42 protein-coding genes and 2 pseudogenes (1 of these 44 cut by a window edge) are annotated in these 57,671 nt (G+C 42.2%); 27 read left to right on the forward strand and 17 right to left on the reverse strand.

All coding sequences use genetic code 11. The features are described 5' to 3' along the window. The 7 genes from EO98_RS15115 to EO98_RS19250 all read left to right on the forward strand — a co-directional run. Nucleotides 1-312: the 3' portion of a hypothetical protein gene (locus tag EO98_RS15115; RefSeq protein WP_048142045.1), read on the forward strand. 90 nt of this gene lie to the left of the window's left edge; the window shows 312 of its 402 coding nt (coding positions 91-402); its start codon lies off the left edge, out of view; the stop codon is at nucleotides 310-312. Nucleotides 313-770: 458 nt separating this feature from the next. Then, nucleotides 771-1,907, forward strand: coding sequence for a dipeptidase (locus EO98_RS15120; RefSeq protein WP_048142047.1), 1,137 nt, complete (start codon nucleotides 771-773; stop codon nucleotides 1,905-1,907). Between the two features lie 37 nt (nucleotides 1,908-1,944). Beyond that, entirely contained in the window at nucleotides 1,945-3,225 is a 1,281-nt protein-coding gene (locus tag EO98_RS15125; protein WP_048142050.1) for an amidohydrolase family protein, read from the forward strand. 517 nt (nucleotides 3,226-3,742) lie between these two features. Next, nucleotides 3,743-5,038, forward strand: a complete 1,296-nt coding sequence (locus tag EO98_RS15130) for a threonine/serine exporter ThrE family protein (protein WP_048142052.1) — start codon at nucleotides 3,743-3,745, stop codon at nucleotides 5,036-5,038. A gap of 173 nt (nucleotides 5,039-5,211) precedes the next feature. Then, nucleotides 5,212-5,424, forward strand: a complete 213-nt coding sequence (locus EO98_RS15135) for a hypothetical protein (RefSeq protein WP_048142054.1) — start codon at nucleotides 5,212-5,214, stop codon at nucleotides 5,422-5,424. A 188-nt stretch (nucleotides 5,425-5,612) separates the two neighbouring features. After that, complete coding sequence (locus tag EO98_RS15140) at nucleotides 5,613-6,467, forward strand: metallophosphoesterase (protein WP_048142056.1); 855 nt, start codon at nucleotides 5,613-5,615, stop codon at nucleotides 6,465-6,467. A gap of 611 nt (nucleotides 6,468-7,078) precedes the next feature. Then, nucleotides 7,079-11,095 carry a PAS domain S-box protein gene (locus EO98_RS19250; protein WP_235283948.1) on the forward strand — a complete coding sequence of 1,339 codons (4,017 nt, stop codon included), beginning with the start codon at nucleotides 7,079-7,081 and terminating at the stop codon, nucleotides 11,093-11,095. A gap of 125 nt (nucleotides 11,096-11,220) precedes the next feature. On the opposite strand, the pseudogene EO98_RS17995 reads toward EO98_RS19250, so the two are convergent. The 3 genes and pseudogenes from EO98_RS17995 to EO98_RS15155 form a co-directional block, all read right to left on the reverse strand. Next, nucleotides 11,221-11,379: pseudogene (locus tag EO98_RS17995) on the reverse strand (transposase); the annotation flags it as partial. Between the two features lie 71 nt (nucleotides 11,380-11,450). Next, nucleotides 11,451-15,524, reverse strand: a complete 4,074-nt coding sequence (locus tag EO98_RS18920; RefSeq protein ID WP_235284797.1) for a PKD domain-containing protein — start codon at nucleotides 15,522-15,524, stop codon at nucleotides 11,451-11,453. 741 nt (nucleotides 15,525-16,265) lie between these two features. Next, nucleotides 16,266-16,732, reverse strand: a pseudogene (locus EO98_RS15155) (transposase); the annotation flags it as partial. Between the two features lie 473 nt (nucleotides 16,733-17,205). Here EO98_RS15155 and lysS point away from each other — a divergent pair. Both lysS and EO98_RS15165 read left to right on the forward strand, forming a co-directional pair. After that, a complete protein-coding gene (lysS, locus tag EO98_RS15160; RefSeq protein WP_048142063.1) occupies nucleotides 17,206-18,741 on the forward strand; it encodes a lysine--tRNA ligase in 1,536 nt (511 codons plus the stop codon). A gap of 493 nt (nucleotides 18,742-19,234) precedes the next feature. Continuing rightward, a complete protein-coding gene (locus tag EO98_RS15165; RefSeq protein ID WP_048142065.1) occupies nucleotides 19,235-22,117 on the forward strand; it encodes a DEAD/DEAH box helicase in 2,883 nt (960 codons plus the stop codon). 182 nt (nucleotides 22,118-22,299) lie between these two features. On the opposite strand, the gene EO98_RS15170 is transcribed toward EO98_RS15165, so the two are convergent. Next, nucleotides 22,300-23,163 (reverse strand): restriction endonuclease, encoded by an 864-nt coding sequence (locus EO98_RS15170; protein ID WP_048142066.1) that lies wholly within the window; start codon nucleotides 23,161-23,163, stop codon nucleotides 22,300-22,302. Further along, nucleotides 23,164-24,009 (reverse strand): class I SAM-dependent methyltransferase, encoded by an 846-nt coding sequence (locus EO98_RS15175; RefSeq protein ID WP_048142069.1) that lies wholly within the window; start codon nucleotides 24,007-24,009, stop codon nucleotides 23,164-23,166. A gap of 206 nt (nucleotides 24,010-24,215) precedes the next feature. On the opposite strand from EO98_RS15175, the gene EO98_RS15180 reads away from it, so the two are divergent. Next, on the forward strand, nucleotides 24,216-27,170 hold the full coding sequence (locus EO98_RS15180; protein WP_048142070.1) for a hypothetical protein: 2,955 nt from the start codon (nucleotides 24,216-24,218) through the stop codon (nucleotides 27,168-27,170). Nucleotides 27,171-27,382: 212 nt separating this feature from the next. Here EO98_RS15180 and EO98_RS15185 read toward each other — a convergent pair whose 3' ends face one another. Together EO98_RS15185 and EO98_RS15190 are read right to left on the reverse strand one after the other, a co-directional pair. Further along, complete coding sequence (locus EO98_RS15185; protein WP_048142072.1) at nucleotides 27,383-28,171, reverse strand: hypothetical protein; 789 nt, start codon at nucleotides 28,169-28,171, stop codon at nucleotides 27,383-27,385. 233 nt (nucleotides 28,172-28,404) lie between these two features. Beyond that, a complete protein-coding gene (locus EO98_RS15190; RefSeq protein ID WP_048142074.1) occupies nucleotides 28,405-29,148 on the reverse strand; it encodes a hypothetical protein in 744 nt (247 codons plus the stop codon). A 354-nt stretch (nucleotides 29,149-29,502) separates the two neighbouring features. On the opposite strand from EO98_RS15190, the gene EO98_RS15195 reads away from it, so the two are divergent. Together EO98_RS15195 and EO98_RS15200 are read left to right on the forward strand one after the other, a co-directional pair. Continuing rightward, nucleotides 29,503-30,753, forward strand: coding sequence for a hypothetical protein (locus EO98_RS15195; RefSeq protein ID WP_048142076.1), 1,251 nt, complete (start codon nucleotides 29,503-29,505; stop codon nucleotides 30,751-30,753). 417 nt (nucleotides 30,754-31,170) lie between these two features. Next, entirely contained in the window at nucleotides 31,171-31,677 is a 507-nt protein-coding gene (locus tag EO98_RS15200; RefSeq protein ID WP_235283753.1) for a hypothetical protein, read from the forward strand. 372 nt (nucleotides 31,678-32,049) lie between these two features. Here EO98_RS15200 and EO98_RS15205 read toward each other — a convergent pair whose 3' ends face one another. From EO98_RS15205 to EO98_RS15215, 3 genes are all read right to left on the reverse strand, one after another. Continuing rightward, nucleotides 32,050-32,430 (reverse strand): hypothetical protein, encoded by a 381-nt coding sequence (locus EO98_RS15205; protein WP_156161151.1) that lies wholly within the window; start codon nucleotides 32,428-32,430, stop codon nucleotides 32,050-32,052. Between the two features lie 409 nt (nucleotides 32,431-32,839). Then, nucleotides 32,840-33,232: a YkvA family protein gene (locus EO98_RS15210; protein WP_048142082.1), complete on the reverse strand. Its 393-nt coding sequence runs from the start codon at nucleotides 33,230-33,232 to the stop codon at nucleotides 32,840-32,842. A gap of 504 nt (nucleotides 33,233-33,736) precedes the next feature. Continuing rightward, the gene (locus tag EO98_RS15215; protein WP_048132080.1) at nucleotides 33,737-33,976 is read right to left on the reverse strand and encodes a transcriptional regulator; all 240 of its coding nucleotides are present in this window, start codon (nucleotides 33,974-33,976) and stop codon (nucleotides 33,737-33,739) included. A gap of 568 nt (nucleotides 33,977-34,544) precedes the next feature. Between EO98_RS15215 and yciH the strand changes: the two genes are divergently transcribed. The 3 genes from yciH (at nucleotide 34,545) to EO98_RS15230 (ending at nucleotide 36,691) form a co-directional block, all read left to right on the forward strand. Further along, nucleotides 34,545-34,853, forward strand: a complete 309-nt coding sequence (gene yciH / locus EO98_RS15220; RefSeq protein ID WP_011032808.1) for a stress response translation initiation inhibitor YciH — start codon at nucleotides 34,545-34,547, stop codon at nucleotides 34,851-34,853. A 249-nt stretch (nucleotides 34,854-35,102) separates the two neighbouring features. Next, nucleotides 35,103-35,462, forward strand: coding sequence for a transcriptional regulator (locus EO98_RS15225; RefSeq protein WP_048142084.1), 360 nt, complete (start codon nucleotides 35,103-35,105; stop codon nucleotides 35,460-35,462). Between the two features lie 2 nt (nucleotides 35,463-35,464). Next, a complete protein-coding gene (locus EO98_RS15230) occupies nucleotides 35,465-36,691 on the forward strand; it encodes an Nre family DNA repair protein (RefSeq protein ID WP_048142085.1) in 1,227 nt (408 codons plus the stop codon). Between the two features lie 345 nt (nucleotides 36,692-37,036). Here the strand turns inward: EO98_RS15230 and purC are convergent, their stop codons facing one another. Continuing rightward, the gene (gene purC, locus EO98_RS15235) at nucleotides 37,037-37,747 is read right to left on the reverse strand and encodes a phosphoribosylaminoimidazolesuccinocarboxamide synthase (protein ID WP_048134190.1); all 711 of its coding nucleotides are present in this window, start codon (nucleotides 37,745-37,747) and stop codon (nucleotides 37,037-37,039) included. A gap of 489 nt (nucleotides 37,748-38,236) precedes the next feature. Between purC and EO98_RS15240 the strand changes: the two genes are divergently transcribed. The 5 genes from EO98_RS15240 to EO98_RS15260 all read left to right on the forward strand — a co-directional run bounded on the left by EO98_RS15240 (nucleotide 38,237) and on the right by EO98_RS15260 (nucleotide 42,913). Continuing rightward, nucleotides 38,237-39,523, forward strand: coding sequence for an ATP-binding protein (locus EO98_RS15240; protein WP_048142086.1), 1,287 nt, complete (start codon nucleotides 38,237-38,239; stop codon nucleotides 39,521-39,523). Further along, nucleotides 39,520-40,260, forward strand: a complete 741-nt coding sequence (locus EO98_RS15245; protein WP_048142087.1) for an MBL fold metallo-hydrolase — start codon at nucleotides 39,520-39,522, stop codon at nucleotides 40,258-40,260. The genes EO98_RS15240 and EO98_RS15245 overlap by 4 nt, the downstream gene beginning before the upstream one ends. 51 nt (nucleotides 40,261-40,311) lie before the next feature. Continuing rightward, nucleotides 40,312-41,742: a deoxyribodipyrimidine photo-lyase gene (locus EO98_RS15250; RefSeq protein WP_235283755.1), complete on the forward strand. Its 1,431-nt coding sequence runs from the start codon at nucleotides 40,312-40,314 to the stop codon at nucleotides 41,740-41,742. Nucleotides 41,743-42,038: 296 nt separating this feature from the next. After that, nucleotides 42,039-42,365: a hypothetical protein gene (locus EO98_RS15255; RefSeq protein ID WP_048142089.1), complete on the forward strand. Its 327-nt coding sequence runs from the start codon at nucleotides 42,039-42,041 to the stop codon at nucleotides 42,363-42,365. A 314-nt stretch (nucleotides 42,366-42,679) separates the two neighbouring features. After that, nucleotides 42,680-42,913 (forward strand): DUF378 domain-containing protein, encoded by a 234-nt coding sequence (locus EO98_RS15260; RefSeq protein WP_048142091.1) that lies wholly within the window; start codon nucleotides 42,680-42,682, stop codon nucleotides 42,911-42,913. Nucleotides 42,914-43,158: 245 nt separating this feature from the next. Here EO98_RS15260 and EO98_RS15265 read toward each other — a convergent pair whose 3' ends face one another. Together EO98_RS15265 and EO98_RS15270 are read right to left on the reverse strand one after the other, a co-directional pair. Next, nucleotides 43,159-43,641: a peroxiredoxin gene (locus EO98_RS15265; protein WP_048142093.1), complete on the reverse strand. Its 483-nt coding sequence runs from the start codon at nucleotides 43,639-43,641 to the stop codon at nucleotides 43,159-43,161. A gap of 156 nt (nucleotides 43,642-43,797) precedes the next feature. Beyond that, entirely contained in the window at nucleotides 43,798-44,823 is a 1,026-nt protein-coding gene (locus EO98_RS15270; protein ID WP_048142099.1) for a hypothetical protein, read from the reverse strand. A gap of 139 nt (nucleotides 44,824-44,962) precedes the next feature. On the opposite strand from EO98_RS15270, the gene EO98_RS15275 reads away from it, so the two are divergent. The 6 genes from EO98_RS15275 to nikR all read left to right on the forward strand — a co-directional run bounded on the left by EO98_RS15275 (nucleotide 44,963) and on the right by nikR (nucleotide 49,687). Continuing rightward, entirely contained in the window at nucleotides 44,963-45,292 is a 330-nt protein-coding gene (locus EO98_RS15275; protein ID WP_048142101.1) for a pyrimidine dimer DNA glycosylase/endonuclease V, read from the forward strand. Nucleotides 45,293-45,620: 328 nt separating this feature from the next. Next, nucleotides 45,621-46,217, forward strand: coding sequence for a hypothetical protein (locus tag EO98_RS15280; protein ID WP_048142500.1), 597 nt, complete (start codon nucleotides 45,621-45,623; stop codon nucleotides 46,215-46,217). A 51-nt stretch (nucleotides 46,218-46,268) separates the two neighbouring features. After that, nucleotides 46,269-46,598 carry a carboxymuconolactone decarboxylase family protein gene (locus tag EO98_RS15285; protein ID WP_048142102.1) on the forward strand — a complete coding sequence of 110 codons (330 nt, stop codon included), beginning with the start codon at nucleotides 46,269-46,271 and terminating at the stop codon, nucleotides 46,596-46,598. Between the two features lie 19 nt (nucleotides 46,599-46,617). Then, the gene (locus EO98_RS15290) at nucleotides 46,618-47,016 is read left to right on the forward strand and encodes a hypothetical protein (RefSeq protein WP_048142104.1); all 399 of its coding nucleotides are present in this window, start codon (nucleotides 46,618-46,620) and stop codon (nucleotides 47,014-47,016) included. Between the two features lie 243 nt (nucleotides 47,017-47,259). Next, a complete protein-coding gene (ftsA, locus tag EO98_RS15295; protein ID WP_082098642.1) occupies nucleotides 47,260-48,618 on the forward strand; it encodes a coenzyme F390 synthetase in 1,359 nt (452 codons plus the stop codon). A gap of 646 nt (nucleotides 48,619-49,264) precedes the next feature. Beyond that, on the forward strand, nucleotides 49,265-49,687 hold the full coding sequence (nikR, locus tag EO98_RS15300; protein WP_048134162.1) for a nickel-responsive transcriptional regulator NikR: 423 nt from the start codon (nucleotides 49,265-49,267) through the stop codon (nucleotides 49,685-49,687). A 103-nt stretch (nucleotides 49,688-49,790) separates the two neighbouring features. On the opposite strand, the gene EO98_RS15305 is transcribed toward nikR, so the two are convergent. From EO98_RS15305 to EO98_RS15315, 3 genes are all read right to left on the reverse strand, one after another. Further along, entirely contained in the window at nucleotides 49,791-50,147 is a 357-nt protein-coding gene (locus EO98_RS15305; protein WP_048134160.1) for a helix-turn-helix transcriptional regulator, read from the reverse strand. A gap of 85 nt (nucleotides 50,148-50,232) precedes the next feature. Beyond that, entirely contained in the window at nucleotides 50,233-52,014 is a 1,782-nt protein-coding gene (locus EO98_RS15310; RefSeq protein ID WP_327037299.1) for a flippase-like domain-containing protein, read from the reverse strand. A gap of 361 nt (nucleotides 52,015-52,375) precedes the next feature. Continuing rightward, nucleotides 52,376-54,541, reverse strand: a complete 2,166-nt coding sequence (locus EO98_RS15315) for a DUF2298 domain-containing protein (RefSeq protein WP_048142119.1) — start codon at nucleotides 54,539-54,541, stop codon at nucleotides 52,376-52,378. Between the two features lie 388 nt (nucleotides 54,542-54,929). Here EO98_RS15315 and EO98_RS15320 point away from each other — a divergent pair, with 388 nt between their 5' ends. Next, nucleotides 54,930-56,369, forward strand: a complete 1,440-nt coding sequence (locus EO98_RS15320; RefSeq protein ID WP_048142122.1) for an aldehyde dehydrogenase — start codon at nucleotides 54,930-54,932, stop codon at nucleotides 56,367-56,369. A gap of 249 nt (nucleotides 56,370-56,618) precedes the next feature. Here the strand turns inward: EO98_RS15320 and EO98_RS15325 are convergent, their stop codons facing one another. Next, nucleotides 56,619-56,888 carry a DUF3303 domain-containing protein gene (locus tag EO98_RS15325; protein WP_048134152.1) on the reverse strand — a complete coding sequence of 90 codons (270 nt, stop codon included), beginning with the start codon at nucleotides 56,886-56,888 and terminating at the stop codon, nucleotides 56,619-56,621. Between the last annotated feature and the right edge of the window lie 783 nt (nucleotides 56,889-57,671).

Consider the following 57,671-nt stretch of genomic DNA (forward strand, 5'->3'; position numbering starts at 1 on the left):
TCAATCCTCAATTTCCTGATGATTTCCCGGCTTCAGTATTACAGTGAAGGGGATTCGTATATCAGGACCGTTTTTCCGCAGTATTTCCTCTTTTTTGCGGGATTAAGTACCATAGGCTTTGTTGCGATGTGGTTTGTGTACGTTTATGTCCTGCCGAGCAAACAGCGTTTTTCCCAGGAACAGGCCGTTAAGGACAACCGGAGCCCAATGTATGACAGGATCCTTGAGGTGCAGGACGAGCTTGCCGAGATGCGGAAGATGATCAAAGAGCTCTCGGAAAAGGTCGAAAAGCTTTCGGAAAAAGAGTTGTGATTAGCACTGAGTGTGGTAAAAGAGGTAATTCCTGAAATTTTTCTTTTCGGCATCCTCTTTTATTTGATAGCGGCGACTTTAATATGACAGCCGCTTCATCAAAAACAGATTCTTCCGGATAGGCTTCTACTCCGTGCTCGGTGCCAGTATATGCTATTGCAAAGGATCTCCACTTCTGTTTTAAAATCCCTTATCTAATTTCAGTACTTCAGATTAATATGTCTTTTTTATCAATACTTCTCTATTAAATAACAGTTGCCTTCTTCGTCCATGTCTCTGAGGCATTAAGGTCTTCCTTGAGTCACCTATCCGTTTCAAGCTCGATGTCAGGGCGCAGTTCGAGCCGGTTGACCCGGATGTCTGGTGTCGGGGCTGGGTACTGACCGTGTGGGCCCTGGCGCAGATTGTATGAGCTATATGTTTTAGGTAATATTACTCATAGAAAGGAGAATTCAACCATGAGCGACATAGCTCCGAGCTATTCAGAAGTGACGGATCCTTGTAAAAAAGGACCGGATTATTCTAAGATACCGCAGCGGCTTCACGAATACCCCGCCTCCGAGCGGGCGAAAAAGATCGTGCACCAATCCATGACTATGGACTCTCTGTTCTCCTGCGTCTGGCCCACTCAGTGGTCCAGTCCGGAAGCCCCGGAGTTCCATGATGAGATGGACCGGTGCATTGCCGCCGGGTTCAAGGTACTGGCTCTCTGTCCATCGGCGGATTCTTTGGATGCGAGTGCCCAGGGGATTGTGAAGGCGCTGGAGTTCTTTCTTAAGAAGATCAACGAGCGCCCGGACAAGTACAGGATCGTGCGTACTGCAAGGGACATTGACGACGCGATAAAGGAGAAGAAGCTTGGTCTGTTCTTTACCCATCAGGGGACCGCACTCTTCGGAGGAGATCTCGACCGCGTCGGCCTCTGGCGGCAGCTGGGTTACGGCTATTGCCTGCTGGCTTACAACACGCGTAATGCTGTCGGTGACGGCTGCTTCGAGCCAGACAATGGAAGGCTGACCGGGTACGGCAAACTGCTGATCGAGGCTTACAATCGCTATGGGATGATCGTGGATGTCAGCCACACCGGTGAGCGTACGGCTCTCGATGCCATCGATCACAGCCGGCAGCCTGTGATCTCCTCCCATGCGGTCGCCAAAGCTATCTCGGACTACCCGCGCAGCCTCTCGGACAATGTGATCAAGGCAGTCGCCAGGAGCGGCGGGGTCTGCTCCATAAACATGGTCGGCGCCTTCGTGGACCTAACCAACCCCGACATCGTGACCACGGATATGCTGTTCCGCCATATTGACTACATGGTTAACCTCGTGGGGATCGACCATGTGGGCTTCGGCTCCGACTACATCCCGGATATCACCCAGACGGCCATAGGATGTCAGTCGGCAGCAGGCGAGCTGTTCTTCCCCGATGGCGGCTATACCAAGAAGATGGGAGCCAAGGGCGTTCCCACGCCTGCCCCGTATCAGATCGTGGCCGCTCTAGTCGACAAATTGCTTGAGAATGGCTATTCCGAGGAAGATTGCGGCAAAATTCTGGGAGGCAACCTCTACCGTGTGTTCAAACAGGTCTGGAAGTAACATTCATGACGAACGGGAAAATTTAAGGGGCTAACTTATGAGTATGCAAAGTGACAAACCCAAGGTCCTCATCACCAACGCAAACACCTTCGACGGCCAGCATGAAGCCCTCGCCGAGGGCATGAGCGTACTGGTCGAGAGAAATAAGATTGTTAAGATTGCCGAGTCCATTTCCGCACCGGCCAACGCAACGGTGATCGACGCGAAGGGGAAGGTGCTGATGCCAGGTCTTATCGATGCCCACTGGCACTCGATGTTCAATTTTTGGCCTATCAGCAAGGTGTTGAGTTCCGATTTTGGTCTCCTCAGTATCGCTGCTTCCAAAGAGGCAAGGGAAACTCTGCTCAGGGGATTTACTACGGTTCGGGATGCTGGAGGCAATTGTTTCCCGATCAAAATAGCGGCTGATGAAGGTTTGATCGACGGTCCGCGTGTCTATCCCTCTGGTCCGTACATCAGCCAAACCGCTGGGCACGGCGACTTCCGTGGCCCGAACGATGTACCCGAGAATCCTGGGACTCCGCTGGATTATACGCAGAGAGTCGGGCACACGTTGATCGCAGATGGCGTGCCGGAGGTGACGAAGCGCACCCGGGAGGCGCTCCGCATGGGTGCCAGTCAGGTCAAAGCCATGGCGGGAGGCGGAGTTACTTCCCTTTATGATCCGCTAGATGTCACGGAATACACCTTCGACGAGATGAAGGCAATCTGCGACGTTGCCAAGACCTGGAACACTTATGTCATGATCCATGCGAATACCGATGAGGCCATACGGCAGTGGATCAAAGCTGGTGCCATGTCTGTTGAGCACGGTTTCTTCATCGAAGAGGAGACCGCGAAGCTGATGTCCCAAAAGGGGGTGTGGTGGTGTATGCAACCCATGTCGGTTAACGACGAAGACGCCTTTAAGTTCGAGAGTCCCATCAGCACGGCAAAGTATGAACAGTGTGTTTCCGGCCTGGTACGTGCCATTACGCTAGCCAAAAAGTATAATGTCAAAACCGCCTTCGGTACTGACATGCTGTTCGATCCCGCGCTAGCGGCGAAACAGGGTAAGTTCCTGGCCAAGATGAAGAAGTGGTACACTTCCTATGAAGCGCTGAAAATGGCTACGTATGACAATGCACAACTTCTCAAGATGTGCGGACCTCGCGATCCCTACCCTGGCGAACTCGGTGTGGTGAAGGAAGGGGCACTTGCCGACCTGATCCTGGTGGACGGCAATCCACTCGAGAGCCTCGATCTCATCGCGAACCCGGAAAAGAACCTTGCACTGATCATGAAGGACGGAAAGATATACAAGAACACAGTTAAGTAACCTAACGGAAAGGAGAGGCGAGATGAAAACGACTTACGAAGCCTACCCGGGCATGAACGAGTATGACCGGCACGTCTAGAGGTTGGCGGCGAAGACAAAAGTGGGTCTGATCATTGCGGCTGGTTTGCTCGCCGGTAACACGATCGTCCGCTCGGATGTCACGCTTTAACATCAGGCATCTGGTGGGGCAAATGGCTATATTATCATGTTCCCTATATCTGGCGTTGGCTTGGTTCTACACTAACGACGACGAAAATCAGGAATTGGTTCGAACGATCTCAGCACCTTTATTTTTCAGAAGGAGGCCAGGGAACTCTATTCCTGAATGCTGATGCAGTTTATTCAGAACCTGTCAGGTGACGAAAAAAGATTAGAATCGATGTCCATATCCTCATTCATTCAAAGTGCATAAATTCAAGAAAACAGATTCTGTAATAACATTCTCTCCATGTATAATCTTTTTTCAAAAACAATTTTATGTATAGGGGAAGAATAAGTTCAGGGAGTTACTGGTTAAATGGTCCCACATACTGATTCATCTCACACAAACCCTTTGAATATTTCAGATGAGAGTGGTTTACCTCCACATCTTCTGAAATTTCTCACCGAGATATCCCGAGCTTTGACTGCTGCAGGAATCGCGGTGATGTCCATAGAATCAATTTTAAAAAAAATATGCCAGGCTTATGGTGTCAAAGCTGAAGAGGTTATTAATTTACCTACTTTTTTACTCATAAAGATTGCAGATGGCGATTCAAAGGCTCTGGAAGTCACTCTGCAGAAGCCCGGTGTACTTCCTTTAGACCAGGTTTCAAGATTATATGAGTTGATCTACCAGGCAGAAAATGCTGAAATAACACCTGAACAGGGAATAAGGCGTATTAATGAAATCCTTAATGTTAAACGCCAGCATAACTATATTAAAAATATTTTAGGCTATGCACTGTTTTCCACAGGCCTGGGAACACTCTTTTTGCCAACCCTTAATGGGTTATTTTTTTGTGGGGCATTAGGGACCGTAGTGGGACTTATATTAGCTTATTCTCAGGATAAACCAAAACTTACTCTGATTCTGCCTGTTCTAACGGCTTTTATTGTTTCCATGATATTCTCTTTCGGGTTTAAACAGGGAATTGTAAACGGGTCCCTAACTATAATGGTCCCAGCACTTGCCTACTTCATCCCCGGAGCAGTTCTGTCCACAGGAATGTTCGAACTGGCAGCAAACAATGTTGTATCCGGTGCAACCCGCCTGGTTCAGGGAGTTGTAATACTGCTACTTCTCTTATTCGGAGTGATAGTAGGCCTCCAGGTTGCAGGACTGTCCGGGGTCCACATAGTAGCTGATACGGCAACTCCTCTAAATTGGTGGGCTCCCTATATCGGAGTTCTTGTTTTCACCCTCGGGATGTATCTTTTGATGTCTATAAGAAACAAGGATATGTTAGGGGTTTTAATTGTATTGTTTGCCACTTTTCTGGGACAGCAAGCAGGGAACTACCTTTTAGGAGGGCTTTTCGGGGCTTTCACAGGCTCCGTCATCATGACCACGCTGGGAACTTTTCTGGAGCGATCCAGGCTTAGAACGCCGTATTATGTGTCTATAATACCTGCATTCTGGATCCTGGTTCCCGGAGCACTTGGATTTATCAGCTTAGCTGCACTGGTGGAGAACTATTCACCTTCCATTTCCAGTCTGATCCAGGTAGCTCTGACCTTTGTGGGGATCTCCACGGGGCTGTTAATCGGTGCTGTGATTGCCGATCCTTTAAAAATAGGGTCGTATCCTCAGGTTATTGAAAAGGAAATCTAAACATTAATGATTCCTTTAAACTCCATATGTGACCAGTTATTCCTTCTGCCATCTGGAGATCTAAGCCCATAAAGTACAGACCAATCTTAACATATTCCTATTTATATACATATATGTAAATATTACTTTTCTAGTGTTTTTGAGGCTTCTACCTGAGGGTAGAACTCTTTGGAATGTGGGAAGAAGTCATGGAAGATATCTCGAGAAAAGCTCAGACTTATGATTTGATAAGCAACAACGGCCGTGAAGCTTGCCTGGCCTTTAAAGGTGTTTTTGGTGGGCTGCTGGAAGATGGTGACGGGGAATTAAACTGCTGTACATGCAGCACCGCATCTTCTTCCGGGAACGCGCATGAACCCCTTAAAGGAAAAAATAAACCTCAGTAAAGGTTAGTCTGGAGTATAATGTTGCAAACCAGGAACATGCATTTATGATTTGCCAGTGCCCGATCATTTAAATATCGTAAACTGCATATTGCTGCGGGTCTGAAGAGTTATGTTCTCTTTTCAAGAGCAGCTCTCTTTTCAGGAAAAAATAATTTCTTCAAATCCTTAAAAACGATCTTCCACCGATTATGCCCCCTGAAATCACCCCAATCCTGAACGAGCCCGCCCTCACCGTCACGAACACCGAAACCGCGCTGTTAATTGCCGATGTCCACCTCGGGATCGAATGGGATCTCTACCGGAGCGGAATTAATCTGCCGAGCCGGATAAAAGACCGGCTGGACCGGGTTCTGGGCTATATACAAACATATTCTCCTGATCGGATAGTTCTCCCTGGGGATGTGAAGCATAATGTTCCTCAGATCTCCTGGCAGGAGAAGGACGAGATCCCTCATTTTCTTGAAACGCTTGCAGAATACGCACATATAGATATTCTTCCGGGAAATCATGATGGAGGAATCGAATCTCTTTTTAGCGGACAGAAGGATATCAAGGTCCATTCGGTCCGCGGTGCGGTCATTGACGGAGTGGGGTATTTCCACGGGCATACCTGGCCTGCACCTGAACTTCTGGCTGCATCCCACGTAATTACTGCCCATAACCATCCGACAGTCCGTTTTACCGATGCCTTTGGTTATTCTATAGTTGAACCTGCCTGGATCAGGACAAAATTCAATGTTGAAGTCCTGAAAGGGCGTTTTGGAAACCTTGATTTTGAAAACAGGAGAGATTGGGCGGACCCTGAGGTCTTTATCATGCCCGCTTTTAATGAGCTCTGCGGAGGCGTCCCATTTAATGAATCAACACAGGAAGACCTTCTGGGTCCGATTTTCTCCTCAGGGGGGATTGAACTTGAAAATTCTGAAATGTATCTACTGGATGGGACAAGGCTCGGGCTGCTTAAAAATATCCGGAAACTGCAGCATACCAGGGTTAGAAGCAGGATCGGAAGCAGGAAACGTAATTCTAAAAGTCCATTGTGAGATGACCGAATAGGTAACCAGTGGATTCATCTTTAATTAGAGAGCTATTTTGCTGCAAAAATAGCTCTTTCGCTTAAATTTTGCAACATGCCCTGGTTTTCAAGGAAAATCGATATGTTCTCGTTTTGACTTTTAAGCTTCTGATCAAAAAAGACACGTTACTCCGTTTTTTTGTTCTAACTTTTCTTTTGAAACCCGTTCGCAGTAACATTTTTCTGTAATACCCAAATATCTTTATGAAATATAAAGATCTATTACCGACACAAATTTCCGAGTGATTTTTAGAGATTATCTGAAGCCTGGAGACTAATAACAGAGTCCTATAAAATAATTATATAAATATCATTCTTCTATTTATTTAATTGATTATATATTATTAAAATTATCAGGCAGATTTCTTCTGTTCTTCCAAAAAGCGCCATATAATCTGTTTAATATGACAAAGGTTTCAGAAAATTCCCTGGTCTCTAAATGATACTCTGATACTCTAAATGATATCTAAATGATATCTAAATGACAATTACCCGCAGACATGATAATTACCCACAGACGATTAAATCGAAATTTTAAAATTATTTTTGTGATTGGAGAAGAGTGGAATGGGAGGAAACTTGAGAAAGTCTGGGATTGAGGTTCTCGGAAATGTGCCCTGGAGGACACACTTCTGCCAGTTCTACCAGACAAAAGAAGATTTGACGGATATACTTATCCCATATTTCAAATCAGGGCTGGAAAATAATGAATTTTGTTTCTGGGTCACATCACAACCTTCTGGAGCAGAGGAGGCAAAAGACGCCCTCAGAATGGCTGTTCCAGATATTGATGATTATCTTGAAAAAGGGCAAATAGAAATTACTTCCTGCAACCAGGGACATGCAAATGAAGGTGCTTTTGATTCTGAGAAAGTCATTTCTGAAAAAGTCATAAATGATTGGGTTATAAAATTAAATCGGGCTCTAACAAATGGCTTTTCAGGGCTGAGAGCAGCAGTGAATATTTCCTGGTTGAAGGAAGGACATAGGGATAATTTTGCTAACTATGAGAACAAAGTGAATTCTGTTATTGGAAAATACCAGACAATAACTCTGTATCCGTATTTTCTCAAAAAGGCCAGTACAGCAGATATTATTGATGCAGCCCCAAGCCATCAATTTATTTTGACCAGAAAGGACGGAAAATGGGGACGAATAGAGAACTCCAGGTGGAAAAATATAACCGGGGGTAAAAGGACAGGGGAAACTCAACAGAAGAACTGGCAAGATCTGGAGTCCCGTATCACCTCGGAAAGTGAAATCAGGTGGATATGCGAAAAAGCAGACCTGATACTTGATAACAACGTTACGCTTCACGGCGATTTTTATACTGCTCAGGATATTGCCGTGGGCAGGAAGGCAGAAGAGGAGGTTCCGAGCCGGACCGAGCGGTTTATCAGACCTGAACTGGATAGCATTTTCTCTTCTGATAGGGAGATGGTAAACCTGGAACTTGCTGATATTATTGATACCCTGGAGATCCAGTCCCTCATGGATGATTTCTACAGGTTCGCTCACATTTCCATGGCTCTGGTCGACCTCAAAGGCAATGTTTTGGTTGGTGTCGGATGGCAGGAGATCTGCACGAGATTCCACAGGGTCCACCCTGAGACCTTTAGGCACTGTGTGGAAAGCGATACAAGGCTATCAGCGGGGGTTCTTCCTGGAGAGTTTAAATTGTACAGGTGCAGGAACAATATGTGGGACATAGCGACTCCGATTATGGTGGGGGGTCAGCATATCGGTAATATCTTTTCAGGGCAGTTCTTTTTTGAAACCGAGACTCTAAACTACGAACTTTTCCGAGCCCAGGCCAGAAAATACGGTTTCAACGAAGAGGAATACATAGCAGCGCTTGAGAAAGTCCCGCGGCTGAAAAGGGAAACCGTGAATGCGGGCATGAACTTCTTAATCAGGCTTGCCAACATGATCTCGCAGCTAAGTTACAGCAACATCAAGCTGTCCCGGTCGCTGGTTGAGCGTGATGCTCTGGTGAATTCGCTAAGGGAGAGCAAGGAAAAATATCGCAGTGTTGTGGAAACAGCAAATGAAGGCATATGGATTATTGATGCTGAAGACAGGACTATTTACGTAAATAAAAAAATGGCGGATATGCTGGGGTATGCTCAGCACGAAATGATTGGCAGATCTGAGTGGGACTTCACCGATGAAAAAGATGAGGCTGTTTCCAGAATAAATCTGGAAAAAAGGAAGCAGGGCATTGATGTAAGTCATGAATTTAAATTTATACGCAAGGATGGTTCATCTTTATGGACACTTGTAAACACTAAATCTTTCTTTGACAAAGATGGAAAGTTCACCGGTTCTATGGGCATGCTCACCGACATTACAGAGCGTAAACGGGTCGAGGAGGCTCTGGCTTTCGAGCGATCGCAGCTCCTGTCCATTTTTGATGGCATCGACGATGTGGTGTACGTGTCTGATCCTTATACCCATGAGGTGCTGTACGCGAACAAGGCGATGAAGGAGAAGTTTGGCATCGAATTCGTGGGAGGGCTTTGCTACCAGAAGTTCCAGAGGAGGGATTCCCCCTGTGATTTCTGTACCAATCATATTATTTTAAAGGAGAAAGGTAAGCCCTACCATTGGGAGTATCACAATACCGCGGCGGATCGGTATTTCATGATCATGGACCGGATTATCAAGTGGCCTGACGGCCGGGATGTGCGGTTCGAGATCGCAAAGGATATTACTGAACGCAAAAAAACGGAGGAAGCTCTTAAAAAAGCATACGACTATTTAGAAGAAAAAATTGAAGAACGAACTGTCCAGCTTGAGAAGGCTTACAAATCATTGAAAGAAAGCGAGGAAGGTCTTTCAGAAGCTCAAAAATTGGCCCATATCGGAAACTGGGAATGGGATATTGCAGCTGATAAAGCTTACTGGTCCGAGGAAATGTATCGTATTTTCGGACGAGATCCCGAAAAACCAGCACCATCTTACAATGAATATTTTAATTACATACATCCCGATGATCGAGATTTCTATTGTGCCGCTATTAAAAAAGCTGAAAAAGGAAAACCATTTGGTATTGATTACAGGATTGTCCAGGATAATGGAGAAGAAAGCATAGTCCACCTGAAATCGGAATTTGTTATGAATGATAAAAATATCTCTGTTCGAATTAAAGGAATAGTTCAGGATATCACTGAGCGTAAAAAATCAGAAGAGAAAATTCAGGTCCTGGCGAATATTGTAGAATCATCAAATGATGCTATTGGAACTTTATCCCTTGACGGAATTATTACAAGCTGGAATAAAGGGGCAGAGCAGGTTTATGGTTATTCAGCTAAAGAAATTCTTGGAAAGGCCGGGTCCACCCTGTCTCCGCCCCATTTAAGTGAAGAAATGAAAAAATTAAGTGAACTTATTAAACAGGGGAAAAAGATCCACTACCATGAGACTTTACGGTTAAGAAAGGATGGGAAGATAATACATGCTTCAATAACTCTTTCTCCGGTTTTTGATAGCCATGGAAAGCTTACTGCGATTTCTTTCATTTCTAGGGATATAACCGAAAGGAAAAGAGTAGAAGAAAAACTTCGGGAAAGTGAGGAAAAGTACCGCAACATTGTGGAGACAGCCAATGAAGGTATATTCATAATTGATGCTGAAAACATAGTCACTTACGCTAATAAGAAAATGACGGATATGCTTGGATACACTCTGGAAGAAGTTATTGGCAGAGAGATATGGGACTTCGTCAGTGAAAAAGGTAAAGATATTGTCAAATTGAATCAGGAAAGGAGAAAGCAGGGTATCAATGAGAGCTACGAACTGAAATTAATATGTAAGGGTGTTTCATCCTTATGGGCGCTCGTAAGTGCTAAATCCCTTTTTGATAAGGATAGCAGGTTTATGGGCTCAATTAGTATGCTAACTGACATCACCAAGAGAAAAGAGGCTGAAGAAGCTCTGGCTAATATCGAAATTGCCCGAAAAAAGGAAATCCACCACAGAATTAAGAATAATCTGCAGGTAATCTCTTCTCTGCTGGACCTTCAGGCTGAAAAGTTCAATAACAAAGAGGATATTAAGGACTCGGAAGTTCTGGAAGCCTTCAGGGAAAGTCAGGACAGAGTTATATCAATGGCTCTTATCCATGAAGAACTGTACAAAGGGGGAGGGCTCGACACACTGAACTTTTCATCGTATATCGAGGAACTCGCAGAGAACCTTTTCCAGACATACAGACTTGGAAATGCTGATATTCAGTTAAACATGGAACTTGAAGAAAACATCTTCTTTGACATGGATGTTGCTGTCCCGTTAGGAATAATTGTTAACGAACTCGTTTCCAATTCCCTCAAACATGCATTTACTGAAAATGTAGGGGAAATTCGAATCCAGTTTTACAGAAAAGAAAAGAGCGATAAAACAAATGAATCCCTTTTCAGCTTGATAATTTCAGATAACGGGCAGGGAATTCCTGAAAATATAAAACTGGAAAATATTGAAACACTGGGACTGAAGCTTGTAAGCATCCTTGTTGATCAGCTAAATGGAAATCTGAAGCTTAAACGAGAGCATGGGACTGGATTCAGGATTTTTTTTAAGGTGGTGGAAAGCTCATAACTCCTGTAAATTAGCTCATAACTCCTGTAAATTAGCTCATAAATCCTGTAAATTAATAAATTGAGTGGCAGTGCGCCAATTTTTCTGTAAAATTTCCTCTATACCCTTTTAGTTTTCCTTTTTGCTTACTGTTCCATTAGTATATGCCTGTTTCCAGTAATCCATTCTTCATTTATATCAATCAGTATTGAGACTGTTAGTCTCAATACTGATTCCTGGTTCGGGAATGCTCCCACAACTTTGCTTCTTCTTTTGATCTCCTTGTTAGTTCTCTCCATTATATTTTACAGAACTTTCGGTACGCTACCCGGCGTTCTCTCGAGCGCCGCTAATCACATCTTTAATAATACCTTATTTATTTCTGTTCTTCCTGTCTTCTTTTGTACATAAACACAATAAGCAGACAAGCTATCAACAGAAAAGCTATTCTGTAAATCATTTTCATTACAGGGGCTATTTTGCTTTTAATTTCTTCATTTGTCTGTGGTTTTGCAGTTTCATTTCCAGTTTCTTTTTCAACATATTCAGTCTCTTCTTCAAACTGAATCTGAGTCTCATTTTCTTCCGTCGAAGTTCTGTTCACGTCAACGTTTTCAGAAGTATCCGAAACAATACGTGCACTGCCAGTTCCACTTCCGTGACCGCTCCTGCCTCCTGAGATCTCGGCAGCAGGAAGAAGCACTTTTACGCTGCTATTCTTATTTGAAAGCTCATTGCAGCTCACAGTTGCAGTGTTGTCGATATATCCGTCACCGCCACCATTACTGTTTATGTCTTCCTGAGTTACAGTATAGTTTCCAGTGCAAGTCCAGTTCTCTCCTACTTCAAGAACTCTATCAGCAGCTTTTGACTCCAAAGGACCTTCCAGAGTAATCATCTGGTCATTTACTGAAACTCCTGTCAGGTCAACGTTGCCTTCGTTCTTTACGAGGATCCTGTATCGAATGACATCACCGGCATTGTCGGCTACCCCATCTTTTCCATTCTCTACTTCGATTACGGACTTGTAGATTGAATAATCCGGATTCTGTTCAATCCGGATTCCTGAACTTTCATTCTCGCTTTCATTACCGCTTTCATCAACGTAATGGATGGTAGTTTCGTTTATAGGCTCGGTCTCAGAACTGTCAAATGTCACAGTACTGTTGAGGAAACCATCTCCTCCGCCGTTATTGTTCAGATCCTCCTGAGTGACAGTGTAATTTCCAAGGTAATACCAGGCTTCTCCAACTGAGAGAATACCATCACCACCATTCGTATACCGGGTTAGAGAGGACTGATACAGCCCAACCAAGCCAGTGTCCCCATATGGGCCGCGAAGGTTAAGCATGGAATCCCTGACACTTATATTTTTAAGGTCGATGTTTCCGTTATTTGTTACATTAACCTGGAAGCTGACAACATCTCCTGCAGAGCATATACGGCCTTCTGGACCATTTCCAGCAACATCAATCACAATTTTATTAATCTTGCAAGCAGGTTTCTGTTCTATTGAGACTGCAGCACTATCGCTTTTTGGATTCAGTTCAGCGCAGTCAACAGTTGCTGCGTTGTTTATGAAACCGTCTCCTCCGCCATTATTGTTCAGATCTTCCTGATTAACCGTGTAAGTTCCACAGTAAATCCAGCTTTCTCTTACTTCGAGAATTCCATCAGAATTCAGACATTCCAGAGGGCCAGTAAGATCTCCAAGAAGAGGGTCATTAACACTTACATTGGTAAGGTCAACATTACCAGTATTGTTGACTCTTATCTGGTAGCTGATGACATCTCCAGCAGAGTTTACATTAGCTGAAGGCCCGCTTCCACACAAATCGGTTACGGTTTTGTCAATGGTGTAAGCAGGGTTATATTCTAAAACAGTTATCGTGGCAAAAGTCGAATTAGTACCATTTCCATTGCTTACTGTAAGATTTACAGTATAACTTCCTGCCTTATAAAAAGTGTGTGAAGGATGCTGCTCTGTCGAGTTCGTGCCGTCTCCAAAGTCCCAGAACCATGTGGTAGGTTCGCCTGTAGACCTGTCCGCGAAAGTGACGGTCAGGGGTTCAGTACCTGATATAGGAGTTCCATTGAACGCGGCAGTCGGAGAAGATTGTGTTACAGTTACATATCCTGTCTTACAAGTGCTGTTGTATCCACCGGCATTAAATGCCTGCAATGTGACCTTATAGGTTCCCGGAGCTGTATAGGTGTGCGTGGGGTTAGGATCGTTTGATCCTGTGGGCTGTAGACGCCAGGTGTCGTTCAGGAGTGTGGTATCGTCAAGACCGCCCATAAGGACGATACTACCGTCAGAAAGCGCAACGACGTTGTGATAGTACCTTCCCGACCACCCGGCATCTGCTACTTTCGTCCAGGTCCTGCCCTTATCAGTCGACCGCCAAATGTCGTGTAGGGGAGTGTTGTCAATGCCCAGACCGCCCATAAGGAGGACACTACCATCAGGCATAGCGACACTGCTGTGAGAAGTTCTTCCCATCCACCCCGAACTCCCGTTAATTAGAGTCCAGGTAGCGCCTTTGTCTTCCGACAGCCAGGTGTCATTCAGGCGGGCAGTGCCGTCAAGCCCTCCTGTGAGGATGATGCTACCGTCAGGCAGTGAGGCACTGCTGTGGAATATCCTTCCAGTCCACCCGGCACTTTCGTTCATCCGTTTCCAGGTAGCGCCTTTATCTTCCGACCGCCATGTGTCGTTCCTCCAGGTGGCGTCGTCAGAACCACCCATAAGGACAATACTGCCGTCAGGAAGCGCGACGCTGCTGTGATAATACCTTCCAGTCCACCCTGAACTCGCGTTCACCAGCGTCCACGTTATGCCTTTATCAGTGGACTGCCATGTGTCGTTCCTGCTGCTGGTACTGTCAGAACCACCCATGAGGACGATACTACCATCAGGCAGCACGACGCTTGAATGATGGGCACGTGCCGACCACCCGGCATTCGATACTTTCGTCCAGGTTGCACCTTTATTTGTCGACCGCCAAACGTCATTCAATTTGTTAGTTCCATCCCAACCACCCATTAGGACGATGCTGCCGTCGGGAAGTACAACGCTGCTGTAACAGATTCTTGCCGGCCACCCGGAACTCGCATTCATCTGTGTCCACGTTTGCGTGTATGGCTCATCGCCAAAGAACCATGCCCACCCGGTTGGATTGCCGGTAGAAAGGTCGGTGAAGGTGATGTTCATCGGAACTGTGCCCGACGTTGGGGTGCCGTTGAACGCAGCAGTCGGTACAGGGGGTGAGACCAGAATGTACCCAGCCCTTGAGGACGTGTTAGTTCTTGCTGTATTCGTAACAGTCAGGTTGACTGTGTAGCTCCCTGAGGACACGTAGACGTGTGACGGGTTCTGTTCTGTTGAGTTAAAGCCATCTCCAAAGTCCCAGTCCCATCCGGTTGCGTTTAAGGAACTGTCAGTAAACTGAACTGATAGAGGAGCAGAACCGCTGGTCACATTGCTACTGAAATTGGCAACAGGAAGAACGGGTTCTTGTACAGGAACAGAACCTATAAACTGCCCGAAGGCAATAGGTCTGGATCCTACAGATACGGTGGCTGTAACAGTGTTTGTGGAAGTGTCAATGACATAGACACTGTTGCTGAAGTAGTTCGCCACATATACTTTTTTTCCATCTGGGGTGACTGCAACTCCAAAAGGAGTTAATCCTACAGTCACATTGTCTGTAACAGTGTTTGTGGAAGTGTCAATGACAGAGATAGTGTTACTGTTCTGGTTCGCAACATATGCCTTTGTTCCATCGGGGGTGACTGCAACTCCAACAGGTTCAGATCCTACAGACACACTGTCTGTAACAGTGTTTGTGGAGGTGTCAATTACAGAGACAGTGTTGTCATTGTAGTTTGCCACATATACCTTTGTTCCAGCCGGGTTGACTGCAACTCCAACAGGTTCAGATCCTACAGACACACTGTCTGTAACAGTGTTTGTGGAGGTGTCAATTACAGAGACAGTGTTGTCATTGTAGTTTGCCACATATACTTTTGTTCCCGTCGGGTTGACTGCAACTCCCATAGGTCTGGATCCTACAGATACGGTGGCTGTAACAGTGTTTGTGGAAGTGTCAATGACAGAGACACTGTTGCTGAAGTAGTTCGTCACATATACATTTGTTCCCGTTGGGTTGACTGCAACTCCCCTAGGATTGTTTCCTGCAGACACAGTGGCTGTTACAGCATTTGTGGAGGTGTCAATGACAGAGATTGAGTTGTCATTGTAGTTTGCCACATATACTTTTGTTCCCGTTGGGTTGACTGCAACTCCCATAGGATAGTCTCCTACAGGCACAGTGGCTGTAACAGTGTTTGTGGAGGTGTCAATTACAGAGACAGTGTTGTCGTTGTTGTTCGTAATATACGCAAATTGCCTACCTAGAGTTTCGGCATGTGTAACATAAGCGCTCATCAATATTAAAAAAAATAAAATCAAACATAAAAGCACTTTATTGGAAATATTAACGCGTTGGTATTTCATATTCAAGCGCTCCTCATCTATCTGAAAATGTCATTGTTTTTCTCATCCCAAATCCTCGTACACAACTTAATAATTATTTTTATTGCCTCTGCTGAATTTTACGGGATTTAATAACTGATTTTTTGTATTTCATTTGTTTTTTATATTATTAATATTAAAAATTATTAATTATGTTTTTAATGTGTCAGCAAGCTTTTCATTTTTTATTCATCTATCCACTTCGTATCACGAACAGCATCATTATACCCGAAAGATAGCATAAGCTAAACAAGCACAGATGCTTAATCTCTCATTAACGGAAATTTGTATTCTCTTAAATTGGAGTGACTAAAAAGCAAAAATTATTTTTAATGTATGACGTTATTAAGTAGAAGATGTTTTGGGAGTTTATTTCAAGATCTGGCTCGTTTTAGAACCTTTAAGTAGCTATATGATATTTATTTCACTCTTCCGAATATAGAGACTACAAGCTGGTTATCCATTGCACTTTTTATATTAAATAAGATATAACTTAAGTAATATTCTAAATAAGAAAATAAAACAATATATACATTACCGTTGGAAAAAATTCAGAAAAAAGCTATTTGATTTGTTTTTCCATTTATTGATCGATTCGGAAAAGTTCATACATTCAAGAGTTATCTCGAAAACTTATTTCATTGGTGTATATTGTTTTTCTGAGATTTTGTGGAGAAGTTTCAATATATATTTCGAGACTCCTTCTACTCCTAAAGCAGTCATTATCTTTTCCACCCTTCGGTGGAAACACCTTGAAGGTAGGATTCACTAACTGCAGTTAAAATGGCCTTTTCAACTCTGGAATACTTCTCAAAAACCTCTGTTTCAAAGGGAAACTCACGGAATTGAGGCTTTAATAAGTCAAGTTCCCCATATTTAGTCAGGAGAGTTCGAGGTTTGTAACCGTTTCTACTGGCTTTACGTGAATCAGTACGCTCATAACGGTGCGCCCCAGCTTGGAGGAGGACTTCCTCCTCCATTACGAGGTTTAAAAACCAGGTAATTAGCTGGCGAATTCCAGCTTCCTGATCGAAAAGATAACCTTTTATAAATGAGACTATATTAAACATTGACTCTGCATCCTGTTTTTTTGTGGTGAAAGAAAAAGGATACAGAGTCAATCATATTTTACAGAACTTTCGGTACGCTACCCATTGAGTGAATATACAGATTGTATTTCTGCAACAAAACCTCCGGGAACAATTTTTCTGGGGAAACAATATTATTTTTCTTTAATATGTACACTATTTTCTTAATGTTTATATAAGATGCATGGATGTATGGAAAAAAAATAAATGTCAAGAATCAGGCTAATAAACAGTTATTATTCTTGATAATTCAGGCTTGCAGCTTTCAGCCGCAGAAGTGAACTTAAAGTTCACAGGTCCATGGCAGATTCTTTAAAATTCCCTTCTGCTCCGGGCTTTAACTGATTTATTTATTTATTTATTATCAACTCATTTATGGTTAACCTTTTCCGGTTTACTGATTGATTATTGATCGGTTTAATAATTTAGCACTGATCGGTTACAGTTGATTTATTCGTATCATTAATTGATTAATTCGTATCACTTGATGAGGATGTACTGATTTAATGACTATGGAAATTAACAACACGGACCTGTCTGAAGAAATGCCCCTGTCTGATGAAACTGATTTATCGGGCTCCAGGGCTTTTGACGACTCTAAAATTGTAAAATTAAACGGTATCATAAGCCAGGGGCTCAACCCCTATCCCTATAAGTTCGAAAAGAATGGGGATATCTGCGATATCCTGAAAAAGTTCGAGGACTTTGAAAAGAACGAGGGCTTATCTGTCAGGACCGCAGGAAGGCTCTATAACATCAGAAAGCACGGTAAAATGATATTTGCCGACCTTGGGGACCAGACCGGCAGGATTCAGGTGCTTGTAAGGAAAGGAAACCTTCCGGACGAAGAGTTCGAGACTTTTAAGAACCTTGTGGACTCCGGAGATATCGTAGGGTTCCAGGGTGAAATTTTCAGGACAAAGAGAGGAGAAGATTCCATCAGTGTGTCCGAATTTGTCCTGCTTTCCAAGTCCCTTTGCGCCCTCCCCGAAAAATTCCACGGCTTAAAAGATGTTGAGACCAGGTACAGGAAAAGGTATCTTGACCTCATAGTCAACGCCGAAAAGAGGGAAATTTTCGTCATGAGGAGCAAACTCATCTCCGAGATCAGAAGGTTCCTTGCCGAAAGGGAATTTCTCGAGTTTGAAACCCCTGTACTCCAGACTGTATATGGAGGCGCAAATGCAAGGCCTTTCACGACTTTCCACAACTGTCTCGGACAGAACCTCTTTTTGAGAATTGCCCCTGAACTCTACCTCAAGAGGCTTGTTGTTGGCGGGTATGAGAAGGTCTTTGAGATTGCCAAAAACTTCAGGAATGAAGACATTGACACGACCCACAACCCTGAGTTTACGATGATCGAGGTCTACGAGGCCTACCGGGACTATAATGACATGATGGACTTAACTGAAGGTATGGTCTCGGAACTCGTGTTCAAGCTGACAGGCAGCTATGAGGTGCAGATGGGTGAAAACACGATCAACCTCCGTTCTCCATGGAGGAGGCTTTCCATGGAAGACGCCTTAAAAGAATATGCCGGACTTGATGTCTTTGCCCACTCTATTGAAGAGTTGAAGAAAATCGCAATTGAGAACCGGATTGAAGATTACGAAAAGGCAAAGAGCCACGGTGAATTCCTTGCCCTGCTTTTTGAAGGTCTGGTAGAGGACAAGCTGATAAACCCGACTTTCATATACGATTTCCCTGTAGAAAACTCCCCTCTTGCCAAAAATCACAGGGAGAAAGCAGGTTTTGTCGAGCGCTTCGAGCTTTTCCTCAACGGCTGGGAACTGGCAAACGGCTATTCCGAATTAAACGACCCGCTTGAACAGGAGAAGAGGTTCGAAGATCAGGACAAGAAAAGGAAGCTGGGAGACCTTGAAGCCCAGACCATCGATTATGATTTCATTACAGCCCTTGGATACGGCTTGCCCCCAACCGGCGGCATGGGGCTCGGAATCGACCGCCTTACCATGATCCTTGCGGGTCTCGAATCCATCAAGGAAGTAATCCTTTTCCCGCAGATGAAAAGGGGAGACTGATTGATTTCAGATTTCATTTTGTTCTGCAGGTTCGAGTTTGTCCTGCCAAGCGGACAGACCAGTCGGGGAGAAAATCCCCTTCTTTTTTATTTCGGAGAAGCCTGAAAGGCATCTTCCTCGGGCAGCATAGAACTTGATTCGGCTGAAGTCTACCTGCCGGATGGAACGAAAAAACCGGATAATATATTGAAAGATAGTACCACCAAAGTTGGGGTAGCTGTTGATTTTTCAGGATGAATAACTCCAGATTTTAATGCGGTATAGTTACAGGAAGGTCGTTCCCGGTCCCGGCGGTGAATAGTGCATCATTTATCTCCGCAGGTGGGAAGACCCCTTTCTCGGAAGCTGCAGGCTGACAGGGAGGGATATTTCACAGTATTGTAACCTATTTAAGGTTGAACGTTCTTTCCTAGATGCTAAAGACTCAGAGGTTTCCTGTTGAGGTTTTAAGGCAGCATCAGCTACAACAGCATCAAAAATGAGCTTTTGAAAAATGACGTTCAACAACACCTTCGACTCCTTCCATCCGAAAATTCGAGAAGCCCTTAAGACTCTGGGTTTCACCAAACCCACCGAACCGCAGGAAAGGGCTTTTCCCCTCATCCTTGACGGAAAGCACACTCTTCTGATCGCTCCAACCGGTTCCGGGAAAACAGAATCAGCTGTTCTGCCGGTCTTCCACGCTATCCTTAAGAAAAAGCAGGAGAAGCGGAGTGGGATATCTGCCCTCTACATCACTCCCCTGCGTGCGCTCAACAGGGATATGCTCTCCAGAATTGAGCTTATGGGGAAGCTGCTGGACATAAAGGTTCAGGTCCGGCATGGGGACACTCCGCAAAGCGAAAGGCAACGCCAGTCCAAAAACCCTCCTGATGTGCTGATCACAACACCTGAGACCTTGCAGGCAATGTTTACGGGCTCCCGCCTTCGGCAGAACCTCGAGACTGTAACACATGTGGTGGTTGACGAAATCCATGAGCTTGCAGGCTCGAAACGCGGAGCCCAGCTGGCTGTCGGGCTTGAGCGGCTTGTGGAAATTTCAGGGGAATTCCAGCGGATAGGGCTTTCAGCAACAGTCGGGAACCCCTGGGAGATTGCAAAATTCCTTGCAGGGGCAAACCGGGACTTTACGGTTATTGAAGTGGCTCTTCTGAAACTGCTGGAGTTCGATATAGTCAGCTCTCATCTTTCCGGAGGGATCGAAGGAGATGCAGCCGGCGAAACAGAAGTCCTGGAGATTGCAAGTACAGTGGGCTGTGAGCCCGAATTTGCTTCTCACCTTTTCCGAATCCGGAAAATCGTTGAAGAAAGCCAGTCCACCCTTATTTTTGTGAATACCCGGCAGAGTGCGGAAGCTCTTGCAGCGGGTTTCCGGAAACTGGGCTCATCCATCGGCGTTCACCACGGTTCCCTTTCCTTTGAAGCCCGCGTTGAAGCCGAGGAGGCTTTCAAGTCCGGAGCCCTCAGGGGCCTTATCTGCACGTCTTCAATGGAACTCGGGATCGATATAGGAAATGTTGACCGGGTGGTTCAGTACGGATCCCCGCGCCAGGTCTCAAGGCTGCTCCAGAGGGTAGGGAGGGCAGGACACAGGCTGCATGAGGTTTCCCGGGGTACGATCATCTCCATGGAAGCAGATGACATTGCCGAGAGCATGGCAATTACAAAGGCTGCACTGGAAGGCAGGGTTGAAGAGATTTCCCCGCACAGGAATTCCCTTGACGTTGTGGCAAACCAGATTGCAGGTATGGTCATGGACTTCGGGGAGGTCGGAATTGACAGGATTTTCAGGATCCTCGGGCGGACCTACACATTCAAGGACCTGCGGATTGAAGATCTGCAGCGGGTGGTGGACCAGATAGGGGACTACAGGCTGGTCTGGCACGAGAAAGGCTCAAATGTTGTGAAAAAACGCAGGAAGAGCTGGGAATATTATTACGACAACCTCTCCATGATCCCGGACGAGAAGAAGTACGAGATCTATGACATCGTGAGTGGAAAGTCCATCGGGGTGCTGGACGAAGCCTTTGTGGTAAATTTCGCCCAGCCCGGAGCCGTTTTCATAACTAAAGGGGATATGTGGCGGGTCATTGAGATGCCTGACCGTGAACGGGAGCCGGGCCGGGACAGGATCAAGGTCGAGCCGGTCGAAGGCATGGGAGAAGTCCCGAGCTGGACCGGAGAAGAGATCCCTGTGCCCTTTGAGGTAGCCCAGGGTGTGGGAAAGCTCAGAGCTGAGATTGCAGCCCTCATCCGCGAAGGGCTTGATGACGAGGCAGTTGCCGAAAAATTGCAGTTGAAATATCCGGTAGCAAGGACAGCCGTGCTAGAAGTTATCCGCCTGCTGCGGGACCACGTTGAAGGAGGCTTCCCGCTTCCGGATGCGGATACAATCGTAATCGAAGACGGAGGAGACGCTGTGACCCTGAACGCCTGTTTCGGGCACAACACCAACGGCACCCTTGCCCGAGTCCTCACCTCCCTTCTATCGGCCCGCTTCGGGAGCAGTGTTGCCCAGGAGGTGGACCCGTACAGGATCAGGCTGACTCTCCCCCGCCGGGTGGGTCCCGCCCAGATCCGGGACATGCTCACCTCCCTCCGCCCGGAACACGTTGAGCCCATCATCGAAATGACCCTGAAGAACACAACCCTGATGAAATGGAAAATGGTCCACGTAGCCCGCAAGTTCGGAGCCCTCTCCCGGGACATCGACTACGACAGGATCAGCATGAAAAAGCTCCTTGAAATTTACGAGGGTTCTTCCATGTACGATGAGGTGGTCCGCGAGATCTTCCACGATATGCTGGACGTCCCAAGGGCAAAAGAAGTCCTGACAAAACTTGCAGCCGGCCAGATTGCAGTCGAGGTCTCGGGCCCGACCCCTATCGGCTCAGCCGGCTTTGCCATGAAAAGAGACCTCGTAGCCCCGGAAAAAGCCGACCGTTCAATCGTCCTTGCCTTAAAGGAACGCATCATGAACGACAACATAATCCTCTTCTGCACGACCTGCAAGAAATGGACCTCCCGCCGCCAGGTCAAAAACGTCCCCGAAGAAATCATCTGCCCGGTCTGCGACTCAAGAATGGTTGCAGCCCTCAAGCCCTGGGAAGATGAGGAAATCAAACTGGTCAGGAAACAGGGAAAGGGCGTCCCGGTCTCAGCTGAGGAGAAGAAACGCATCCAGAGAGTCTACCGAAACGCCAGCATCGTGAACTCGCAGGGGAAAAAAGCCGTTATTGCGCTTGCGAGCAGGGGGGTCGGGCCTGAAACCGCATCAAGGGTGATTGAAAAGTTGAGGGTGGATGAAGAGGCGTTTTACAGGGATATCCTGATTGCGGAGAGGAATTATGTGAAGACGAAGAAGTTCTGGGAATAAAGAAGTTTCATTGAGCTATTTAATAATGGAATAATTAAGTGTGATTCAATGCACATTTCGAACCCCTGCCAATATAGGACAATAATGTTTGACGATTGGATATTTTATTGACATTATATCAACAAAATGACATTTTAGTATAGCATAGTGGCACAAGAGTGCCAGGGTTCGAAATGTGCAATTCAATGTAAATTTTTTATTATTTCTTCTATATCCCACAATTCTATTTTAGGCCCATTCAATGCTTTTGCGAAATTAATAGCAGATTTCGTATATCCAGAAGAACTAATAAATATACCATGATCTGCTTCACAAAAATAAATCGCTCCTAAAAACTGTTGTATTTTTCCTACAGAAACTTTGGAATTAGAATTATATTTTTTCACTTCTACTAATGTTTTTTTGTAGTGGTAATAATCAGTCAGCAAAAAGTCATAATCTACATCTACACTATTCTCATTTCTATAACTGTTTATACCCTGTTTTTTGAACCATTCGTAAATAAAGTCTTCAAATTCGTTCGGTTCAATTTGATCAAGAACGTTTTGATCATTTACATACAGCGTTAATAGTCGCTTGAAATCCTCATAATCGTTTATTTTATTATTTTCTTGAATATCTTCTACACTTTCGATGTAGTTTATGATATCATATATCAAATTATCATTATATTTTGACCGTATATACCGAACGTTTTCTAAAGCGTTGGGTATTTTTACATTCTCATCGCTGACCAACAATATTTTTTTTCCTTTTCCTAATGCATATCCTAGTTCAAAAATAACGTTGTAATTGGTATCGGTCAAAAAAGCTATCAATAAATCACATTTATTTATTAGATTCTGCATTGAGTTCGCTAAATCTGCGTTAGTTGAATCTATTTGAAAGTTATCTTTATAGATATTATAGTGATCTACGTAGTAATCTGAATTAAAGACTTCTCTGTTCAGCACTTGAATTTCATAACATTTCAACTCATTTTCAAGGGATTTTAGGAATGTTGGATTAATTTTCCCTAAACTATATGAGAAATAAACTTTTTTCATTCACATACTCCCTTTTGCTCTAGATAGAGCCCAGAATTCGTATAATTTTTCTATTTTTTCTTTTTCTTCTTCTCTAACTTCTGATCCATAAATTGTTAAGGTCTCTAATGCTACTTTGCATAGATCTTGTTTTCTGTTAATTATTTCGATGATTTTTTGGTTAGTTTTGGATAATATATCAGCTTTTCTAGCTTCTATCTCTGAAAGATTTATAGCAAGATGTTTCAAATATAACGTAATATTCCAGCCCATGCATGAACTATGTTTCCATCTGCTTGCCGGGGGTGAATAACTAGTTCCGAGGTTATTTAGAAAATATCTTACAATTTCTTCAAATTCTTCTTTAGTCCAAGTAATAGCTCCTAATTCTTGCTGTGGTAGTTTTTCCATATCATATATGAATATAAATCCATCTTGGCTTAATCTATAAAGTGATTCAAATAATAACAACGAAATAATTTTTGGATCAATTTCATGGATAGTATTTGTTAAAGTTATTAAATCGAACTTTTCTTCTTTATTGTATATTTTATGAAAATTTGATAATTTCCCAGTTTCCGTTTTTACACATTTTAGGTTAAAAGATCTAGTCATTTTTTCGACAAATTTTAAATAATCATTTTCAATGTCATACCCGTAATATTCAATCTTTTCTCTAAGGTCTCCATTGAAGTTTTCATCTATATTTGCTATAATTTGTCCCTTTCCACAAGCTAAATCTAACCATCTGAAGCTTGTTAAATGGGGGTTACTTAGAGATTGCTGAATTAATGTTAATACAGCTTGGTGTTGAGTTAATTGTCTTTCTTTATCATAAAAAGCATCTGAATCAGCAATTGAACTCATTTTACCGTTTCTACTATTTTTGGTGGTTATAAATTAACATTTTTGACAGTCTTCAAATTAACGATTTTTCTTTTAATACTTAGTGTTATCTATTTTGTGCAAATCTTTTTGTCCTTTGAGTTTAACTACTTAAATGAATTATTATACTTTGCATTGTTTAGTTATCCATGGAATATTTTCAAGTTACATTTATATGAGATGTGAACATGTCGAATCTAGAACAGGTCAAAGCACAAATCCGTTTTGGATTGTCACAACTCGCAGAAACAAATTCCCATCATGAATTTGAACATTTATGCCGTCACTTAGCACGTGCAAGGATTTGTAGCAATATAATCCCTGCAACAGGACCGGTTTCTAGTGGTGGAGATCAAGGTCGTGATTTTGAAACTTTTAAATCATATATAAGTCCTGATCCATCTGAAGGAACAACATTTGTAGGGTTAATTTCTGATAAGTCAATCGTTTTTGCATGTTCGATGCAAAAAGAAAATATTCAAAATAAAATCAAATCCGATCTCAAAAAAATTATTGACTCTGGCTCTCAAGTTGAGTCAATTTACTTTTTCTTAACTTCTGGTATTCCTATATCTCAAAACCACAAACTGAAGGATTGGGCAAAGGAAAATTATTCAATATCTTTCGAAATTGTTGATGGTCAAGCTATTTCTGAATTACTTGCAGACAGAGAAGTGTTCTGGATTGCAGAACAATATCTAGGCATTCCCAGCGAAATTTTCCCTCGAGCGCTCGATGAGAAAGATTGGTACCAAAAGTCTCTAAATAAATGGAAATCTCTTGAATCTCCTAATTATAACTTTGCGGATTTTCATGAAGTAAAGACTGCTACACGTCATGCAACATTTTCAAAAGATTCAAATCAAGATATACTTTTCTGGATAGGTACTTTAGAAAAATTCAGGAAAAAGGAGTTTTCGGGATTATGGAGAAAATCTGTTTATGAGATTTCGGTGGCTAAATTAAGAGGCCTTGGAACTTTAGAAAAAGAAGAAAATTATATTCGGGAATATTTTAGTGAAATCTCGAATTTAGATAGATCTGTTGATTTGGAAGATGCCAATAATTTGCTAACTTACTGTATTACAGCATATTTCAGGAACTTAGTCATGTTGAAGCCTGAGGAACTGGATAGTTGGCATAATGAATTGACTCAAAAAGTTGATGAGCTATTATCTAATACTGAGAAACCTGGATATAAATGCTCACTTTTAGAAATCAGAGGAAGCATTTCTCTTTATATCATCAATCCAATTACAGGAAATCCATTTACACAATTTGATATTGAAAATGCTATTGAATGGTGGATGGAATTAGCTGATAATGTAAAAGATGCTCCTTTATTTCCATTAAAAAGATTTGCTGATCGTCTAACAGATCTAATATATTTAATTGGGTATAGTCCGAAATATGATCAGGTTTCCCAGAAAATAGACATTGTTCTATCTGAAAGATATGGGAATTTTGTTGCAGCTGAGAAATGTAGAGATAGAGCTATACAATATTATAAGATTAAAAATATTATTAAAGCAATAAATCAAGTTCATCAATCAAAAGTTAAATGGTTTTCAGAGGAGACATTAAAAGGTTCAATTATTTCAATTTTGCAGATTTCAGAATGGTATAAAGAATTAAATCTCGTGTTTGCTGCTAAGTATTATTCTTTAGCAGCTGCTTTTATTTCATCTAATTCTTCTGACCCTCTTATTATTTCCTATTTGCCAAAAGCTTTAGTTCAAGCTGCTGAATGTGACTATTTACAGGGTTCATGGCTAAGTTATTTACATTTGTCGGATATAGGTTTTAGAAGTCATTGTGTTTTTTCTCCTGATGTGGGAGACTTGGAAAAAGATGAAGTTTTTGAAAGGATTTTATTCCATACAACCACACTCATTTCGATAACTAAACAAATAGATCCTCAACTGTTTGAATTCGTAATGACATTTGTGGCAAGGTGGAATATAGACGATTGTCTCGAAGAAAATATTCTTATCTCACAAAAATACTGGTCAGAAAAAAGTCTATCTGAAGTTTGGGAAATTCTTGAAGATAATTTATTAGGAAGACCTTTTGAAGACGTTGGAAATCTTCGTGAAGTGATGTGGTCTGAACTTGGGATTATATGGAGAGTAAAATGGGATAATGATTACTCTACAACATCACTCTGTGAGCAATTTATCGCAGTTTTACAAATTTTACTTGCAGATTTGGCAGAAATTGATTTGTGTTTGATGAAAACGGAAGTTAATATTGTTATAGTGTTTAATGAGGTTCCATCTCCAAATATCAAGTCCAAAGCGTCAAACTCAATAAGATATTGGGAAATAACATTGCCTCTATATACAACTAAAAGTATGAATGCTTACGAAACACTCGAACATTATATCGTTTCTTTTGCTTCTCATATCTTGTTTGAAGTTTCTTTATTGCCTGAAGCTAAGTTTCATGAAGTAATAGAAAGCTCCTTTAAGAATGGTCTTTCGATGAAGCTCTTTGTGGGTCAAACATATGAATTTTTATATCGTTACTTTATCGATGAAAATTTTTTTAATAAAACGCTATTAAATGGCCTACAGGTTTCTCTACCTTCACATAAATTTAGTTTCAAAAACAGTGAAAAACTTCCATGGTTCAACGGTCCTATTCCAGGATATAGTAAAGAAATAGCTGAAGAGTACCTACGCACTAGGTATTCAAATGTGATTCTTCCTATTGAGTTTACTTTAAAAAGGCTGGTGAAAAATCAACAGTTTATATCAACATTAAATAAACTACGTTCTGATGGTTGGCTGGATTGGCATATTCTAGCTGCGATCTGTATGATTACTGTAAATTATCGTGTAAATTCACAAACCAAACCGTACATAGATGTAGTTGAAATCAATAAATTATTTAAATACTATTTGTTCAAACCTGAAAGTGAGTTTGATTCCAATGTTCCAATTTCTGAGTTTGCAGAAGAAAATATTCAAAGGTCTCTTAAGGTAAATATGTTATCAACAATAAAATTTCTTGGTTTGGAATGTCACCAAGTGACTCCTAATTTTGATGGTATTGAACATTTTTTGCGTCATAGATGCAATTATTGGGATGATGACATAGAGCATGATGATCCATTTGACATTGATTTAAAGATTGAATAAAGTGGATTTAGAGAAGTTGAGTTCTAGCTTCTCTTCTTGACGATTTAGAGTTGGCGATTGGCTGACAGAAAATATAATCAAAAAGTTATTTCAGGAACCATATTAACTTCAATCCAGCGGCGCAATCTTCGGATTTTCGGTCGAAGGATTTGAGGGGGGCCGGGGTGGAAATATAATACAAAAGTTATATTGCTTCGGCTTATAATCATAATTTAAAGTCTAGGGTCCTTTCCTTTAACTTCTGAATTTGCGAAAGGCTCCATGTAATTGAGATAATTTTTCTTTGTTTCAATATTTAAGTATCCACAGTAATTGCATTTGTAATACCTGATTTCAGTACTGTTACTTCCTACAAGATAATCCTCTCTTTTCATATCTGGATTTCTGCACTCCGAACTCAATGACGTCTTTCCGCATTTTTCGCATGTCATCTCGATGGGTTTCTTCTTTTTAGTTTTAGAGCACTTTGTGTTTTCCGAGCTTTCACTACTGTCAAGATATCCACAGTACTTACACTTCCAGTATCGAGTAATTGAGATAGTATACAAATTTTCAGTTGAATCCTCCCTGATATCTGGCTTTTCTCTCTCTTCATAAGCATTTTTTCTACCACACCTTTTACATTTGAGAAATCTTACAAACCTTGCATTGGATTGTGCGGAAATTCCATCAAGAACCAGATATAAAGGCACAAAAAAACTAACTAAAACAACTGCACACACTAAATATTCTTTTAAGCCTTTCAGATCTTCCGGCATCTCTCCTAATACGATAAAAAATATGCGTGCACCTATAATTCCCAGGATTATCTCCAGAATTCCAAAAAACCGGATCGCATATTCCCCAAAGGGGTTTACTAAAGGTACCCATTTAAAGGGTTTTCGGTATCTTATTTCCCCTTTATATTTAATTACACATGCATTTTGTTCGTACTTTATCGAGTAATCTTTATCCTTTTCTCCGCTATTTTTTGTCCTGGATTTTCCTTCAGTTTCTGTCAACAAAGTGCCTTCTTACTTTTAATCAAATTAAACGAATATTTAGTAAGTATTGTTCTCACGTATATTTTTCGTTTTCTATTTGAGAATCGTAAGCTGGAAAGTTTTCATATTGGAATCTTCAAAACACCGCGCAATCGAAGAATTTCCAATCGAAGGATTTGAGGGGGGCCGGGGCGGAAATATAATAAAAAAGTAATTTGCATTGTGTTTGTCGAGGTCTTAATTCTCTTTATTTATCGAGCCGATGGCAAATCGAAAGCAGAGAATTCATCCCTTTCCACTTTAATATTTACATGTCTACAGTATTTACACCTGTAATATCTAGTTGTTATAAGAGTAGCTGACGCTGTAAAATTCTCCACTTTTATATCAGGATTTCTACATTCGGGACTGATTTCCTGTCTTCTACATTTTTCACACTTTATTTTTTCCGGTTTTTTCTTTTCTCCTTTGTAGGCTTTTATATTTTCTGAACTCTTGCTGCTATCTCTATGTCCACAGTATTTACATTTCCAGTATCGAGTTATTGTGACCGTGTAAGAATCTTCAGTGCTTAATTCTTTTATATCTGGTTCTTCTCTTTCTTCATAGGCATACTCTCTATGGCATTTTTTGCACTTTGTAGCTTCTACATACTTTTCATCTGATAATATTCCCATTCCACTCAAAAGAAGCAACATGAATACAATAAATGATGGAAAAAATAGTAGATATAATATCCATTCTTCAAAAAATGATCCTATCAGGAATAAAAGCGCTAAAGGCACCAAGCAAAAAGCTATAATTAGGCGCAACCCTCCGGCGATGTGAACAGCAGCCTCCCCATAGGTTTCAATCGAAGGTATCCATTTAAGAGTTCTTCTGCTTTTTATTTTTCCTTTATAAGTAGTTGTGTAAATCTTCTGTGTGCAATCTGTTGAATAATCCTCTGTTTCTCCTTCGTTTTTTGTCTGGAGCTTTTCTTCAATCACTATCAATTAGCTACCTTCTAATTTTGAAAAACATATTATAAATAATTATTATGTTTTATACTAGCATATATTTTTCGTTTTTGTTCAGGTTAAAGGTCGATTTGCTGACTGAAGAATCGATTAGTACGTACCTTATTGATGGGATTAAAAAAGAGGCAAAAGTTATCCTGAACGAAAGATGAGGCTACTTTTGTTTGAAACTAGGGTTTGAAGAAATTGAGTCCCTCAATTTTGTTTATAATTACGTTTTTATAATTTCCAGTCGATTTTACCTGTGCATAGTAAAGGGTATTTTTTAAACCCGGCGCTATCTTGAAAACAAGAACGATCATCACTTTTGATGTTAGGTGGGGTTAATGAATGAAAACTAAAGAAATACTGAAACCGATACTTGCTGGAATTTTTTTGATTCTGTTTGTTTCGAGTGGGGGTCTTGCAGCCCCGAACAGTTCGCTGATCGAAGAACTCTCTGAGGCAGATGCATTCCATCCGCCCGGGGAGGGGGATCCTGTAAACCTTTACAACGAATGGCACTATTTCAACGTCATCGATGAGGAACAGAACCTTTCAGTGGTATGCACTTTCAAATTGAACGGTGGTACTAATTCCTCGGTAGTTCTTCTGGGCTATTATATAAATGACACATTGGCTTCTTTTTATGAGGCACATCCTCTAACTCCGGAGTTTGTGAATTATTCATCTCAATCTCCTGATGTCAGGATATCTAATAATACGGTAACATTGACTGACGAGGGATATCGTGTGCATATAGGATCCGGGAATGGGATAAGCGTTTTTGATGCCCTGTTAATACCGGAAGCTGAGCCTGCTCCTGTCTTTAATGCCTCTAATCTTTCCATGCCGGGAATGGGTATCAACTGGCTGGTAGCTTCACCGAAAATGGAGGTTTCCGGAAACCTCTCTTTTGCCGGACAAACTTATTCGCTGAATAACTCAAGAGCTTACCACGACCATAACTGGGGCTACTGGTCATGGGGAGACGATCTTGGATGGGACTGGGGTCAGGTCTCCCAGGCCGGAAATTACTCAAACGAGACAATTGGGGAGTATTCACTAAGTTTTGGGAATATCACCAATGCCAACCATTCACAATCAGTAAATTCAGTTCTTAATGTTTGGAAGGACGGGGAAATTATTGCCAATTTTAGCGGGAAAGAAATACAAATTGAGCATTCCAATCTGAGTACAACAGATATTGGAATCCCTCCCGCAGAAGTGGCCCAGCAATATATTCTACCTCAGGGTTCTTTCTATTTCCCTCAAAATACCCTCCTGAACGCTTCTTCGGGTTCTGATACTCTCAAAATAGAGTTCACCACTCAGAACCCTGTTCCGCTTCCGGTAATGATACCGGATGGACGTGAAATTGGAAGCGAATCTATGAATGAATCTGTAAATGAATCTATGAATGAATCTGTAAATGAATCTGGAGGTGGAATTAAATACAGAATAATCTGGGAAATGATCGGGACATATCAGGTCAACGGGGTAATAGACGGAAAACCAATTTCATATACTGCTGATGGGTTTATGGAATACGTTGCTGGGGGGCCTGTTTCTCCAGTACCTTTCGCATCCTCGAATCCCTGAACGAATCAGCTTTTAACAGATACAAATTGAAAAATTATAAAGATCCTTAAAAAGGGATTTTTAAATTTTTAACTTTTTTCCTCAGTTGCATTCGTCCACTTTGATGTTATACGTCTTCAGACCTTCAGACTCTTAAAAACTTAATTCTTTGTTGTATTTTTCAATAACTGAGCTATCTTCAAATTAGCGGCGCAATCGTAGAATTCCTCACTCGAAGGATTTGAGGGGGGCTGGGGTGGAAATATAACAATAAAATATTCAATACAAGCTGATTTCTGATTTAGAAGTCCCTATATATTCGCTTTCTCAAAACGATTTTTTCATACTTTATATCGAATATAGAAAATGTAAAGGTAATCTTATAATACATCTCCTCTAAACTTGTATAGTCATAAAGGGATTTTTAGGGGAATGTATATGAAAAAATACATCTACTTCGCGTTGCTTCTTTTGCTATTTGCACTGATTGGCTGGGGTGTTACCGGGTCAAAAAACGATGAAAATACATCTCTATCGGATTCACCGCTAAATACTCTCCAGTCGACCCACCAGGATATTGCATGGGGAATTAATGTTCAGAAAAATTTGAAGATACTTAAAGCAGATTTGGACGGTGTATCCAACGCTGCAAACAATTCTGATTATACCACTCTCGCGGTGTATGCACAGCAAACAGTAAATGATACTCAGAACGCCATTCAGGAAAATGATCAATACACCGTATCTTCCAAGCTTCAGGATGCACAGAATGAATGGAGGATGGCTCTTCAGGAATATAACTCTGCAGGTCAGTTTTTGCTGCAGGGAGCAAATGAAGCGAAAAATGGTACTGGAGGAGCTGAATATTTTCAAAAGGCCAAAATATCTCAAAATTCTGGTACAGATCATCTTAAGAGAGCGTCTGAGTTAGCAGGAATAACATAAACCTGTTTCTTTTTTGAAGTAGGGAAGATGTATCGATAAACAGTTGCTCTTAAGCGGGGTTGATAAAATCGAAGCGCTCTTACTCTGTGTTAATTAATAGAAAGCTCGCAGTTGTATATTCTTATAGATATAGGACTTACGCGGTTGAACTGAGAAATCATTAGCATTAAACCCCTAACTATCTAAAACACTAATTTTATCCCACCGTCTGTTGCATTTGATTTTGTACCTCAAGTGTGTAAGTCCTAAGATAAATAAACTTCAAAATGGCGGCGCAATAGGAAGATTTTGATGGGGCTGGAATTGAAATATAATAAAAAAGTTATATCGCTTCTGCTCACAGGTAGATATACAAGTATGAACAGGCTCACTTTAAATTAACGACGTGGAAAATCCATGGATTTTCCTGATTGCTATTCTGACAGTCCCTGAATCCAGTGGTTTTGCGTGCATCTGGTAAGTACCGTTTTCCCTCACTGTGAAATCTGGATGATAAGGAAGATAATCTCCTTCAGGGTGCATTAACATAAATGTATCTTCAAATGCAGTGTAAGAATCCTTTCTTATTGATACATCGATCTTTTCGGGCCCATTAAGATCCACAACCCAGAGTTCATATTTCGTATCGTTTGTAAGGTAAACCTGAAACTCGGATTCTTCTGATATGGAAACTGCGAAAATAGTTTCACTTCTTTTAATTACATCTTCTGTAATAAAACTAGTAACCTCCATAATAAGTATGACGATTAACACAAATTTTATGTATTCTTTAACCTTCTCCCAGACACTGCTCTCCTCGGAGCTTAAGTTTTCTTTAAGTTTATTTGGCGTACTATATCATCTTCTGATCTTCATTGAACTTTCCTGCTATCCCAAAAAAGTAAACTCAGGAACTTCGGCAGTCTCCTTACTCATTTTCTTAATATATTTATCCAGAGTCCGGCTATTAAATGTATTGACCATACAATGCCAGACGTGAGAGGTCTGAAAGGCAGCGCAATCGGAGGATTTTCAGCCCAAGGATTTTGAGGGGGGCTGGGGCGGAAAATATTATAAAAAAGTTATATCGCTCCGGCTTCTGCTGGCTTTCAGCTAACTTTTGTCTTCAATTTTTCCTTCTATTACGGAAAAGCTGCGCTTTAGCACGGAAACAAACTCGCTATCAGTAATTCATTTTCCATACTCTGTAATTTTTCAGGTCATCTTTTATAAGGTTAAATGCAAAAGCAAGCACAGCGACATCATCCACAAGTCCGATTAAAGGAAGGATATCTGGGAAGAAGTCAACCGGACTTATGAGATACAGGAGAGCGAATGTAATCACGAATACTGTTTTCTTTGGGACCGGGTATTTCCCGTTGAAGGAATCAGCTAACATTGAAAACAATAATTCCAAATCATCCCAGATTTTCCTGGGATCTGCTCGGCGGTGATGACCACCTCTTAGTTCTTCAGTAAAAACCGTGCTGGTATCAGAAGCTTGATCCGGATTTTCTTTAAATTGGTCTAAATTTGATCCAACTTTTTTCCTTCCAAAATTATGGATTTTGTCCATGATAATCCTCCAATCTTATATTGGATTGTATATCGGGGCTCTTAAACTAAATCTCAAATTGGATATTTTTTCCTTTTTGTATCAAAATCGATTTTAAATTAGGTGTCCTTTCCAGTTTGTGTCAAAAAATATATCGGCACTAAAATAATAGGGTACAAATAAAAACGGTGATAATAGGATATTAAGTTTGTCTCAAGAATTTCCTCCCCATTCTTCAATTTGATTTTGGTCTAAAATAATCTAAATAATCTTCATACAGAGGCGTAATAGAAGAATTTGAGGGGAGCTTGAGTAAGGTATCGATTTTCGGTAAATCTGATAAAATTTGAAGCAGCTGTCTGGTACAAAATCTATAGCCCTCAGGCTAGAAAATTAACCGATGACCAATAAAATAGTCTCTAAAATATTACAAAAAAATGGTAAAGTTTCCGAACAGATACAGAGGAGATTAAAATGGTTCGGAACTAAAAAAATTAAATTTGATTTGGTAAAATCAGTAAGATATTAGATTTGCTGAACCATTTTTTCTACCTTAATTCCGGTTTCGGTCAGGAAGTAAACCTCTTCTTTTTTTGCGATCAGCTCTTTTTCGTCCAGTTCCTCGAGGGTCTTTGCTATGGTAGGATATACTACCCGAAGTGTTTTAGCGATACGTTTTCCTTCCATTTCCCCTTTTGAGGCGAGCAGAGAGAGTACTTTTTGCCTTACGTTGTTTCCGTTCACAAAACCTATTAACTCATTCATAGGGTACCTCCCGGATATGTTGGATTTCCCTGGCATTATTATATCGGCACATTTATATATCTTAAGTACATAAATGTGTGGTTATATATGTAACATAAAAAGATGGGGTTCAAGATATATTTAGCTTTTTGCTGGCTGAAAAATGCTTTTTCAGGCAAAAACACAAATTTTCGGGGTTTTATTCTTCAAGGTACGAATCCGGTTTTCCGGAGTTTCTGTTTCGTGAAGCTACATGCGCCCGAATTTTTAGATTTTTTCGTATACTGCCCCCATTTTTCATGCAAACATGTTAATTCTATTAATTCCAGAATTTATTCCAGACTGTGAGATTTATTATGTCTCGATGAGATTATTTACTTAAAATACAAATAATAAAAAAAATACAAAGCTCTGGTTGGCTTTTTATATAATTGAGAATTTTTGTTTATGACCGAAATTCAGTATAAAGTGCCTTAAAAACACCATTAGGCTTTAATATCATCATTGATAAGTACTTTATATCTAATCAGTTATTTTCGGATGTAAATTACATATACAATGATTACAAATTTGGAGGACATACCAACAAATGAGCAGCGGAATGTGCCCGGTATGCGGGCTTCCTAAAGAACTTTGCATCTGCGAAGAGGTTGCTAAAGAGCAACAGAGAATTACTGTGAAAGTAAACAGAAGGAGATATGGGAAAGAAGTCACTGTTGTAGAAGGTTTCGATGCAAGTGAAATTGACCTTCATGAACTATCTACCTATCTTAAATCTAAATTTGCATGCGGCGGTACAGTAAAAGGAAACACTGTAGAACTCCAGGGCAACCACCTGACCCGCATGAAAGAAGTCCTCATGGAAAAGGGTTTCTCTGCTGAACAAATTAAGAATTAAACTCTGAATCCGTCCCCCAACGGAACAACCGAACCTGAGAACCGGAATGTCAGTTTATAGGTTCGGGATTGTACGTATCTTTTTGCCAGTTTTTCGATAGCCTGTGCTTTCTTCTCGGGGCATTGAAAGGAACATGAGTTCCTGCTCGGAAAACTATACAAAAAGTGCGTTGTTGTATATTTTAAAAATTCGTATTACATATATTGAAAACCAATTGTTTAATTTGATCTGTGCAAGTGTTGGTCTCCAATGAAAACAACATGCGAAATTATGGTACAGAAAGTTTTGCCTGCAATCAGGGCTGAACTTTCAAGGGCAATGATTTTCGAGCATGGATGCACGCAGCAGGATGTAGCAGATATCCTTGAGCTTTCAAGAGCTGCGGTATCCCAGTACGTGAGCGAAAAACGCGGGGCAGAAGTTGATTTTTCTGAAGAGACCCAGAAAGAAATCCGTAAATTTGCATCGGTGCTCTTAAATGGTGGTTTATCCTCTCAGGAGAAGGTAGAGGGTATGTGTAGCATATGCTGTTTTGTTCAAAAATCTGGCTGGCTGTACAGGACTGTTCCTGAAGCTAAAGCCTGCATCATCTGTAAGGATATGAATTAAAGGTGAAAGACCCACTGTGTATCAAGTGCAAGGGAAAAGGACTTTGTGGGCGCCCCCGCTGCCCAATTCTTGAAAAATTTAAATCCTTGCAATCAATTTCACCTGTAATCTCAGGAGATTCTGTATTTGGAGCTTCTCCCCCGGCTCTTTTTGTCGGAAGCCACGGTTACCCCAGGGTTTCGGCGGGCCCCCTGATCCCTCCCTTAGCAACGGAAAACGAAGCTTTGCTTTTCGAAGACCCTTCAGCCTGGGGAAACATGCAGATCGAAGATATCATCTCCATGCGCTCCCGTATGGTCAGGGCAAACACGAGCCTGCATATAAAAGATGCACGGAGCAAAGAAAATCCTCTTCTGGTGAAGGCTCAGGAACTGGCGCTTTCCAGTAAGCCAGTAGATACTGAAGCCTGGTTTTTTAAAGCCCCAAAACAGGAACTCAAGTTCGATGCAGTCCTTACGCCTATGGGCCCTTCCGGGCTTATGAAAAACTTTGAGCTTGCCGAAAACCCGGATGTCCCTAAAAAAGTGGACTACCTGGTCTATGATACCGATGCCCTTGCAAAAGACGCTGTTACCGAACTTTTAAACAGTGATGTTTCTACTGAACATATCACGCGCCTTTTTTCGATAGGCCTGCTCGGGAAAGAACGTAAAATAGTGCCTACCCGCTGGTCTATCACAGCTGTGGACGATATGGCAGGAAAGGAACTTGCAGACCGCATAAGGGACTTTCCGTGGGTTTCTGACATTAAGCTTTTCAGCGGAACACATTTCGGAAACCATTTTGAGGTCCTCATCCTTCCGCGGGCTTATTCTTTCGAACTGATTGAAATCTGGCTCCCAAAAACAGTCTGGTCCGGGGAATCAAGCTGGATAGGAGAGGACAGCGAAAGCCTTGACGGAAAAAAAGGCTATTCTCCTCTTGCAGGGGGTTATTATGCATCAAGGCTTCCTGTGCTTGAGTACCTGACTGAAATCAAAAGACAGGCTGCGGTCTTTGTGCTGAGGGAAATAACTCCTGATTACTGGGCTCCTCTCGGGGTCTGGGTGGTCAGGGAGGGCATGAGAAAAGCTCTTCAAAATCCTCCTAAAACCTTTGATTCCCTGGAAGCGGCAGTTTCGGACCTTGCGGAAAGGGTAAAAACCCCAAAATCAGAGTGGATGCCGCAGGCAAAGATGCTTTCTGACTTCCGGTTCCAGACCACGCTTGATTTCTTTTTAAAAACATGATTAAGTTAAAAAAAGAATATTCTAATCATTCGGAAGCCGTAAGGGACTCCACCAGGATGTATATTTCCGATTACAGGTGGATAATCTCACCTTATAATGTTTTTCGTTTTTATTTCTTTGTCGCAAAGAGCTTGAAAAATATGCAAAAACCTCAGGGACAGGGTTTCCTGAATAATTTGTAATTTAAAAAATTCGCAATGTGTTGTAAAATTAATGTGTTGTAAAATAAAATTAAGTGTGGATAGGTCCACAAAGCCAAAAGTAATATTCCAAAAGTAATATTCCAAAAGAAGGATTTGAAAGCCTTTTCAGGCTTCTTCAAACCTTCAATCTTTCCCAGGCTTATTAAAAGATCTCGGGCACAATGCGCCGGGCAACTTCTTCATAAGCTTTGGAAATGTCGCCTTTGTCAAATCTGAAGACATCTTTGTCCATGGACTGGCCGGTTTTCTTATCCCAGAAACGGCAGGTGTCGCAGGAAATTTCATCGGCAAGGATTATTTCCCCGTCCCTTCTTCCAAACTCAAGCTTGAAGTCGGGAAGCAGGATTCCTTTCTCGTCAAGGTAGGGCACAAGCAGCTCGTTGATCCTGAGCGCAAGCTTCCGGAGTGCAGCAAGTTCTTCGCGTGTTGCAACACCAAGCGCAACAGCGATGTCATCATTCAGCATTGGATCTCCGTACTCGTCGCTTTTGAAATCAAAAACGATAACCGGGAACTCGAAAATAGTACCTTCTTTCAGAGGGTATTTCTTTGTAATAGAACCCGCGGCAATGTTTCTAACAATAACCTCGATCTTTATGATTTCTACTTTCTTTACAAGCATATCGATGTCAGAAAGCATGCTGACAAAATGTGTTTTCATCCCGCTGGCTTCCAGCATCTCAAATATCTTTTTTGAGATCTGGGCATTGTAGTAACCCTTCCTTTCCATCTCGCCTTTCTTTTCTCCGTTGAACGCGGTCAGGCTGTTTCGGAATTCGGCGATAAAGGTGTCGGGATTATCTGTCGCATAGATAGTCTTTGCTTTCCCTGAATAGAGTTGTTCTCTTTTCATGCAGTGGTCCTCTCTAGGGATAATTTTTGATTTCCTTAGATAGAGAGATTTTCCGGAAAAATTATCCCGGAATAACAGTAACTTTAATATATGAGCTCTTTAATAACGCTTTGAGCATTTCAGAAGCGGATATGGAATATGTACCGGAACTGGATGCCTTATGGTAGTGATTGAATCACTTCCTGAACTCACAAAGATACTCCCTGAAACTCGAGATGGTTGCAGATTTGCAGAGATTTTTTCCTGAAATATACTCTCGGTTTCATGAAGAGACGGAGTAAATGATAAAGTCTTTCTGCTAGATAAAGTTATCATCTCCTGCCGGTTTTCTGTCCTTCCGCAGAGTCTGTCTCCTGCTTCGTAAATTATATCATTGAAGAAAATCAATTAATAGTTTTAACGACTTACTCAAAGAATTAAGAACTTACATCACTTGAGCGCCCACCACCTAATTAAAGACCCATCTCAATATGCAACGGATAAAAAAACATGTCAGGAATTATACTAGACATAGTAGAGCTACTGCTGACCGCAGAGATCTATAACCGCTATCCAGAACTGGATGTAAATGACCTTCCCAAAAATATCCGGAAAAGTTACTGGAACAGCACAGAAAAAACGGTTCCCAAACCCATTATAGCTTCATTTGTCAGGATCGAAAAACTATATGGGATCAAAGATATCGAAAAAAGTGTACGGAATGTACCTTTCATATCCATTGACAGGGCTCACTTTGAACTCCGCCTGAGCGCATTTGAACTTGCCGCGGAATGGCTTGAAAAACAGGAAGGATCTCTGGAGAGAATAGATAACAATCCAGTCCTTGCTTATTATTTTGGAGAAATCAGGAAGGATGAAGTTGCAAACTATGCAGCTGCAAAAGCAAAGATCAGGCCAAAGGAAGTCGACAGGGAATGGATCGAATCTCTGATAGCTGAAATCAGGAAAGAAGACAAGAGCGAAGAAATGCTCAAGCTCGTTGTCATTATCGCTCCTGAAGACGTCAAACAGAAAGTCAAGGACCTTGTGCTCACCGAAGAACAGGAAGACGAAATTGAAAAAATTATGAAAGCCATCAAGCACAGGGAATACCTGCGGGAGATAGGGCTGCATGATATTGGAAAACTCCTGTTTGTCGGGCCTCCGGGCACCGGAAAAACCTCAGTTGCCCGTGCACTTTCAGAACAGCTCTCCATTCCCTTTGTTGAGGTCAAACTCTCAATGATTACGGATCAGTACCTTGGCGAGACTGCAAAAAACATAGATCGTGTTTTCCTGCTTGCAAAAAAGCTGAATCCCTGCATCCTTTTCATAGACGAGCTGGACTTTGTTGCAAAAGCCAGGACTTCAGACGAAAATGCTGCAATCAAGAGGGCGGTCAATACTCTCCTGAAAGCTATAGATGAAATCAGCCTGGTAGAGCATGGAGTCCTTCTGATTGCTGCAACAAACCACCCTCGGATGCTTGACAGTGCAGCGTGGAGGCGTTTTGACGAAATCGTCCATTTCCCTCTGCCTGACCTTGGTATGCGTAAAAATATCCTGGACATTGTGACCCGGCACATAGAGGGAGACTTTGATACCGGAGAGATTGCGTCACTGACAGAGAATTATTCGGGTTCTGACCTGCGCATGGTTATCAGGGAAGCTGTCCTGAGTGCTCTTCTGGAAGAACGCAAGGTACTTACCCAGCAGGACCTGCTGGAAGCAGTAAAGTCCTTTGATGAAAGGGCAAATCTCAAATCCGATGAATATAAAGGGAAGAGTTCTTCATGAAACTAACTCTGCTCGGGACCGGTGATGCTGTTGGGACTCCTAAAATCGGCTGTAACTGCCCGGCATGCACTGATGCCCTTGAAGGTGGAAAAAGCCAACGCCTTCGTTTTTCTATCCTTGTGGAGTCTGATCAGGGTAAAATTCTTATTGATACCAGTCCTGATCTCAGGCAGCAGTTTCTCAAGCAAAAGCTTTCGGGCATAGACGGGGTAATCTGGACACATGGTCACTACGACCACTACGCAGGTTTCGGGGAGTTTTATCGGGTCCAAAATAAAGTTGCTGTCTATGGAGTTAGAGAAACTCTGGACTACATAGACCAGTACGTTTCTTTCCTGAAACCCAGGTACCACTACGTAAATTTCTATGAACCCTTCGAATTAATCGGGCTTCAGTTCACCCTTTTTAAGGTTTCCCACCCTCCGGTAGAAACCCCTGCAGGCGTTGTTATCCAGGAGGGGAATACCAGGGTTGTGGTCACCAGTGATACGAACCCGGAGATTCCTGAAAAAAGCCTGGAGTTTATGAAGGAGCCGGATCTTCTTATTGCAGATGCTATAGTTCCTCCGCAAATCCATATCAAGAAACACATGAACTCGGAAGAAGCTCTGGCACTTGCACAAAAACTCAATGCAAAAGAAGTGGTCCTGACCCACCTCAGCCATCTCTACCGCCCGCACCATATCGAATCGATGTTTTTGCCCCTGGGGTATGACGGGCAGGTCTTTGAGTTTTAATCTTTTTTAAAACCGGAACTTCTTTTTAAACGCAATTTCCATTTTTATTATTTGGATGTTAGTTCTATATATCCCGGAACTCCAAAACTGGGTATGAACCCTAAACGCATCAGGACTCTTAAACCGGGGAAATCAGGGGAAGGGCCTGTTGTTTACTGGATGAGCCGTGACCAGAGGGTTGAAGACAACTGGGCTCTACTGTTTTCCCGGGCAATAGCACAGGAGGCTGATGTACCGGTAGCCGTGGTTTTCTGCCTGACAGAAGAGTTTTTGGGGGCTGGAAGAAGGCATTATGAATTCATGCTCAAAGGGCTGCAGGAACTTGAGGTTGCCCTTTCCCGGAAAAAGATTCCCTTCTTCTTCCTGGAAGGAGACCCCGGGCAAAGAATTCCTCATTTTGTAAATAAATGCGGAGCAGGGACTCTTGTTACTGATTTCAGCCCACTTCGTGTAAAGGCTGAGTGGATTGAAAAAATTATTTCTGCTATCAAAATTCCATTTTTTGAGGTCGATGCCCACAATGTTGTCCCATGCTGGGAAGCTTCTCCAAAACAGGAGTATGCTGCACATACTTTTCGCCCTAAACTCTATGGGCACCTCTCTGAGTTTCTGGAGGAATTTCCAGAACTTGAGCCGAACTCCGAATATTCTGAAATTTCATCCGGCATCGGTATGCAGGAAATTTTATCCAACATACAGGAAACCGGAATTAAAGCTCTTCTCCCCTGGAAACTCTCTGGCAAAGATAATGATTCCCTCTTTGAGCCTGAGCATTTCAAGCCCGGGGAAAAAGCTGCAAGAAAGGTAATGGAGAGTTTTCTTGCAGAGAGGCTTGACTCTTACAATGCCCTGAGGAATGATCCAACAAGGAATGGGGTATCGGGACTCTCCCCTTACCTGCACTTCGGACAGATTTCGGCTCAGAGAGTTGCACTTGAGGTTGAAAAGGCAAAAACAGACCCAGAGTCTAAGAAAGCCTTCCTGGATGAGCTTCTTATCTGGAAAGAGATTGCGGACAATTTTTGCTATTACAATCCCAGGTATGAAAGCTTTGAAAGTTTTCCTAACTGGGCAAAGGAATCCCTGAATGCGCACAGGCAGGATAGGAGGAAATACCTCTACACTCCGGAAGAATTCGAAGCCGGGAAGACGCATGATCCCCTCTGGAACGCAAGCCAGATGGAACTTCTCCGTACCGGAAAAATGCATGGTTACATGCGCATGTACTGGGCAAAAAAAATTCTGGAATGGAGCGAATCTCCCGAAAAAGCCCTTGAAATTGCAATCTGCCTGAATGACAGATATGAACTGGACGGAAGAGACCCCAATGGCTATGCTGGAATTGCCTGGAGCATCGGGGGAGTCCATGACCGGGCCTGGAAGGAGAGAGAAGTAATAGGAAAAATCAGATATATGAGTTATGAGGGCTGTAAAAGGAAATTCGACGTTAAATCATATATTGCAAAATATTCAGCTCTGTAGAAATCCTCAATTTTATCTATATAACTTCTTCCAGTTTTTTATTTATGTTGTATACTATGATTTTAACTTTTACCGATATGCATACAGGCATATTAAAGCTTCAATTTGCGTTTTTCCCCGATAATTGTAGTGTTTCGCCTGCTACCATAAACTGGGATTAAAATTGATTTATTTCTTTAGATAGACTGGCCTTTAAACCTGCAATCAGCAGGTAAACATAATTCGCATTGAAGCATTAAGTTAATATTTATCCTACCATTTTTATTTTATAAAACGAATTTATACGGTGTACAGGCGTGAATCAGCATTACTTTTCTTTGGCTAATTATTATAAGTATTTCATAGGTCTTGACGGCATTATACTTACTTTCTTAATAATAAAGAGCTATCCAGCTGTTTTTAATTTAGAAACAAAAGCTAGCTTTTTTATTATGTTAGTAGGAGCATTTTGTGTGTTTATTGATAATTGGAACCGAAAATCAATAGCTTACAGATTATATGTTGAACTATATGAAAATGAATCTCAAGCTAATTCTGACTACAAAGCTGGTAAAATATTTATAAACTTAATTTTTTATGTGATCTCTATCTATTTAATATCTGGTATATTTGGTGCTCTCTGACACTCACCCATAGGCTTTCATGAAGGGATTATTTAACCTGGGCGGGAGGTGAAAAACCCGCCCGCCGGATTCGACGAAAGGACAGGCTTATTATACATTATTTTTTAATACAATATTTAACATCCAACCCTGCTTTTTATAATAAATCTTTGAGAAATTTGAATAGAATATTCGAATTTAAAGGCTTATTACATTCCCCCCTTTTTTAGATTAGTCACATATAAATACAAGTACACCCAATTTTAATACAGGGATTTTTATATTTATCCCCGTTATAGAAAACCGAAATATAAAGTAAAAAGGGAGTGATACTTATGGCAGTAAGAAATCCTGTAGACCTGATCGCCCTTATACTTGTTATAGTGGGCGGATTAAACTGGGGGCTTGTAGGACTCTTTGATTTTAACCTCGTAACTGCTATCTTTGGGGAAGGAAGCACTCTTTCGAGAATTATCTACATACTTGTTGGGCTTGCAGCGCTTTATATGGTCTATTTCACTGTAAGAGCTGAAACATACCAGACTCATGAGACCCCAGTACGTCACTAAGTAAAAAAGATTGGAAAAGCTCTTTTCCAGTGTAATACTGTGAAAGGGCCTTAACCAGCTATATTTTTTTATGGAAGGCTGGATATAAAATTAAGATAAGGTTATTTTTTTAGAAATTCTATTCTTATTTCTTTTATCTTTATTTTTATCTAATTTTTCGATTATACTAAATCTCAGGTTTTACACGTATTAACAAATTTTGATACATGTAATTTTACTGATATTTATTATAACTTCTTCTCATTTCACTTCTCTTTCCATTTTTTCAATTCCGAAAGCACTTTCTCGGCGTGCCCTGCGGATTTAACGTTATCCCATACCCTTACAATTTTTCCTTCTGGGTTGATAAGGAAAGTTGTCCGGACAGCGCTTATGACATCCTTGCCCCTAAAGTGTTTGGGGTGCAGGACATCATATTTTCCATGGACTTCCGCCTGCTCGTCGGAAAGCAGTTTTATTTTAAGTTCTTTTATTTCTATAAATTTCCTGTGAGATTCCTCACTATCCCTGCTGACTCCCAGAACAACTGCGTTTTCAGCTTCGAAATCTTTTCTCAGGCAGCTGAAATTTTTGGCTTCCAGGCTGCAGCCCGGAGTGTTGTCCCTCGGATAAAAGTACAGGACTACCCATTTTCCCCTGAGGTTCTCAAGGCATGTCCGATTTCCTTCCTGATCAGGAAGACAAAAATCAGGTGCAATTTGTCCTGATTCCAGTGATGTCTTTGCCATATTTTTCCCCCTGGTAAGTCCGTGCCGCTTATATGCGGTTACTAAATAAATATTTAAAAATCATAGAACTTAATCTTATCATACAAGTTATATTTTTAACGTATTATTATTCTTACTCTGGTTCTCTTATATCTTTTGTTTGCCCCTGCTCGCAGCTCATCTTTTTCTCCTCCAGGGCAGGACTGCCGCTTCAAACGCCAGAATCGGTCCTATGAACCAGCCTGCCCAGAGTAAAAGCCCTGCAAGCCCGAGCCCGAAAAAGTAAAACTGTTTTCGTGTCGATTTTATGCCATATCCTTCATTCTTCAGACTAAGAATAAGAGCTGTAATTCCAAGCCCAATGCTGGCAAGAGCCAGAAAGACAGTAATGATTACTTCGGGAGAATACGAGCTTCTGCTCAGTGAAACCAGCATCTGGAATATAAAAGACAAACCTGTGCCCAGAAAGAAAAGGCCTGCAAAAATCCCTGCCCAGCGCGCCGGATTGAACCCGGCGGCAGCTTCCTTTTTAAGTGAAATTGCAAGAATTCCGGTTGCAAGAGTTACTCCCAGCGGGAAGAAGATAAAAGGCAGGCTCTGTCCTTCCCAGCGGTAGGTCCTTATCTGGTTCAGAGGAATTAACAGCCACTCGATAAGGGAAAAAATTTCCCTGTATCCCAGAATAACCCCATAATTGCCTCCCCCCTCAATAGAACTCACTGCTGCATAGTATGTGCCGCTTTCCGGGGCCTGGAGGTCTGCCCGGGCAAGGGAGTAAAAGGCGCTCGGTGTAAATCCTTCATATGTTGCGCTTTCAGGTATCTTTCCCGAAAAGACCTTTGCTCCATATCCTTCAGGCACTTCTGCGGTTTCTGGCACTTCTCCTTCGTTAGCAAGCCCGGGTCCCATAAGGATCAGGTCCGGAGTATAAATCTGGCCCTCCTTCCCGGCAGGGACAATAAGTCCAAGTACGATCCTCTCCCCTTTTTCCATCTTAAAACTGTAGTACTGAACATCTGCGCCTGAAAGCTGTCCGTAAAGGACTCTGGATTTTGTAGGATTTTCTACGGAAGTTGCGGTTTCAGGGCTTTTGCCTCCCTCTCCGAAGGTCGGAACATGAGCAATCACAGGAGTGAGCAAAAAATACATTCCCGCCACTAAAATAACCATTAAGGCATAATATCTTAATCTCCATCGTTTCATAGACTATATTCTCACATGCTGTCAGTAAATAGGTATCAGAATCTGGAATAAGAACCAAACCCCCGGACTTAAGTTCAGGCTTAAAAGCTTAAAATTTCCTGCCGAAAGCCCTTTTTAAAATGCATTCAAAGTTCATCATATGAGAATCTGGGACATCCCTCCTGAAAATATGTGCAGGCAGCATCTTCTCGGGGAACACCGTGAATTGCACGCCCTGTGGTCCATAATTACCAATAACAAAAAAGCTTATGCCCACCATCCCGAGACCCTGCGCTGGAAGGGAAAACTAAAAGCTCTCTACCTGAGACATGAAGCCCTTGTGGAAGAAATGCTGAGGAGGGGGTATAAGCATCATACCCCTCTTGACCCTGCTCTTGCGACAGGAAACGCTTTCCAGGATGAGTTTGTGAATACCTATGAGGAACAGGTCAGGATCCTGAAAGAAAGAGGGTGCGAGTGCAGGGTCTGACTGTAAGCTTCAGAAAACTCGCAGGTCCCTTCCCATAAAACACGTAAATCCCGGATTTTCGTCGAGTTTTATCTCAACTTTATTTGAGGATTTCTATTCTTTTTTCTCTAAACCACTGATAATGCCACGTTTTTTCTATCCATAACTGCATATATAGTTATCGACAATTTTTTATACTATTAACTCATAAGTATAGAGAGACAACACCTGTCCTGAGAAGGGCTGTTCGAGAACTCATGAAGAAGTGAGATCGTGAAAAAGTCAGGTGTTGAAGCAGTTCACATTAAAAATGCTAATTCTGGATCATATGGGGATCGAAGGAACTTCAATGACTCTTGTGCTGAATGAAGAGGAAATATGGGTTCTTGAATGTATAAAAGAGGCCCATATAGACCGGGGCTTTCATATTCGGGATGTTATCAAAAAAGCAAAAGCCGGATATGGGTTATCAAGGTCAACAGTTTACGAAATAGTGGGCTATCTGGAGTTTCACGGCCTTATAAAGACAAATAAAGCCGGGAACAGGGAACTTGACAAGTCCATAGCTTATTTTGTAACGTGCCCGGGGTGCGGGAAGGAAATTCCGGGAAGTGAATACATCAAAGAGAATGGAGGAGCAATCTGTGAGGACTGTTATCTGGAAGGGCACCAGAAAATAAAGTTTGCAGATCCTATGGCAGTGCGTTCCAAAAAGCTTTTCAGAAAACAGCACGGGTTTGAAGGATCCGACGGACTGACCGAACTGCAAAAAGAAATCTATAATTTTATCCTGGAGGAAGGGGGGGCTACCCCCGAAAAGATCTCGAAGCTTTTCGAGCTCACCTTACAGGAAACCAGGAACCAGTTTGCAATACTGCGGCACTGTGAGCTTTTGAAGTGGAGAAAAATGGGGGAAGAAATGTACATGGTGCCTTTTGATTCTTAAATTTTTTCATATGATTTATATCTACGATCTGAAGTACTCAGAGGTGAGAGGTTGACAGAAAAAATCGATATGAACGAAAGGCTGGAATCAATGGCCGGGCAACTTCCTGAAGTAATGAACGCCCTTATGGGGCTTCATTCCGAAGTCGTCAAAGACGGGGCTTTAAGCGCCAGAACAAAAGAGCTGATGATGGTAGGGATTGCAGTTGCCCTGCGCTGTGAGTACTGCCTCTGGAAACACGTTCCTGAGGCTGTAAGACTTGGAGCGACCCGTGAAGAGGTTCTTGAGGCTGTGAGCACTGCAATAGTGATGGCTGGAGGACCTGCCGTAGCTTACGGGTCAGTAGTTGTCCTCAAAATTCTGGATGAACTGGATGTCTGAAACTCCGGAGGGATAAAAGATGGCAGAAGAAATAACCTGTCCTGCCGCGTGTGCGGTCTGCGGGCGTGAACTGGCAGGAGAAGACAGTATCAAAGAAGGAGATCAGGTTTTTTGTGAGGATTGCTATATAGAGGGTCACCATAAAATTCAGGCATGTAATCCCTGGGCAGTCCGTTCTAAAAAAATCTTCAGGGAAGAAGCCGGGCTTGAAGGTACTGATGGTCTTACAGACCTGCAAAAAGCCATTTATGAATTCATTGTTTCCAGGGGTGGGGTAAAAAAGGAAGAAATTGCAGAAAAATTTGGGATGTCTCCCCGGGAAACCGAAAACCAGTTTGCTCTCCTGAGGCACTGCGAGCTGTTAAAAGGACAAAAAAGGGCAGATGGCGTATATCTTGTGCCTTTTGGGGACAAATAATTTAAAAAATGTGTGAATTATTTATTTTTTCTTTTTAAATATACCGGGATCCTTATTGATTTATTCCAACTGCTCTCCCATATTCATGGCTGTGTGCCTGTCCAAAACTGTTTCATAATTGAAGATCAAATTCATATTTGGAGCCAATAAATAACAGGTTTTTACGGGTCATAAGGTAAAAAACTCCGATGTTTATCGCGGGGCAGTTCACATGGCGAAAGGCTCCAATAGGGGTGTTTTATATTGGATAGCTCAAAACCTTACTTTAATCCGGAAATCGAGATCATGGGGAGGGGAGAACTCGATGCTCTCATTGAGGAACGAGTGCGATACACGGTAAAGTATGCGGCTGAAAATTCTCCTTTTTACAGAAAATGGTTTGAAAAACACAGAGTAAGTCCCGGGGATATCAAAACCCATGAGGACCTCCTTGAACTTCCAATCATATCCGGAAAGACTATCCGGGAAAACCAGCCTCCTGATATGAAGGATTTTATGTTCAGGAGTGTAGGCTGGGGAGATGTTTTTACCATTCATGAGACCAGCGGCACGAGTGGGACCCCAAAGAGTTTTTTCCTTACCTGGGAGGACTGGGAACGCTATGCAGAAAAATACGCCCGGATTTTCAGGTCTCAGGGTTTCGGGCCTGGAGACAGGGTCGTTGTCTGTGCTGCCTACGGCATGAATGTGGGGGCAAACACCATGACCCTTGCTGCCAGGCAGCTGGGTATGAGCATTATCCCTGAGGGCAAGTGCACTTTTCCTCTGCGTGTTATTGAAGCCTACAGGCCGACAGGCATAGTAGGCAGCGTATTCAAGCTCCTTAACCTCGCACGCAGAATGAATGCTGAGGGAATCGATCCCCGGCAGTCAGGTATTAACAAACTGGTTGTGGGAGGTGAAGCCTTCGCTGATGAATCAAGAAATTATCTCTCGGAAATCTGGGGTTGTCCTGTGTATAATACCTACGGAAGTACGGAAGGGACGATGTGTGGGGAATGCAGTGAAATTACAGGGCTGCATGTTCCTGAGGATTTTGTCCATCTTGATGTTTACGACCCGCACCTGGAGAATTTCGTGCCTGACGGTGAATGTGGGAGAGTCATCTTGAGTACACTTCTGCCTGTTGGAGCAAAAGCGGGCAACCTTCTCTTAAATTATGATACTGAAGACACTACTGTCGTCCTTACGCGCAAAACATGCTCCTGCGGAAGGACTCACATGAAAATACTCACCCCCCAGAGAGAGGCAGAAACAGTATGGGTTGAAGGAACTCCTTTTAACCGCGTTGATGTCGAAAGGGGTGTATTCCAGAGTGGGAACATGGACTACCTGACAGGAGAGTATGAGGCTTTTCTTTACGGCGGAGAAGATGAGGGAGAAACCGTACTGAGGGTCAGTATGGAATGCGAAAACCCCGATACCTGTGACAGAGACCTTATAATGGAAAACTTCATCCACTCTTTCCTTAAATATAAACATCCCCTCTCCAGGGCTTATGAAGACGGTACTTTCAAGATCCTTTTCAACTTCACGGATCCCCGCGGGCTTGAGCTGTACAAAATTAAGGGAAGACCGAAGAGGCTTGTGGACAGACGATAACTGGAAAGAGCGAGCAGTGTAATAAGTAAAAAGGATGATGACTAACTGGAAGTATAGGGGATGACTGATATCGATAGTTAAAAGGAAAATAGAACTGTTTATTCAATGACTCTCTATTCAATGACTCTCTATTCAATGACTCTCTATTCAATGACTCTCTATTCAATGACTCTCTATTCAATGACTCTCTATTCAATGACTCTCTATTCAATGACTCTCTATTCAATGACTCTCTATTCAATGATTCTCTATTCAATGATTCTCTATTCAATGATTCTCTTGTTTCTTTTAATTTATTTGTTTTGATTGGTTTATTTAGTTTATTGGTTTGATTGGTTTATTTGTTATTTCGTCTGAACTCCCAAATCTCCTTTTAACAGATTCGGTTATTTATTTTTTTTGAATTCTTTTCCTTTTGTTTTTATTTTTTATTTATTTTTGTCTCTTTTATTTTTGTATGGACGCTTTACCCCTTTCATATATGCTAAGTTTTATAGTTCCCAAACATTAATATACTGAGGGATGAATTAACATATGAGCACAACTCTTTTATATTAATGGACAAGTGAATAAAACATATATAGTAATACTTACAATAACTTGATGTATTATCTTTCGGATAAATTGCAAATTACTTGGTGATACGATGGAAACAGAACTTATGAGGATAGGGGTCTCCCTGCCCGACACCCTTCTTAGTAAATTTGATGAGATTATTGAAAAAAGAGGTTACTCTTCCCGTTCGGAAGGCATAAGGGACGCCATCAGGAGTTACATTTCTTACTACGAGTGGATGGGCGACATTAAAGGTCATCGCGTCGGGACTGTTGCTGTTATATATGACCATACAAAGCGCGGGCTTTCAAACGCCCTTGCAGATATCCAGCACCACTACTCTCCCCTGATTAAGTCCTCCGTACACATCCACCTGGATCACGATAACTGTTTTGAAGTAATCGTTCTGGATGGGGATGGCGAAGAAATTAAAGAGCTTGCTGAAGCTATAATGTCTCTTAAAGGAGTGAAATTCTCAAAGCTAACTACGGTATCCTCAAACGAAAAAATCTAATTTTATCCTTCCGGGATACGAATCCACATACAGATAGTATTAATTGTGAGTGTTGAGGGTCTCCAGACTTATTAAATGGTAAAAAGTCCCTCAATTCCTTCAGTTAACTTTTTTCAAAGTGTTTTTCAATGTGCTTCAGGAGCAGGGTTCCAAATTCCGTAAGGTCGTAGATCTGGAAACTGCGTTCTCTCCTTGAATCCACGAGCCCTGCTTCCTTTAAGAGCTTGAGGTGGTAAGAAAGGGCAGAGTGCTTCTGGTCCGTAGCTTCAACAAGGACACAGACGCAGAGGCTCTGGACTTCGAGAGCTTTAAGAATTCTCAGGCGGGTCGGATCTGCAAGAACCTTGAACAGACTTACGATTTCTTCTACGTCTTCATTCAGTGCCGTGTGAACAGCCTCGAGCACATCTTCCGGAAGGGAATAAGCATCCCGGACTTCGATTATTTTTTTCTCAGACATTTCTTCCACTCAGACATTTTTACGCTTTTTTCAATCTTGAAGAATTTTACCGGCCACTTTTTTGCTGATTTTTCTTTTCAGGCTGTCACATCCCTTTCAGCGTATCGGTACTTGTTGAAAGGACCTCTCTCCACCTGAGCCCGAGTCCCGATAGGGCGAACCCGCCTCCAATCAATGTGATCGAGTTCTTTATTATGTGATCAAGTACAGCGACCGTAAACCCGAGTTCCGGCCTGATTCCTCCAAGCCCGAACACTGCAGTAAGGGCAACCTCATATGTCCCTATAGCTCCGGGAGTAATAGGGAACGTTTTTGCAATGTTTCCGAGGGCTACTGCCAGGAAGATCAGAGATATGGTGAATGCTGAAGACATATCTACCCCGGCTGTCGGAAAGGCTTTCAGGACCAGAAAGCAGGTAAGGATATCCATACCCCATATCAGAAGAGAAGAGGCAACCACTGCAAGAAACGCTCCGGGCCGGACAGCAACTACGCTCATCTGGTGGATAAAAGTGGATGCGAATTCCTTTATTTTATTAACATGTTCGCTGGAATAACTTACCGAAGCCTTTTCCTTAACTCCCTTTTTCATGCGGCTTTCCCTGAAAGATAATGCAAAGAGGGCTGCAAAGAAAAGGAGAACTGCAATCCCTGAAAACTTAATAAGGGACTCCATCCAGGAAGCAAGTTCAAACCTGGCAGCAACACCTGAAGAAGCAAGTGCGGCAATGAATGTAATTGCAATTATGTCAAAGACCCTTTCTACGGTCAGGGAGGAAAGGCTCGTTGTAAAGGCAAGGTCCTTACTTTTTTTCAGGATATACATCCTGCTCAGGTCTCCTATCCTTGCAGGAAGGATCACATTTGCAGACTGACTGATGAATATACTACCTGTAAGAAATCCAAGCCCATAATGGTTGCCGAGTCTTTTAAGGATCTGCTGGAACCGGATTCCCCGGAGAGGCCAGGAAACACAGTAAACAAGAGAAGCAAGAGCCAGGGTACCCGGAGACACCTGTTTGATATTTTCCAGAACATCGGAAGCTCCCAGAAAGGTTGTAGCAAGTGCGAGAATTATAAGTGCAAGAGAGGCTGTTAAAATAATTTTTCCTTTCCCTGAAAAAAACCCCGGTAAAAAGAGTTCCCACCAGAGGCGGAAAATCTCAGACCCCATTCCAAGAATATCCTTTGCGAAATTTACCTTGCTTGATCCTCCGTGCCTCCAGTAGACAGGGAACTCCAGAACCCTGTATCCCCGGTGCTGAGCTCTTACCAGCAATTCGGTGTCCCAGAACCAGTGCTGATTCTCAATTTCGTCGAGCAACTCAAAGAGAGCACCTCTCCTGAAAGCCTTAAAACCGCACTGGTGGTCATAGAGTTTTGAATGCAAAAATAGCCGTACAAGGGAGTTGTATCCTCTGCTTGCAAACTCCCGCTTGAAAGGTCTTTTTGCATCGCTTTCGGGCATTATTCTCGAACCGGTGGCAAAATCATAGCCATCCGTACTTACGGCTCTGACCAGTTTTTCCAGATGACTTATATCTGTTGCAAGGTCCACGTCAATATAGCAGAGCACCTCTCCTGAGGCTGCCTTAAAAGCTCTGTTCAGGGCTCTCCCTCTGCCCTGTCGCTCATCGGAATGCAGGTGTTTGACATAAGAGTACTGTCCCGAAAGCCTTGAAGCTATCCGGTCCGTACCGTCCGTGCTCCCATCCTCTGCTATGATGATCTCAAAAGAATCCGTTATCTTTGAAAGAGTCTCTGCTGTTATCGAGACCGTATTTTCTATTCTGGCGGCTTCATTGTAAGCGGGCAGAACTACCGAGACGCTGGTTATACGAACAACCTCTTGATGTTTATGATAAATTAATAGGCTTTTATGCTTACTGAATTCACATGTATTTCCACATATTTGAATAAATTCGATTTATAAAACGTATTTATAAAACGTATTTATAAAACGTATTTATAAAACCTGTTTTGAAGCATATTTATGAAAAGTATTTATGAAACAATGTTTAGAATACTGAAATAAATGATATATTTGGTCTAAATAGCAATTTTTTTGCCTGAGCCAGTTTTTCTCTGAAATCAGACAACTATAATAACGGACAAATAATAACGGACAAATAACAACGGAAAAGTAATAACCGACAAATAACAACGGAAAAGTAATAACCGACAAGTAATAACCGACAAGTAATAACCGACAACTATAAGATCCTTTTTTATGGGCTCTTCTTTAATTTATATATTGTGACTGTATCCCGGTAAACCGGTTCAAAATATGTTTCATTCTCAAATTTATCCAGTTTTATGGAATACATCTGCCGTTCAAGCTTACCGATATACACATAGCTTACGTTATATTTATCCATAAGCTCCAGGGTTTTCTTTTCATCGCCAGTGGAATAAATCGAACGAACATCTGTGATTCTCTTTCCCACTTCTTTGTGGTTTCTTCCCCAGAACCGCTCGTGCCTTGCCCACCCGATAACTGTAGGGAGCCCGGTATTTGCAGAGACTCTGGACGTATAACTGTAACTGCTATCATCTTCAGAAGCTTCAAGAACTACCGGAGATCCTTCAATATTTTCCTGCATCCATTTTATAGCATTGTAATCTCCCCGGTCCAGTTCCTTCATATATTCCATTCCGTCAAGGGCAGGTTCGGCATTCATATCAATTATTCTTGTAATGGTTGATACTACAGGAAAAAAGGCACAGGAAATAACCAGTAGCAAAAGTACAGATGCCCATACTTTTTTTACATAGGCTCCTTTCAAAAGCATTCTATTTCCGGGCTTGCCCCCGTAAAAGGAACGAAGTTCATAGTACGAATAAGAGGCTGCAATAGCAAGGAAAATCCATAAATGCATATAAAATTTGAAAACAGTGTTCATGCGGGCAAAATCGCCTGAAATGGGATCATCAAGGTAAATAATTTCGCAGAGAAGGGCAATGAAGGCAGCTGTTGCTATTAGAAGAAATACAAATCCTGTCGCGCTTCTTTCCTGAAGATCCTTCAGGAATAAAAACAGAGACAGGGCAAGCAGGGGAAAAAGAACTGCAAGCAGGGGAATAGACCATGCCGCAGAAAGCAGTGTTGAGGCTCCAGCAAAAAGGATGAAAAATCCGATTTTTCGCCTGGAATCAAGGCGAGTTACAAGGAAAGAGAAGATCAAAAACAGGAAAAGTCCGAAAAGGATCAGGAATTTATCAATCGTTGTCCTGAGTTCCGGCACAACAAAATCAAATCCTCCTGCCGCCTGAGGGCTAAAGGACAGGTAAAAGGGCAAATATGGCAGAAAGCTGAAGGCCGAAACAAGAATGACTGATTTGGAAAATTCAGCAACAGAACCGAATAAATTTCTATTATGAATATAACGCCCGTAATAAAATGCAAAGATAATAAAAAGTGCCAGGCCGAAGTACACCGGAAAGTCCCAGGAATTGGATGGGAATAAAAAACCCAGAGATATTGAAAATGTAATAAATGCCAGGCTATTTTCAAAGATTGAGTTCTCACTTCTCCTGAAATATATATTCAGGAGAAATACAATCACAAGCAACTGAAACGGGATTGCAAGCATATGAGAGTGCAGGTCCCCATGTATGAAACTGAAATACGGAAACTCGTTTATCGTAAAAGGAATAACCCTCGAACTGCTCCAGTAGTATCCCCTTGTAACCTGCTCCTTGAGGACATACATGGATACGAATTCTATAAGTCCCTGTAAATTTCCAAGCAGCATCCCGAATCCAGCAGTAAGGAGTCCATACCTTATTTTCCCATGAGTCAGGTTATACCCGATGCCGAAAAAGATGTTGAAGGAAAGAGCAAAAGTAAGTGCAACTGCCAGGTTAAAAAGTATGGTAGGTTTGACAGCACTGAGTTTTCCCAGAGCACCCACGGAAAGATACCCGAAATAATAGTAAAAATCCAGAAACCCGCCCGCAAACCAGGGATCTGCCGGAGGAAAAGAGGAAGTCTTTATTACTGCATTTAAAAAAGCAAAGTCCATAAATTTCTCGTGCATGTATATTTCCGGAAGGTGCACGCGTACAAGTAAGAAAAAAAAGAACCCTGTGAGGAACACGAGTTCATTGACGAGCAGAACCTTTCTTTCGGGAAAAATCTTCTGTTTCCGATAAAGGCCAATTGACAGCAGGCAAAGAACAAGGAATGAGATCAGGATTGTGTTACGGTTAAAGCCCCATATGTAAGAAAAGATCCAGGAAAAATAGGCGACAAGTATAATTCCCAGAGGTTTTGCTGCCGAAATGCCCCTGTCAGCCAGCCTGTTTCCAGCATTTCCAGCAAGTGGAATCGCAATCAAGCCCAGGATCTCTATAAGAAAAAACCATAGAATTACTTGAAGGTAATCTGACACTGTTCTCTGTACCTGCCTGTGATATTCATTCTTTTAGCTACTGAAAAATTGCAGTTCGTAAAGTAAACTCACACGTTATATCCTGGAAAATGCCGTTTCTGAAGTATCTTTATCCCCATAAAAGCCCATCTGGAGTCCCACTTCTATTCTCCAGAAGAGTCTCAAAATACGCCAAAACTTTTATACTAAGTGATCAACAAATCCCGTTTTTTGAGTCTGCCAGACGATCCTGTATTGATACTATGCAATTCGTAAATATACTTATATTTCTGTCGAACGGGAATTTGTTTTTCGTTTAACTCTCACTATATTCTTTGCATTACACTCCCAAACTATTAATTTACAGATATAAAACTCTTTGTTAGCTTAAAATAGGTCTTTGCAAATAATGGTAGCTATGAAAATGCAGATCAACGGAAAAGCTGTAGAAGCATGTGGCAGCGAGTTTTTTGATGTGAAAAATCCTGCAACAGGTGAACTTCTAGAACAGGTTCCCCGGGGCACAGAAGAGGACGTAGCTGCGGCGGTTGAAGCTGCTTCATCAGCTTCCGCAGGCTGGGCTTCCGCATCTCCGCAGCAGAGGGGAGGAGTTCTTTACAGGGCTGCAGGAATTGTCCGGCAGAGGAAGGATGAGCTTGCTGCCCTGCTTACGCAGGAACAGGGAAAGCCTCTTGCAGAAGCCAGAAACGAAATAGAAGGGTTTGCCAGCGTCCTTGAATATTACTGCGGACTTGCAGGCAGTCTACGAGGGGACTTCATTCCGGTCCCGGGAAATGGGTATGCTTTTACCGTAAAAAACCCTCTTGGGGTCTGTGCAGCCATAATTCCCTGGAACATGCCTGCTCTGATTATGGGCTGGAAAATTGCCCCTGCTCTGATTTCCGGGAATACTCTTGTGCTGAAGCCGGCAAGTAACACTCCCCTTACAAACCTTACTCTAGCTTCGATCCTTAGTGAAGCCGGGCTGCCTGCAGGTGTGCTGAATGTGGTTACAGGGCCGGGGGAGACAGTAGGAGAAAGTCTTGTTCGCAGTCCGGATGTAAGAAAAATATCTTTTACAGGAGAATCCAGAACCGGAAAACGAGTAGCTGAACTTGCAGCCAGCAGGATGAAAAGGGTTACTCTTGAGCTGGGGGGAAGTGACCCTATGCTTGTGTGTGACGATGCCGATCTCGAAAGTGCTGCTGCCGGAGCCCTGAGAGGGAGGTTTTACAACTGTGGTCAGACCTGTACTGCTGTCAAGAGGCTGTATGTTTTTGAATCCATAGCTGAAGAATTCATAAAAAAGCTTGAAACCGGCGTCAGGAACTTAAAAATCGGAAATGGGCTGGACAAAAATACCAGTATAGGACCTCTTAACAATCGCCATCAATGGGAATATATAAAAGAGCTTGCAGCCGAAATCGAGGAGAAGGATGCAGGCAGGATAATTACCGGAGGAAAAGTACCTGCATTCAAGGGTTCTGAGAAAGGGTATTTCTTTGAACCCACCCTTGTTTCAGACGTACCCGGAGACTCCAGACTTTTGAAAGAAGAGGTTTTTGGTCCTTTACTGCCCGTGGTGACGGTAAAAGATCTGGATGAGGCAATAGAGGAGGCAAACCGTACCAGTTACGGGCTTGGTGCGTCTATCTGGACAAAAGATTTAGACCGGGCACGAGCAGGGTGTGAACAGTTAAATGCAGGGATTATATGGGTCAACCAGCACATGAAGGTAGCCTCCGAAGTTCCTTTCGGGGGAGTTAAGGAGAGTGGTTTTGGAAGAGAAAACGGACCTGATGCTCTTTCTGAATATATGGAGACAAAAACAGTACTGTTAAAAACCTGAATGTTAAAGCTGAATGTTAAAGCTGAATGTTAAAGCTGAATGTTAAAGCTGAATGTTAAAGCTGAATGTTAAAGCTGAACGTTGAGTGTTAAAAGGTCCGGTGTTAAAGATTTTAAGGTTAAAAGGTTGAAAACTAAAGACCTGACTGACGAAGCAAAAACAGAAACCATAAAATAAAGATTTTCGATGAGCCTTAATCAGCTGGCTCACCGAGTTCCTTTAAGTAAACTGATGTATAATCTTTGCAGCTTATTTTTTGTACTTGGGCAGAAGCTGCATGAATTCGGAAGCTTCCATTACAGGGACACTGTCAATCATGCAGATATCGGACCAGGGCAGATTGAAGGCTCCGTAAGCCTCGGAACTTTCTGCTTCATAAAGAATGTAATAGCGGTTTCCGGAAAGGTCAACCCACTGGTTGATAACATCAATTCCGTCAGGAATTTCCAGTTTCTTAAAGTGTTCAAGGATCTTATCGCGATCCGAAGGGTCCCAGGTACTAACGTCCATGAATAACATCTTTTACCACTCCTTTTATTTTATGCCGCCCATACCCCTTCCCGGAAGCTCAGGCAGCTTCTGTTCAGCATCCGGGTTCTTTTTTGAGAGCTCAGCCTTAAGGAAAACATTTGTATGGTCCCCTCTGCCATCCCCTTACGGGTATGACCTGTGTGCCCCCAAAAAACCGGTTTACGGCAGAAATTCAGAACGTTTTTTAAGTTTTCTCTGCCTCTCCTTAATCTGCCACTCCCAAATCCCCATGAGTGACAAATCCGGTAAGGCAGGCAGCCATGCAGAAAGAAGTTCTGCAGGTACAGACAGTATAATATCATCCCTTAGGCTATATAATAGTTCGTCCGAAGGGATTGTTTTGACAGAAGGATCGCAAATTAGCTCTTAAAATCCCTTATCTAATTTGACACCTATTTCTTTAAAAGTATCTCCCAAATGAATTCTTATTTCCAACTTTATTTTGCATTTCTGTCAGTACCAGCAGTCGATAAAAGACTCGTCTCTGATGTTCTGGTTTCTCAGGGACATTCTACCTGTTCTTTCCTCTCATTCTCATATGAAATTTGAGTTTGTTTTCCATTGGGGCATGAACATTTCCGCCGATTCTCCACTTTTTATTTACCCGGGGATTGATTCTTTCCTCTTCATCTCAATACTTTACAGTGTTTATGGCTGACAGCTACTTATTTTGCAGAACCTTTTTCCTCTCCGGCTTAAAGAAATATTTATCTAATCCCTGTCCCTTTATGTCCGCATAGTCTATTAACGCTACATTAACGCTACATTGAA

This window comes from Methanosarcina sp. 2.H.T.1A.6 (assembly GCF_000979455.1).
Taxonomy (GTDB): domain Archaea; phylum Halobacteriota; class Methanosarcinia; order Methanosarcinales; family Methanosarcinaceae; genus Methanosarcina.

Bases quoted from the DNA above. Each gene is read 5' to 3' on its own strand.
- purC (WP_048134190.1), bottom strand. From the start codon at position 37,747: ATGAAAAGAGAACAACTCTATTCAGGGAAAGCAAAGACTATCTATGCG.
- EO98_RS15130 (WP_048142052.1), top strand. From the start codon at position 3,743: ATGGTCCCACATACTGATTCATCTCACACAAACCCTTTGAATATTTCA.
- EO98_RS15180 (WP_048142070.1), top strand. From the start codon at position 24,216: ATGTCGAATCTAGAACAGGTCAAAGCACAAATCCGTTTTGGATTGTCA.
- EO98_RS15170 (WP_048142066.1), bottom strand. From the start codon at position 23,163: ATGAAAAAAGTTTATTTCTCATATAGTTTAGGGAAAATTAATCCAACA.
- EO98_RS15270 (WP_048142099.1), bottom strand. From the start codon at position 44,823: ATGAAACGATGGAGATTAAGATATTATGCCTTAATGGTTATTTTAGTG.
- EO98_RS15200 (WP_235283753.1), top strand. From the start codon at position 31,171: ATGAAAAAATACATCTACTTCGCGTTGCTTCTTTTGCTATTTGCACTG.
- EO98_RS15325 (WP_048134152.1), bottom strand. From the start codon at position 56,888: ATGTTATTCATGGACGTTAGTACCTGGGACCCTTCGGATCGCGATAAG.
- yciH (WP_011032808.1), top strand. From the start codon at position 34,545: ATGAGCAGCGGAATGTGCCCGGTATGCGGGCTTCCTAAAGAACTTTGC.
- EO98_RS15120 (WP_048142047.1), top strand. From the start codon at position 771: ATGAGCGACATAGCTCCGAGCTATTCAGAAGTGACGGATCCTTGTAAA.
- EO98_RS15305 (WP_048134160.1), bottom strand. From the start codon at position 50,147: ATGTCTGAGAAAAAAATAATCGAAGTCCGGGATGCTTATTCCCTTCCG.
- EO98_RS15135 (WP_048142054.1), top strand. From the start codon at position 5,212: ATGTGGGAAGAAGTCATGGAAGATATCTCGAGAAAAGCTCAGACTTAT.
- EO98_RS15240 (WP_048142086.1), top strand. From the start codon at position 38,237: ATGTCAGGAATTATACTAGACATAGTAGAGCTACTGCTGACCGCAGAG.
- nikR (WP_048134162.1), top strand. From the start codon at position 49,265: ATGGAAACAGAACTTATGAGGATAGGGGTCTCCCTGCCCGACACCCTT.
- EO98_RS15165 (WP_048142065.1), top strand. From the start codon at position 19,235: ATGACGTTCAACAACACCTTCGACTCCTTCCATCCGAAAATTCGAGAA.
- EO98_RS15280 (WP_048142500.1), top strand. From the start codon at position 45,621: ATGACTCTTGTGCTGAATGAAGAGGAAATATGGGTTCTTGAATGTATA.
- EO98_RS15275 (WP_048142101.1), top strand. From the start codon at position 44,963: ATGAGAATCTGGGACATCCCTCCTGAAAATATGTGCAGGCAGCATCTT.
- EO98_RS15175 (WP_048142069.1), bottom strand. From the start codon at position 24,009: ATGAGTTCAATTGCTGATTCAGATGCTTTTTATGATAAAGAAAGACAA.
- EO98_RS15265 (WP_048142093.1), bottom strand. From the start codon at position 43,641: ATGGCAAAGACATCACTGGAATCAGGACAAATTGCACCTGATTTTTGT.
- EO98_RS15210 (WP_048142082.1), bottom strand. From the start codon at position 33,232: ATGGACAAAATCCATAATTTTGGAAGGAAAAAAGTTGGATCAAATTTA.
- EO98_RS15245 (WP_048142087.1), top strand. From the start codon at position 39,520: ATGAAACTAACTCTGCTCGGGACCGGTGATGCTGTTGGGACTCCTAAA.
- EO98_RS15140 (WP_048142056.1), top strand. From the start codon at position 5,613: ATGCCCCCTGAAATCACCCCAATCCTGAACGAGCCCGCCCTCACCGTC.
- EO98_RS15260 (WP_048142091.1), top strand. From the start codon at position 42,680: ATGGCAGTAAGAAATCCTGTAGACCTGATCGCCCTTATACTTGTTATA.
- EO98_RS15290 (WP_048142104.1), top strand. From the start codon at position 46,618: ATGGCAGAAGAAATAACCTGTCCTGCCGCGTGTGCGGTCTGCGGGCGT.
- EO98_RS15125 (WP_048142050.1), top strand. From the start codon at position 1,945: ATGAGTATGCAAAGTGACAAACCCAAGGTCCTCATCACCAACGCAAAC.
- EO98_RS15195 (WP_048142076.1), top strand. From the start codon at position 29,503: ATGAAAACTAAAGAAATACTGAAACCGATACTTGCTGGAATTTTTTTG.
- EO98_RS15225 (WP_048142084.1), top strand. From the start codon at position 35,103: ATGAAAACAACATGCGAAATTATGGTACAGAAAGTTTTGCCTGCAATC.
- lysS (WP_048142063.1), top strand. From the start codon at position 17,206: ATGACTATGGAAATTAACAACACGGACCTGTCTGAAGAAATGCCCCTG.
- EO98_RS15320 (WP_048142122.1), top strand. From the start codon at position 54,930: ATGGTAGCTATGAAAATGCAGATCAACGGAAAAGCTGTAGAAGCATGT.
- EO98_RS15215 (WP_048132080.1), bottom strand. From the start codon at position 33,976: ATGAATGAGTTAATAGGTTTTGTGAACGGAAACAACGTAAGGCAAAAA.
- EO98_RS18920 (WP_235284797.1), bottom strand. From the start codon at position 15,524: ATGAGCGCTTATGTTACACATGCCGAAACTCTAGGTAGGCAATTTGCG.